Consider the following 53,621-nt stretch of genomic DNA (forward strand, 5'->3'; position numbering starts at 1 on the left):
GCTTTCCGCGAGAAGCCTCGCATGGTCATCGACCAAATCAATGTCTGGCTGGGCTCTGTCTTGTCCATCGTTCTAGCACTCGCAGGCATGGGAGCGATGTCGCTTGCCATCGGACGGGTGGCGGGGAGCATCGTTGCCGCAATACTCTTCCTCGTCGTATCGCCGATCCCCTACCGGTTTGGTCTCGACCGGTCGGTAGTAGGTCCGCTGCTCCGCTTCGGTGTGCCGTTGGCCGGTACCAGCATCGTGGTCTTCATCGTTGGCTACGCGGATCAACTGATCGTGGGAAGTGTGCTGGGAGCTATGTTCCTCGGGTATTACGTTCTCGCCTTCAACCTCTCAAGCTGGCCGGTGAGTATCGTCTCTCAACCCCTTCGACGCGTGGCACCGGCTGCGTTCTCTTCTCTCCAACACCGTGAGGAAGACAACCAGAAGGCGTTCGTATCTTTAGCGGGAATCGTCGCCGCCGCAATCCTCCCCCTAATTGCATTCATCGCCGGGTCGGCAGTTCCCCTGGTGACCTTCGTTTACGGCGAGGTTTGGGTGCCGGCAGCATCCGCTCTATCCTGGCTGGTTGTCGGTGCAGCGTGCCGGGTCTTTTGTGAGTTGGCCTATGACTACCTCGTGGTGAAAGGCTTGTCCGGTACCGTTTTCTCGGTGCAGGCAGGGAGCCTGGTCGTCCTGATACCTGCGCTCATTGCAGGAGCGATGACGTTCGGACTTGGCGGTTTGGCTGCGGCTCAAGCGGCAACGTCTTTGCTCGTGATTCTTCCTCTCTATCTGTGGCGGTTGAGCCGCAGCGGAATCGCGGTTCGGCGTCTTGCGAAGGCCGTCCGGTTGCCCATCGCCAGTGCTGCACTTGTAGGGCTTACGGCTTGGGGCCTTGCCTCGTGGCTTCATCACCCGTTCTGGACCCTTGCTTTCGGGGGCCTGATTGCAGGCTTTGTATCGTTGGCCTTGCTGTATAGGCGTCGAGCAGATCTCGCTCTATTGAAAGGGATAGGACCAGCAGCAGTAGCCAATGAATCTTCGCGTGCCGTCCGGCCGGATGAGGAGAAAGTGCAATGAAAGTCGTCGTTTACCCGCACGATCTCGCATTGGGCGGAAGCCAACTGAACGCCATAGAGCTTGCGGGTGCAGTTCAGTCAACGGGGAACTCCGCCGTGATCGTAGGGCGCCCAGGGGCGCTCGTAAGCCGAATTCGCGATCTTGGTCTGGAGTTCATCGAAGTACCGCCGCCCGGTCGCCGGCCGTCACCGTCCATCGCGAGATTCCTCGCTCGGTTGGTCGACGATCGCGGAATAGATGTTATTCATGGTTATGAATGGCCGCCGACTCTGGAAGCGGTAATGGCTTCAAAGCTGAACCCGGCCGTCTCCGTGGTGTCCACAGTGATGTCTATGGCTGTGGCTCCTTTCATACCTAAAACAGTCCCGCTCATCGTTGGGACGGAGCAGATTAGGGCCGCAGAGATCGGATTCGGTCGATCCAGTGTTGACACGCTTGAACCGCCGGTGGACCTCACGTTCAACGCTCCGGGCCTCGAGCTCAATCGCGAAGGTTTTAAGGCGAAATGGGGAATCGACGACCACCGGCACACAGTCGTAGCGGTGAGTCGACTAGCTCATGAACTGAAGCTCGAAGGTCTTCTGTCTGCGATGGACGGGATCGCTTTCGTGAACGAGACGATTCCCGTTCGTCTGGTAATTGTTGGTGACGGTCCCGCACGCGCGGTGGTGCGCGACCGTGCCCATTCAATCAATTCTCAACATGGAGCCGGGACCATCGTTCTGGTTGGCGAACTCGATGACCCTCGCGTCGCTTACGACATCGCAGATGTGACGCTTGGAATGGGGGGCTCCGCGTTAAGAGCGTTGGCTTTCAACAAGCCGCTCATTGTGCAGGGCGAGCAGGGGTTTTGGAAGCTCCTCACGCCGGAGTCGCTCGCAGGTTTCCTTTGGACGGGGTGGTACGGGACCGGGGTCGCAGTTGATCAAGGAGCCCGTGCCCTCGCCAATATTTTGTCGCCGCTGTTGTTGGACGCAGAGTTGCGAAACAGGCTGGGGGCATTTGGCCGACAGACTGTTGAGCAGAGATTCTCGTTGGAGCAGGCCAGCATCCGGCAGCTCGACATTTACCGGGCTGCCATGGCATCGAAGATTGACCCAACTACTGCGACCTTTCACGAGGCGGCAGCTGGCGTGCGGTACGCGTCTTACTACGCGGCGAAGCGATTCCGCCGCGCAATGGGGCGCGAGCGTACGGATGACTTCAATGCGCGCCCGGTGACGCAGACACGAATGAGTGGAGTATCCAAATGAGCCGCGACACGGTCATCTTCATCGCCGGTTGCCGTTGGAATGACGTGGCGGGTACAGACAAAAGCTTGGCGACCGCGCTTTCACGCTTTGTCGATGTGTTGTGGGTTGACCCGCCGTTCTCGCTCCTCACTAAGGTTTCCGGACATGGCAACGGTGTCGACGGTGTGAGCCAGGAGGCCCCGCGGGTGTGGCGCCTCCAGGTTCGCACCGTCCCGGGGGCATCGATGCGCGCGTCTTTGGGCTTTCTTGCCGAACAACAGGTGTCGATGCGGCTTGCGCGAGAGCTTCGGCGATCAGACCGAAGAGTTCTTGCAACCATCGTCGCTTCCCCTCGAGCGACCTTTCCCCGTTCCGTAGACGGGGCCAAGATTCTCTATGCGACGGATGATTGGCTTGAAGGCGCATCGCTGATGAGTCTTGATCGAAAGAGGGTTGAGCAGACTCTGGTGCGCAATCTCCGGGCTTGCGACATTGCCTATGGTGTCTCCGCTGGCGTCGTTGAAATGCTCGCCAATCTCTCTGTGCCTGGGCGTGTGGAGATTCTGGCGAACGGATGCGACGAGTTTGACTCACTGCCTTACGTGGTCAGCGAGACACCCACCGCGGGGCTCATCGGCCAGTTGAACGAACGACTGGATTTTGACGTGCTGGACTCGGTTGCCCGGAGCGGAACGGCTCTGCTGATCATCGGTCCGCGGACGGAACGGGATGCAGAAGTCGGGAAACGCCTCGACCACTTGCTTACCCTTCCAAACGTAACCTGGCTCGGACGACTGCCCCAGGAGCAACTGCGAAAACACCTCGCGAGGATGACGGTCGGACTGACTCCGTACCGAAACACCCCATTCAACCGGGCGAGCTTTCCGCTGAAGACGCTTGAATACCTTGCAGCGGGACTGCCGGTCGTTTCCACGGATTTGCCGGCGGCGCGCTGGCTCAACACGCCTGATATCCGTGTCAGCTCTACGGTCGAGGAGTTCACACGGCAGGTTTCTGATGTCCTCAGAGAAATGCCTGACGAAGCGGCGCGGAACCGGCGATCTGAATTCGCCCGTAACCATACCTGGGGCGCGCGGGCGGATCAGTTGATGGAAGCACTTCGGGAGCTGTCGGTTCCTACCGCCGCGTGAGAGCGGGACTCACGGTTGGACAGCATCCAGTAAGCCCCGCATAAGCCACAAACGAGGAACAGTGTGCCCCCAGCCATGGGGAACGCCAACGCGTCAAAGAACGCGGTGAGGGTGCCTCCGGCGCAGATGGAAGCTCCGAGGGCTTGGCCCAGTCCGCGTTGCAGCGGATCGAGCGTGTGCCGTCGAGCAGTGAATGCGCTGAGGGCGCTGGTGATTAGAACGGCAACGAACGCACAAAGCCCGACGAGTCCGACATCCATCAGGAGTTGGAGATATTGGTTGTCCAGTATTCGGTACATCGGAAGGAACGTGCCGAATCCTCTTCCGAGTAAAGGATTTCGCAGGAAAAAATCCATGACGAGGTCGTAGCTCGACGTGCGGGATTGCGCGCTGGGATCCTCGGAGATGTTGCCGAAAAGGTAGCGCAGTGTGCCGATCATTCCGGGCACCAGTGCATAGACGGCGATGAGCAGACCGAAGGCCGCCAGCAACGCGCGAATCTTGGTGGGTCGTGGCCACGTGGGGAAGAGGATAAGTACCCCAATGAGAAGTCCGAGCAGCGCAGACCTTGAGCTCGACAAGGTCAAGGCAACAACAATGGCCGCAACCGGCCCCCAGCGCAGCAGAAGATGTCGGTTTTTATCGTTCAGTGCAAGTGTCAGCGCAATGGGAAAGATAAGAGAGAGCACTGTCGCATATTCCAGAGGGTGCATCGCCGTGCCAGCCGCACGAGCAAAACCGCTTCTGTCTTGCACGCTCGAGAAAGGCTGAGTGGGAGTGAGCCCCGGAATGGAGATCGAGTCGACAAAGGACTGCTCGGTCAAAAACTGAAGCAAGCCCAGACTGGCCATGAGGCCGCCTGCGATAACCAGCCGACGCAGAAACACGACAAATCGAGCCCGGCTGGGTATCCCGTCGTGGGCCAGGAGCAAAACCCCGGCGAGGCCTGCCAGCCTGATGAGTCCTAGATCAGCACCGTTGGCCTCCTGTGTACTGAGTGGACGTGTCATGGCGATGATGTAGCTCGCGAGAACCGTTGCGAGGAAGATCAGTTGGCTGGTTGCCACCGGTCGATGCCGAAAGGCGAATGCCGATTCCTGACGCTGCAGGTGAAACCAGAGCCACCAAATCAAAGCAGCCAGGCCGCACCAGACCGAAGGTGAACCTGCGCCGCCAAGCGCCGGCACGATTCGGTCGGATGGCACAAGGTACAGCACCGCGAGGTACAGGGTGAGGATGGTGACCGCGTCAGTCTTGGGCGGAGTGGTCCGCACAGCGTCAGAGTTTTGGGAACGCCGTGAAGGCAGGATCATCACGGGCGCCTTCAGCGGCGTGGAGCGAGTAACTCGTCCCGGTCGGCTGATTCCCGCCGGTCGAGATCGGGGTCGTCACTGGGTTCAAGCGAAGCGTCGAGTTCGTCTGCAATCGACGGTGCTGAGGAAGCTTTTCGACGCTTTTGACCCGCCCGGTTCGATGGTTCTGGCGTCGCTGCCAGTCGCGCTCGCCGCGCCATCAATCGCCCGTCGATGAACCCGGTGAGAAGGATCGTCGCGGCGAAACCTACACCGATTAGAGCAAGAGTGGCCTGTAAGCGTGTCTTCTCGTTGAGGGTCGCCTCCGTATCCATGGTGATGGTCATCGCCGTGATTCGCGAGTACTCGGGGACATCAAGCTCTGTCTGAAGCGACGAGAGCGCAAGCGGGACAGCGTCTACAACTTCGTCGATCATGTCCAGCGCAGCGTCTTCAGTTCCGGCAGAGCTCTCAATTGCCAGTATCGGCCCGCTCGTGGTTGCATCAGGCGCGACTGTATAACTTTTGCTCGTGTCGCTGCCTTCGATGGGTGCCCTGACCACGTCGGAGTCGATACGTCTGGCGAGGATATCGAGAGCCTGGCCAAGTCCGCTGAGGTAGAGGTAAGGATTGCCGCCTTCGGTCACGCTCGTCGCCGGCGGGAGCAAGACCATGCTTGCCCGGGCATCGTATGACACCGGCACGGTGTTGTAGGCAAGCATCGCGAGTCCGCCAGTCGCAATCAGTCCCACGAGAACGAGGTACCAGCGCCGGCCCAAGCTCGAAATCAAATCCCTCAGGTACATCGGAAGATCCTGTCCCCTCAGCGTCGATGCTCAAAGGCGAGCATTCCTCACAAGTTTTCCATGATGCTGGCTGAAGCAGGCGTCCCAGTTAGGGGGGCGAGTGCCGATGAATGCGTCGCAGCCGGAACCGCGCTGCCTCAGCGGGAGATTCGGTAGACGTGATAGCTGTATTCCTCGCGGAAAGTATCGCTGAAGTGGCTTGACTCATCGACCGGAATGCTTCTGTCCTCAAATAGCACTTCGACCGTATCGCCGTCGATCCCGGGCGGTAGAGAGAAAGTCCTGGGTCCCGGCTGGCTGGCACCGTCCACCATGGCAAAAAGATAGATGTCGTCGCCATAGGACTTCAGCATTGTGTCCATGTCTGGCCCAGCGGTGAAGTCGTATGACTGGGAGTTCAACACGGGTGCGAGTGCCGCAATCTGATGATTGATTGTCTTGGCGGCTTCTACCTGAGCTGCACCGCAGAAGCCCGCGGTCACCTGGGACTGGCGAAAGATGCTGCTGCCTGGGCATGGCCCGGTGAAGCTTTGGTTGAAGTAGGCAATCCCACGAGCTTCATGGATGAGAGAGTTCATCACAGCACCCCGGAGCTGGCCGGGCTTGATGTTCGCTGTGAAGGGGCCTTCGCCCGGGCCACCGTTGAGGTTTTCCACCCACTGCCACAGTGGCTGCAGTATGCCGTCAGCCGCGTCGCGAATCCGCAAGGAGTCCAGGGTTTTGCCGTAGCTCGACGAGGTGCGGCAGTTCGACTGTTCGACCGGGACAAGCGTTGCATCCCGGTATGGCCTCTTGTCGCAATGCGGGATCGTGTACCAGTACATGTCCACAGAAACAGCGTCAGTGTACTTGTTGACGTACGCTTCGGCATCCGAGGCCGGAAGATCCGAGTTCGAGATCATTTGGGTGAAGTTTGCGTAGTTGAACCGGCCGTTGTCGCCGTAGCCGTCGACGATGCGCTGAAGATGCTCGCGACCGTCTTCGGGCGTGAACCGCCCATCGACCTCATCGTCAAGAAAGTTACCGACCCAGTTTCCGCTGGCCGCCGTGAAGGTCTCATTCAGTTCGCCGCCGATCCAGAAGACGCCGTTGTCCTCGAACAGGCTGTACGGCGTTCCCTCCCACATTCCGCTGTAGGTGTTTATGCCTAACGTCTTGTCGTATTGGACTTCTGCATCGGTGGAAATCCCGTTGTACCAGGCCAGAATTGGAAAGAAAGTGGGGTCGTCCCATCCCGCCGCGTCCGTCACGGGGAATTGCTTCCAGTAGTCCGACCCGCCCTCCCAGGGAATTCGTGGGAGGTCAAGCGGTGCGCTGGTGGACGGTGTGATCGGAACGAGCGGCGTGGCGGTCTGCTGGGGTGGCGGTGTGCTCGCTTTGGCGTTCGAGGTTCGTGGTGCCGGGGTTTTGGTGGAGTCTGCGACAAACAGCACGTCGACGAAATAGTTAGTGTTGTGGAAGATGCTTTGTGGGAATCCTCCGCCGTATTGATAGACGCCCGCGCCGGTCGGGGCGGTGATCGAACCCCGCGTGATAGGCGCGTCGAACCCGTTGATGTCGCCCGAGTACTCACCCGTCGGGGCGAAATATGATGCGACATAGCCTGAGCCTGCAGTCACCTGGATGGGCTCAGCGAACTCGGCGATGCGCCAGCCGGACTTCTTCGCGGCCTTTGATGGCGCGCTGCCCAATACTTCCCCCGCGTTGTCCCAGAGGGTAGCCGTTTGTGTGTCCGGCGCGCTCTCGGGCGCGAAGAACCGGATTCCCGTGACAACGCCGCTGCGCGCGCTTGAAAACCGTACCCCCAGTTCGACGGGCATGTCGTCTGAGGTCGCTGATGAAGATGGGGCCGAGGTGAGTGCGAAAATCCCTCCAATTTCCGCGTCGGCCCGCGGGTTTGAGGCGATACCGACAGCAACGAGAGTGAGCGTCAGTGCAGCCGCAGTCACGATGGCCCGTCTGCGCTGCGATCGGACGTGGGTAGTCCCGGCTCGGTTGTTCATGGCAGAATCGCTTCCGTGGAGATATGTCGAGGATTTCTCACTATAGGCCTCAACTGTGTCCCACGTACGAAGACCGCTTCTCATGCGGCCAAGTCAGCGCGGCGAGCAGGGGCGGGATATGACGGTCGGTGATCTGTGGGGCATCATCCTGCGGCGATGGTACGTTGTCGCGTTCGCCGCCATCTGCACGGCCTTCCTCGTCGGCCAGGTAGGGGCGGCAAAGCCAATTTACTGGACTCAGGTGTCCGTTGTGTTCTTGAGGCCCGTCGACGCCGGCACGACAAATGTCCTGGCGGGAGACGAGGACAGTCTTATTCACTTTGCAGCCATAGTTGAGCGCGAGTACAACGGCAACCATCCGCAAACGCCTACAGCGTTGCCCGAAGCCACTCTCTTCGGTGAGGGCATTCGCGAGGGCTCAAAGGTCTCGTTGCCCAACGCTGGCGGGCAGTGGAGGACGAACTTCAATCAGCCCGCGCTGTCGGTTCAGGTCGTTGACCAGACCCCGGCTGCAGTGAAATCCACGCTGAACCGCGTGCTGTCCCGAATAGAAGGGATCGTTGCGGATCACCAGAAAGAAGCCGCTGTCGCACAGGCGGCCTACGTGTCCACTTCAATTTCTCCTTCCGTGCCGGTAGTGACTCAGATCGACCCGAGAACGTCCCGAGCGACGGCAGCCGCCCTGGGGCTCGGTGCGTTGCTGGCTGTCGTCCTGGCCGTTGTAGCCGACCGGCGCCTCGGCCGGCACGAACTCGAGCCTCTGGTTGACAGCCCGAACTACACGCGATTATCGAAGATCTGACGGCCAGCTCTCGTCGCCCGTCTGGTTGGGGCCGTTCCTTCAACGGGCGTGGGTTCGGATGTTGCTTTGTGACGCGATGGCGTATTTGAGCCGATCCAAACCGGTCCTCCCGAACAGCAGCACGACCACCTTCCGGGCGCTTGTCCGCAGCACATGGAGGGCGGAGCGTACCGGCGCGGCCACAAAATTTTCCCGAAGTAGAAGGCTGGCGGTAGGCCGAGTGAGGCCGTTCAGCAGGCCGGGGAAGAGGTCGCCGTATGGCTCGGGGGAAACCATTCGCCCGTGAACGCTGTTGCTGACGTTTCCGCCGTGCACCACCTGCAGCCACGCCGGAGGCCCGCTGACAGACCGAACGGGCATCGTTCGGTTCAACATGTTGTGAGCGTCGATCCAGCAGGTCACCGGGCTCTCCCAGCTCTCGACGACAGAACAGAATGCGTTGTCCCTGTCCGTGCGCCGGTAGGTGCGCCCGTTGCTGATGATGAGACCGTCAGCGAGGTACAGCGCGGTTCGCCCGTCGAGCTGACCCGCCGCCTGCAGTCTTGCTGCGAAGTCGGTGGCGAGGCCGTCATCGTTGTCGAGGTTCGTCGTGAGAAGAAGCGATGAAGGGGATCCTACAGTGCTCCGGATGTCGTCCATCAGTTCGGACGGGCTCACCGAGGTTCGATAGATCGGCCGGAAAGTGCCGTCCGATGACCACTCCTTTACCCGGGCCTTGAACCAGTCAGGACTCTGCGGATCGAAGTAGATGATCCACGAGATGTTCCGGGCCGTCTGGTGCCGCATCGACGGCAAACAGTATTCCTCGAAGAGGTCGGAACGGCGTTCGAGCCAGCCTTCTTTGGCCCTGACGAACTGTTCAACGCCGGGGGAAGGGACGTTGAACCGGGTGAGGAAGACGTGGTCCATGCTGTGGATGGCGGTCACGATACGCTCCTTGTCGTGATGATTCGCGTGCTTTCGTCTCGTTCCCAGCTCGAGTCGTCATGTGACCCGCGCCGGTTGAGCCGTGGCGCTCGAGAGAGCGCAGCGAGCGCCGTGTACGCCAACGCGTCCAGCGCACTGGTGACGCCTCGAACGCTCAGCACCAACTCTTTGAAGCTGGTTCCTGACGATGCGCTCTTGAACTCCGAGACTCCCCGCTGATTGCGACGCAAAATGGCGAGCAGAGCGGCCGTTGTCCGAGGGGTTCTTACCCGCACGGGGATGGTCGTCACTATGTGTTTCTCGTTCGGCGCGAAGAGCCGATCAACGAAGAGGTCATCAGCCGTGACAGTGGGGAAAGAGTCGAACCGTTCGTGACCGGTCTTGCTGATCGCATAAACGCCAGCACCCCACAGCGCGAAACGCGTTGAGGGCATGCGCCTGCGGGCGCGGTAATAGGCCCGCACCATCGGAGATGCGCCGCTGGTGTCATACCGGTAGAGCGGACGCGCGGCCGGGACCGAACCGGACAGGGTTTGGAAGACGCGCGCGATGGCATCCGGGTCAATTTCGATATCGGCATCGAGATACAGTCGCGGCCATCGGGTGGCCCAGGCATCACCCGCGTTCAGTGCGGCCGTTTTTGACGCCTCGGTGATCTCGATGACGTGGACGCCCGGGTACTTTCGGGCTCGCTCGGCTGTGTTGTCAGTGCAACCGTTGCAGATGACGCAGACCTCGACCTGATCGAGTTCGGCGATGGGGGCGAGGTGTCTCAGGGTGCGGTCGATGACCGAAGCCTCGTTGTGTGCGGGAATAAGAATCGCGCCTGTCGGGAAGTTGGCGGGAGTTCGCACTATGCAGCTCCAGTCGGTCGGGGGAGGGAGGGCCAGGACTGTCGGCGAATCAGGAAGCGAAGGGCGAGGCGATGGTCGGGCTGCGTGGAGCGGAGCAGCTCATGCAGAATGACCGCGAGGCGGTAGGCACCCGCGTATGCGGAACCGTGCCCCTTCTCGATGTAGCGGACGCGGTTTACGGCCATAAGTGCCATCAGGGCTGCGGACGTGCCGGAGCCGCCCTGGCTGTGGCGCACGACGGCTTCGGGGTCGAACCAGACGACCTCGCCCGCGTCTCGGACGCGGCGGAAGTAGTCGACCTCTTCGGAGTAGAGGAAGAACCGCTCGTCCCAACCGCCGACGAGGTCGGCGACGTCGCGCCGGATCAGCAGGGCGGCACCTGTGGCCCACTCTGCGGTGTGGGCGCCGCGGTAGGCGGCGCGGCCGTAGACCATTTCAGAGAGCGAGCCCGGCCGTGCGGGAAGCCGGCTGCCGAAGAGCGCGTCGCCGATCGCGCGGGACAGTGTGGGTTCGCGCCGAAGAGACTCGTAGGTGGTACCCGAATCTTCGAGGATGCGCGGCACCACAACTCCGGCGGCTGAGTACTCGACGCGGTCGAGCATGGCCCTGATCGCGCCCCGTTCGACGACCAGATCGGGGTTGAGCACGAGGATCGAGTTCGCGGCACCCACGTGCTCGCGCGCCGCATTGATGCCGGCTGCATACCCAATGTTGCCTGCCGTGCGGAAGGCGATGACATCGGAATGCCGAGCGACGATCTCGAGCGTGCCATCGACGGAGTGGTTGTCAGCAACGATGACCCGGATGCTCGAGTGCTGGGCCTCCCGGCGCAGGCTCACAATCAGGTGATCAATGTCGGCTGCGCTGTTGTAGGTCACAATCACGACAGCGACCTCGGCCACCGTATCGGGGCCCGCAAACGCGGCCCCGGTCGTTGGGCTGTGTGGAGCCGCGCCTTCGATCAGCGTCATGTGTCACCACCGACCATCGGCACTGCGGCATCCGCGGTCAGGGGAAGGACGGGTTCGACCTTCGACGCCATGATGCGCACCAGCGCGCTCGGCCCCTCGACGAGGTAGCGGCGCGCGAGCCGACGGGGCTCAAGGACGAGACGCCAGGCCCACTCGAGTCCCGCCTCTGAGACCCATTGCGGGGCGCGACGCACGCGCCCGGCCAGGAAGTCGACGACAGCGCCGAACGCGAGCAGTACCTGGGCATGAGTCGCCGGGCCGTATTCGGCGATCCACAGTTCCTGGCGTGGTTTGCCGAGTCCGACGATGAGGATGTCGGTTTTCGCGGCGGCGATGTCCTCGCTCAACCGGCCACAGGCATCCGGATCGGATAACTCCTGGCGGGCAGGGGACCAGAAGCCGGAAATGCGAAGTCCGGGGCGGGCCAGCCGGAGATAGTCGCGGAGAAGAGCCTGCGTCTCGACGGAGCCGCCCAGAAAGCCGACGGACGCACCGGTCTGTTCGGCACGATCGAGCAGAGGCGTGATGAGGTCGCTCCCGGCCAGGCGCGGGCAGTTCTCACCGACGATTTGGCGGGCGCGCACGGCGATCGGGGCTCCGTCGATGAGGTTGAGCCACTCGACGGTCGGTTGTGCGGTGGGCTGCCGTGCGGTGGCCGACAACCGGGTGCCCCACTTCGAGCCGGTGCCGAAGTGATGGATGTGGTCGAGGTTGATGGACGCGACCGCGAGTGGCGTGGTTTCGTGGGCGAGGGGCCACGAGGCGATGAGGTCGACGGCTTCGTCGAAACCCCTGACATCAACGGGCACCCCACCGAGCGTGATGCGACGTTCGGGCACGAGAGTCATTTCCTCACCACCGATGGGGACCACGCGTGTTCAATCAGCAGGGATGGAGTCGTTGATCCGTCGCTGGCGAGAGACCAGATATCGCTGTCGCCCACCGCACCTTCGCGGGCCAGGCCGTACAGCAGGGTCGAGTCGTCAAGCCACTCGACCTGGTCATCGACATTCTTTGATTCTGGAAGCACAACTTCCTCCTCGGTTGTCAGGGTCAGTACTGCGATTCCCCAGTGGGGGTCATCCGGAGTTCCGGAATTCTTCTTGTAAGCGACGCGGGTTCCGTCGGGAGAGAGGGACGGGCACTCGGCGTTGTCGAACACCGCCGTGAGCGTGCGCTCGGCGAGGTTGCCGTGCACGAGCCAGGTGCGTCCGCCCGACGCAGCCGTCGCGTAGAACGTGGTGTCGTCGTCGGCGAAGGTGACGCCCCAGATGTTGCGGTCGGCGGCGGTGAGGCGCTCGCCGTTGATCAACAATGTGAAGTCCTCGAGGTTGCCGTAGCTCTCGCCGTCGACCCGTGACACGACGGTCTCGGTAGAGAAGCCGACGGTCGCGTAGGAATGTCCGGTCACGAAAGAGGTGGTCGAAACCAGCGTGCTGTCGTGCGACAGTCGCGTTCGGCTCGGGATGCCCGGCAGCGGCCACGACCCCACCTCGGTGCCGGCTCGGTCGAAGACCCCCGCCTCGAAGGTGGTCGGAACGCCCCGTTTGATGCGCAGGCACGACAGCACCTCGTTCGTCGCGTACACGCGGTCGCACGCCTGTTCGGTGAGGGCTCGTGCCGTCGATGGCTCGGCAATGGGAACGGTCGCGACCTTGCCGTAGCCCTGGCCCTGCGCCGTGTTGCGGAAGACGATGTGCGGTTCAGCCGTGGTCGTGAGCGCCGTGGTGGTCGTCACTTCGCTGGGAGCCGCCGCCCGGGCCTGGTAGCGGGCGTACGCCGTCGCTCCATAGGCGATCGCTCCGCCGAGGAGGAGCACAGACACCACGCTCAGTGCGAGCCATTTGCGTCCCGTCGTCATGCCGACCTCGCCACTCGAAGGAAGTCACGCAGAATCACGGCGGTGACTGGGAGGAGCACGGCGAGGGCGAGTGCGACGACGATCATCGCACCGTCACGCCCGAGCGAGAACCAGAGCAGCCCGAAGCCGATCGAGGCGATCAGCCGGGAGAGGGCGACGGCGGTCTGCGCGGCGGCTATTCCGCTGGCCAGCGTTTCGACCGGGGTGGCCTGCGACGCGAGTGCGGCAAGGATGCCGTCGGTTGCTGCGTAGAACGCCCCGAGGAGAAGCAGGCACACGAGCGTGAGCTGCCAGCCGGTGGCTGGAATGGCGGCACAGACGTAGGCGGCGAGGAGGGCGAGGTGGCCGAGAATGAAGATGCGCGCCCGGCCGAACCGATCGGCGACACGGCCCATTGGAATGGCGAGCGCGAGGAATGCGACGTTGGTGCCGACGTAGAGAAGCGGGAAGTACTCGGCCGCGAAGCCGCTCTTGCTCTGCAGCACGAGGTAGATGAAGCCATCGCCCACCGTGACCAGACCGAGGAGCCCGGCGGTGAGCAGGAGTCGGCGCAGTCGGCGGTCGTTGAGGTCGCGCCAGCGGAACCGGGCCTTCGGCTGGGCCGTGGCGATTGCTCGCTCCGCCCGCGGCCGCTTGTTCGGCACGAGAACTCCGAGCAGGATCACCCCGAGAATCGCGAAGGCGAGCGACACCACAAAGATGGTGCTGTAGCCGTCGGGGATGAAGAACAGGATTCCGAACGCGAGGAGCGGGCCAATCGCCGCGCCAACGGTGTCGAGCATGCGGTGAACGCCGAACGAGCGCGCCAGGTTGTCCGGCTCAGACGACGCCGTGATGAGCGCGTCCCGCGGCGCGGTGCGAACACCCTTGCCGAGCCGGTCCAGGGCGACGACGGCGCTGAGGGCGGCAAATCCACTGGCGAACAGCAACCCGATCCGGGCAACAGCCGAGATGCCGTATCCGAAGAAGGCCACCCATTTCGGCTGATCACCACGGTCGGCGGCGTATCCGCCGGCGATCCGCACCACAGCGCTGATGCCCTGGTAGAGACCGTCGATCACACCGTATGCGACCGTCGACAGGCCAATCACACCCGTGATGTAGAGCGGCAGGATCGCTGACACCGACTCGGTGGAGATGTCGGTGAACATACTCACGACGCCCAGCGCAATCACCACGGACGACACGCGCGTCGTCGCGGATTGCGTGGGTCGGCGCCCCGGAACGTCCGGGGTTTTTTCCGTCGGTGTGACGTCCGAAAGTGAGATGTACATGGCCCCCTGCTTTGATGTGCTTAGGTCGCTGCGGTGAATGCGCCAAAGACGCTGTAGGTCGAGCCGCCCGATGCGGTCGGCGTGACGGTGAGAAGAATGGTGTCTGCGCCCCGTGAGAAGAGCAGCGCGCTCGACCCTGCGGCTGCCGGAGCCACGCTGTCGACGAGTTTGTGCTGCGCGAAGCTGACTCGATAGAACTCGAGAACGCTCGCGGTTGCCGATGTGGTCGTTGCAGTGAGTGTCACCTGCAGGCGGTTTTGAGCGGATGCCACGGAGCTGGTGTGAACGGTCGTGTCGGGGTTCAGAGAGATCACCTCGGTCGGAAAACCGGAGACGAGTGTGTCTGTGGCGCTCGCCGTTGGCGGCAGCGGTGTGCCGACGAGCGGTGCCAGTGGAGGCGAGGGCGGCAAGCCGATGGGTGACTTTTCCTTCGGTGCGGGCAGCACCTCGGAGGAGGTCCGGTCATCGGTGGAGCCGGTGCCTGGTGATGATTCGTCGTCGGTGGGATTCGATGGTGACGTGCCTTCGCTGCCGTCAGGCGAGGCATCCGTTGGGGAATTGTTGCTGTCTTTCGAGGCAGACGAGGACGATGTCGGGCCCTTCGCGGCCGTTCCCGACGTCCCCGGAAGGGAGTCGAGGACGGCGGAAACGACAAGAATCACGACGGCGAGAGCGAGCGTCGCGACGATTGCGATTAGTGCGAGTCGAGAGGCCCGGCCGGTCATCCGTCTGCCCTCGGTGGGCTCGCCGACCGGAGGCGACCAGCTCCAACCGCCTGCGGGAGGATTGCCATGAGCACGCCATTGTGTTCGCGGTATTCATCCCCCGTCGACGGGCAGCGGAACAGGTCGTCTCCGACGGATTCGAGGGGCACTCCGGCGCGCCCGACCCAGCCGATGCGGCGGGCGGGAACACCGACCATGAGTGCATGGTCTGGCACATCCTGGGTAACAACGGCGCCGGCAGCGACGAGCGCCCACGCTCCGATGGTGACCGGGGCGATACAGACAGCGCGGGCACCGATCGAGGCTCCGGTGCGAACGGTCACACCGACCGCATCCCAGTCGTCGGCGTCCTTGCGTTTGCCGTCGACCGTGATGGCGCGCGGAAAGACGTCGTTCGTGAAGACAGCGGCGGGACCGACGAACACGCCGTCTTCGAGGACGGCCGGCTCGTAGATGAGCGCGTAGTTCTGCACTTTGCAGTTGTCGCCGAGGACGACGCCGGGGCCGATGTATGAGCCGCGACCGAGAATGCAGCCCGCGCCGACCCTGGCGTGCTCGCGCACCTGGGCCAGATGCCAGACCTGGGTGCCGTCACCGATACGGGCAAGCCCGTCGATGTCGGCGGAATCGGCGATGTGCGGCGGCCGGCCGGGGCGATCGGATGCCTCGTGCACAGGAAAAGGGATAGTCATATCAGTACGCCCCAACCGGTTTGAGGAGCACCTTGACGGTGCGCCAGACGATCATCAGGTCACCGGTGAGTGACCAGTTCTCCACGTAATAGAGGTCAAGTCGCACGCTCTCGTCCCAACTGAGGTCGCTCCGGCCGTTGACCTGCCACATGCCGGTGAGGCCGGGCTTGATGTACAGCCGGCGGTGCACGTGGTCTTCGTAGGCCTCGACTTCACGCGGAAGCGGTGGGCGCGGGCCGACGAGGCTCATGTCACCCAGAAGTACGTTCCAGAGTTGGGGCAGTTCGTCGATCGAGAACTTGCGGAGGATGCGGCCCACCGTGGTGACGCGCGGGTCGTCCTTGAGCTTGAAGAGCAGCCCGTTGCCCTGGTTCTGCTCGGTGAGCTTCGCCAAATCGCTCTCGGCCGTCGTCACCATCGAGCGGAACTTCACCATCCGGAACGTGCGCTGGCCGCGGCCCACCCGTTCCTGGGTGAAGAAGACCGGCCCGCCGTCGTCGAGCCTGATGAACAGGGCGACGGCAAGGAAGACGGGAGTGAGCACAATAATTCCAGCAGCGGATGCCACGACGTCGAACGCCCGCTTGAGGACGTGCTTGCCGCCTTCAAACTGGGGAATCTCGACGTGGATGAGCGGAAGGCCTTCAACCGGACGGAAATGAATTCGCGGCCCAGCGACATCCGTCAATTGGGACGCCAGAACGAGGTCGGTTGCGGTTCCCTCCAGCTGCCAGCCGAGGTTGCGGATGAAGTTCGCGCCGCCTTTGGGCTGGCCGGCGATGATCACGGTGTCTGCACCGACGTTGCGAGCGACTTGGGCAACATTCGTCATGCCAAGAACGGGAACCGGTTTCTGGCCGGTGGTCACAGTGTGGGCGTCGGTGTTGGAGACGACGGCACCCACGACGTTGTATGCGGCGCCCGACTTCTGTTGGATCTGCCGGATGACGTAACCGACATCGTCGAGCTCACCGACAACGAGCGCCCGGCAGAGGTAGTGGTCGAGGGTGCGCTGCGAGACGAGCCAGCGGCGCCACAGCCAGTGGGCGCCGAGCAGGCTGACCGTGCCGAGGGGGAGAGCCAGCATGAAGTAGCCGCGAGCGATGTCGACCTTAAGAACGAGGAAGACGATGGCGAGGAGGCCGAAGGCGGTGGCGCTTGCGTTGATGATGCGTTTGTACTCGCTGGCCCCGACGCCGATGACGCGGGAGTCGTGCACGCCGAAGGCGAAGAGTGCGACCAGCCAGGAGGCGACGATGGTTGCGGAGATGAGGATGTACTGGGCATCTTCGATGCGCGCGCTCAGGGGGATCGCCTCGATGCCGAATCGGAGCGAGAACGCGATGGTGACCGCCAAAAGAACTGTAGCGACGTCGGTCAGCCGAAGGCGCGTTCGGTAGTTGCGCGCCCACACCCGCTCGGATTCCTGGCGGAGTGTGTGGTCCTTGGCTTCGGCTCCGAGGCTGACGCGGACGCGCGGCCGGGTGAAGCTGGGAAAGAATATGCGTGATTTGACTTCGGTCATGACCTGCCGCGCTCGTTCGTTTCGATGTGTGGGGGAGCAGCGACGGGCTCGCGCGTGATGCGTGATGTCATGACGTGTCCCCTGTCCGTTTTCGGCGCACCGGACGTCGCCAGGTCGGGGCGTTGGAACGCCGATGAGCCCGGCAGGAAGATTCGCATCGGTAAGAATGCGAGAATGCCTCACGTTTGGTGCACTATTGACAGTAGCGTCGCGAGCGAATCCCGCCTCCCCCCAGATAGAGGGGTGAGGATTCCTCACATTCTAGTTCACGCAGCAAGGAGCAGGTCCCAGTGTCAGTTACACACGTTCTCGCCGTCGTTCCGGTGAGAGACTTCGCGGCGTCACTCTCCTGGTACGAAACCCTCTTCGGCTTTCCGCCTACCAACATTCCGATGCCCGGCATCCTCGCTGAGTGGCGGGTAACGCACAACGGGTGGATTCAGATGACGGTCGCGGCTGAACACGCAGGGAGAACGCTCGTGAATCTCGCCGTTGACGAACTCGAATGGCACCTGGCTGAGCTCGAGAACCGTGGGTTCTCGGTCGGAGAGGTCCAGATCGCCAGCAAGAACGTCCAACTGGCATCCTTGCGCGATCCCGACGGCAACACCGTCACCTTCATCGGCAACTTCCGCGAGGAATACTGACCCGGCGCCTGCACAGGGACTGCTCATCGACCGTCGCTAGACTGAATCCAGGTCGGTTTCCTCCCGACCCCGGACGAGGGATCAGTACCCGGACTGCGACAAGACTGGCCAGAAATAGTCGCCATGTCATGGATCATCCTTATCGCGTCCGGCATCCTCGAAGCCGTCTGGGCCACAGCGCTCGGCAAATCCGAGGGCTTCACCAAGCTCTGGCCATCCGTGCTCTTCGTGGGAGCGCTCGCGCTCAGCATGAGCGGTCTCGCCTGGGCGATGCGCGAAATCCCCATCGGTACGGCGTACGCCGTCTGGGTCGGCATCGGCGCGGCGCTCACTGTCGCGTGGTCGATGATCACCGGCGACGCGAGCATCTCGTGGATCAAGATCCTGCTGCTCGTCGGCTTGATCGGCTGCATCGTCGGGCTCAAGCTCGTCGACGACGCCCATTAGAACCGAAAAAGGGCATAAAGAAATCCCCGCAAGTAGAAGCCTTACGAGGATTTCAGTGGCTCCGACGGGCGTCGATCCCGTGACCTCACGATTTTCAGTCGTGCGCTCTACCAACTGAGCTACAGAGCCGAACGGCTGGAATGCCGCTGGAAGGTGAAAAACCCTTCCTTTCGGAAGGGCTTCCACTTCAGCGACCCTGACGGGACTTGAACCCGCGACCTCCGCCGTGACAGGGCGGCACGCTAACCAACTGCGCTACAGGGCCTTACTTTTTACTTGTTTTCATTCTAGTAGTTATTGTGACCCCAACGGGATTCGAACCCGTGCTACCGCCGTGAAAGGGCGGCGTCCTAGGCCACTAAACGATGGGGCCGCGAGCCTTTGAGGGGCTCTGTAACTACCGAGAAGTAAGCATACGGTGCTCAGACACGTTTTTGCAAAACGAGCGAGTGCTGAGTGCAAAAACAGCGGGATTCCGCCACTTTTACGAGGAAACCCCGCATCCAAAAATGGTTGCGGGGTTTCGAATCGAAAAAACGGATGCCTAGTGGGCGCCTTCTTCGCGCAGCTTGACGATTCCTGCTTCGATGATCGCTTCAGCTTCCTTGGCGTCGCCCCAGCCCTCGATCTTGACCCACTTGTTGGGCTCGAGGTCCTTGTAGCGAGCGAAGAAGTGCTCGAGCTCGTTGCGGGTCTGCTCCGGAACATCGGTGATGTCCTGGATGTGAGCCCAGCGCGGGTCCTTGTACTGCACGCACACGACCTTGGCGTCCGAACCGGCCTCATCGCTCATGTTGAGCACGCCGACCGGGCGAACCTTGACGCCGACGCCGGGGAAGACCGGGTACTCGAGCAGCACGAGGGCGTCGACCGGGTCACCGTCGAGACCGAGGGTGTTCTCGAAGTAGCCGTAGTCCACCGGGTAGGTAAAAGCGGTGAACAAAACGCGGTCCAGGTACACGCGACCGGTTTCGTGGTCGACCTCGTACTTGTTGCGGCTGCCCTTGGGGATTTCTACGACGACGTCATATTCGGCCATAAGTGTGTTCTCCTCCGTGTGAAAGTCTGGAATAACGTTACTTGATGCCCACAAACAGTAGTCCTCGACGCCCGCCGCTCGACCGAGCGGTCGCTCTCGTGCGCCACGCCGTTCGCTCGAGCCTCGTCGCGAACGTTCGACCCGGCGACACCGTACTCGTCGGGCTGAGCGGCGGACCCGACTCGCTGGCCCTCGCGGCGGCCACCGCGTTCGAAGCCAGCAAGCAGGGCATCTCTGCGGGCGCGGTGATCGTCGACCACGGACTTCAGGGCGGATCAGCGGATGTCGCCTCCCGAGCTGCGGCACACGCTCGGGCGCTCGGGCTGATGCCTGTGATTGAAACGCGGGTGGTGATCAGCGGCGCCGGTGGGCCCGAGGCGGCGGCTCGAACCGCGCGTTACAAAGCGTTCCAATCCGCGCTTCGCGACACCGGGGCATCCGCTCTTCTGCTGGGCCACACGCTGGACGACCAGGCCGAAACGGTGCTTCTGGGGCTCGCCCGCGGATCGGGATCAGGCAGTCTGATGGGTATGGCACCGGTCAGCGGAAGCTACCTGCGACCGCTGCTCGGCGTTCGCCGGGACGACACCCACGCTGCGTGCGTCGCCGAAGGGTTGGAGTCGTGGACCGACCCGCACAACAGCGACCCCGCCTTCACTCGCGTGCGTGTGCGCGAGAGAGTGTTGCCGGTGCTCGAGCGCGAGCTCGGCCCGGGCATCGCCGAGGCGCTCGCCCGAACGGCCGAGCAGCTGCGCGAGGACACCGAGGCGTTCGACGCGATGATCGACGAGTTCATCGAGGAGATTTGCGAGCCGGCCGAAGCGGGAATCGCCGTCTCGGTGGCGGCCCTCGGCGCGAACCCTGCCGCGCTTCGGCACCGCATCATTCGCATGGTCGCATACAGCGAGTTCGGCCAGTCGTTGTCGCGCCAGCACACCCTCGCCATCGCGGCGCTTGTGACCGACTGGAAGGGCCAGGGACCGATCAACGTTCCCGGTATTTCGGTGACCCGGAACGGCGGGCTGCTCGAATTTTCGGCCCAGGCCCCCGCGGTAGGATGAGTCCATGGAATCGAGCGACATTGCAGGCGACCTCACAGACATTCTCGTTACCGAGCAGCAGATCCACGAGAAGCTCGATGAGCTCGCCGCCCAGATCGACTCCGATTACGAAGGCAAGGACCTCCTCCTCGTCGGTGTGCTGAAGGGCGCGGTCATGGTCATGGCTGACCTGTCGCGTGCCATGAAGAAGCACGTCTCGATCGACTGGATGGCCGTCTCCTCCTACGGCGCAGGAACCAAGTCGAGCGGTGTCGTCCAGATCCGGAAAGACCTCGACTCCGACCTCACCGGTCGCCATGTGCTGATTGTTGAAGACATCATCGACTCAGGCCTTACCCTGTCGTGGCTGCTCGAGAACTTTGCGTCGCGCGGTGCCGCCTCCATCGAGGTCTGCGCACTGCTGCGCAAGCCCAAGGCCGCGAAGGTGGAGATCGACTGCAAGTACGTCGGCTTCGACATCCCCACCGACTTCGTTGTGGGCTACGGACTCGACTTCGACGAGCGCTACCGCAACCTCCGCGACGTGGCCGTCCTGGCCCCGCACGTCTACTCCTAACCTTCCCGGCCGCTTCGCCGTTTCCCCTTGCGGCGAACATAGAGGCGCCGCCCAGCTTTTCGACGATAACCTTGAGGCCACAAGGCGCAAGGCGTCTTCACGTACCTTCAGAAAGGTGTTGGGCATCCGCTCATCCGCACTATGAATTTCAAGCGCATCTTCAAAGGCCCGCTGCCCTACATTCTCATTGCCGTGCTGGTCTTCTTCATCGGCTCAAGCCTGCTCAACCTCAACGGATACAAAGAGGTGTCAACCGAGCACGGACTCGAGTTGCTGCAGGACGGCAAGGTCGCCAACGCGACCCTGACCGAGGGTGACAACCGCGCTGACCTGACCCTCGACAAGGCCGATGGCGATAACGGCAAGATGGTGCAGTTCTACTACATCAGCGCCCGCGCAGACGATGTCGTCGCGGCGGTCGACGAGGCAGCCCCCTCTGACGGCTTCAACGATAAAGTTCCGCAGCCCAGCTGGTGGCTCTCCGCGCTTGGACTCCTCCTCCCGCTTCTGCTCATCGGTGTGTTCTTCTGGATCATGCTCTCGAGCATGCAAGGCGGCGGCAGCAAGGTTATGCAGTTCGGCAAATCCAAGGCCAAGCTCGTCTCCAAGGAATCGCCCAAGGTCACCTTCGAAGACGTCGCCGGCAGTGATGAGGCCATCGAAGAGCTCGAAGAGATCAAGGACTTCCTGAAGGAGCCCGCTCGCTTCCAGGCCGTCGGCGCCCGGATCCCGAAGGGTGTGCTGCTGTACGGCCCTCCAGGAACCGGTAAGACACTTCTCGCTCGCGCTGTCGCGGGTGAAGCCGGCGTGCCGTTCTACTCGATTTCCGGATCTGACTTCGTTGAGATGTTCGTCGGTGTCGGTGCGAGCCGAGTGCGCGACCTCTTCCAGCAGGCCAAGGAGAACGCTCCCGCAATCATCTTCGTCGATGAGATCGACGCCGTCGGGCGGCACCGCGGCGCCGGCATGGGCGGCGGGCACGACGAGCGCGAACAGACGCTCAACCAGCTCCTCGTCGAGATGGACGGCTTTGACCCCAAGGCGAATGTCATCATGATCGCGGCGACGAACCGTCCGGATATCCTCGACCCCGCGCTCCTTCGCCCGGGACGGTTCGACCGCCAGATCGGCGTCGATGCACCCGACCTCAAGGGCCGCAACAAGATCCTCGAGGTGCACGCCAAGGGCAAGCCGATGTCGGAGAACGTCGACCTCGAGGTTCTGGCGCGCAAGACTCCTGGCTTCACGGGAGCCGACCTGGCCAACGTTCTCAACGAGGCAGCGCTGCTCACCGCGCGGTCGAATGCCCAGATCATCGACAACCGCGCCCTCGACGAGGCCGTCGACCGTGTGATGGCCGGACCGCAACGCCGCAGCCGTGTGATGCGCGATCAGGAGAAGCTCATCACCGCGTACCACGAGGGCGGCCACGCTCTCGCTGCGGCAGCGATGCGCAACACTGACCCGGTGACGAAGGTCACCATTCTTCCCCGCGGCCGTGCCCTCGGCTACACCATGGTGCTTCCGCTTGAAGACAAGTACTCCGTCACGCGTAACGAACTGCTCGACCAGCTGACCTACGCCATGGGTGGCCGCGTCGCCGAGGAGATGGTGTTCCACGATCCGACCACCGGTGCGTCGAACGACATTGAGAAGGCGACGGGGATTGCCCGCAAGATGGTCACCGAGTACGGCATGAGCTCAAACGTCGGTGCCATCAAGCTGGGTCAGTCCAGCGGTGAGGTCTTCCTCGGCCGCGACATGGGCCACCAGCGCGACTACTCCGAGCAGATCGCGGAGACCGTCGACAGCGAGGTGCGCGTGCTCGTTGAGCAGGCGCACGACGAAGCGTGGCTCGTACTCAACGAGAACCGCGACATCCTCGACCGCCTGGCGTCGGAGCTCCTGGAGAAGGAGACGCTCGACCACAACCAGCTGGCCGACATCTTCAAGGACATCAAGAAGCTGGCGCCGCGTCCGCAGTGGCTCTCGTCGACCAAGCGTCCGATCTCAGAACGACCGCCGATCGCTGTTCCGATCGCCAAGGCGCCCATCGATCCCGATGTGACCGACGGCGGCGTGCAGAGCGAATCGAGCATGCCACCCCTGTCGCAGTCCGACCCGCGCCCGGCAACGGCGTAGCGACGATGGCGGGGGTCGATCGGCCTCGCATCGAGGCTGCCGTCACCGAGCTGCTCGCGGCGATCGGCGAGAATCCTTCGCGAGAGGGATTGGCTCGCACGCCGGCGCGGGTAGCCGAGGCATATGCCGAGTTCTTCTCCGGGATCGGCGCGGACCCGCTCGACCACCTGCGTGACTCGGTTCCGGTCGGTAACTTCGGTAACGGGGAAGTGGTGCTGGTGAGGGACATCGCCTTCCGCTCGGTCTGCGAACACCACTTGCTCCCGTTTCTTGGCACCGCACACATTGCGTACCTGCCGGGGGACCGCATTGTGGGGCTTGGGCGGCTTCCGCTCGTTGTTGACACTCTGGCGTCACGCCCTCAGCTGCAGGAACGGCTGACCGAACAGATCGCCGATGCCCTCGAGCAGGGACTCGAGGCCCGGGGTGTTCTCGTGATGCTCGACGCGGTGCACGGGTGTGTGACCACCCGTGGATCGAGGCAAACCGCCTCATCGACAGTCACTGTCGCGAGTCGTGGTGAACTCGCTGACCCGGCCCGTCGGACCGAAATTTTCGCGATGATCGGCTCGAGCGCGGAGAGCGCTCGTGGCTGACGCCTACCGCTTCGCCGACTCCATGCTTGTCATGGGAATTCTCAACGTCACGCCCGATTCGTTCAGCGATGGCGGCCAGTTCCTCGACCATGACGCGGCAATTTCGCACGCCCGTGAGCTCGTGGGCCAGGGTGCACAGATTATTGACGTCGGCGGTGAATCGACCCGTCCCGGTGCGGAGCGTATCGGCGTGGCCGAAGAATTGCGCCGCATCCTGCCGGTGGTGCGTGCCCTCGCACGCGATGGCATCCGCGTTTCTGTTGACACGATGAATGCCGAAACGGCTCACGCGACGATCGACGCCGGTGCGGAGTTCATCAACGATGTGTCGGGTGGGCTCGCCGACCCCGACATGGTTGCGGTTGCTGCAGGGTCCGGTGCCCCGTACATTCTGAGTCACTGGCGCGGGCACAGCGTCGATATGAACTCGCGAGCGCACTATGACGACGTCGTGGTTGACGTGCGCACCGAGCTTCTCGGGCGGCTCGAAGCGCTCGAGGCCGGGGGAGTGGAGCGAGATCGGATCATCCTCGACCCCGGGCTGGGCTTCGCTAAGACGGCCGACCAGAACTGGGAGATTCTGGCGCGCATCTCCGAGCTTCAGTCGCTCGGACTGCCCGTGCTCGTCGGCGCTTCGCGGAAGCGGTTCATCGCGGCGCTCCTGCCCGATGGTGCATCCATGACGGAGCGGGACCTGCCGACCGCCGTGGTGAGTGCGCTGCTCGCCGACGCCGGTCTCTGGGGCGTTCGGGTGCACAACGTTGCGGCGACTACCGTCGCACTCGCTGCCCGCCGTCGCCTGGGCTGAGAATGGGACCGGCCTTTTTGGATGAGGTCCACAAAGTCGACGGGAACACTCTGGATGCGCCGCAACGCGCGGCCCGTACTTTGATGGCACTCTGGAGAAGTGACCACAGAGAATAATTCTTCCCTTCGTGATCTGACCCGCATCGCCACGTTTACGGCTCTCATCGCGGTGCTCGGACTTCCCGGTGCCATTCCGCTGTTCGGCAATGCCGTACCGATTACCCTGCAGACGCTCGGCGTCATGCTCGCCGGTGCCGTACTCGGCTGGTGGCGCGGTGCCGCTTCAGTGCTTGCCCTGCTGCTGCTCGTCGCTGCCGGCCTGCCGCTGCTCTCCGGTGGGCGCGGTGGAATCGGCGTGTTCTTCGGCCCGTCCGTTGGTTACCTCATCGGGTTCGTCTTCGGCGCCGCTGTGACCGGGCTCATCGTGCACGCCGGGGCGACCAAGCCGACCTGGCTTCGGGTGGCGCTGGGATCATTCGTCGGTGGTGTGCTCACCGTCTACCTCTTCGGGATTCCGCTGCAGTCGGTGGTAACGGGGATCCCGCTGCTCGGCACCGCATACGCGAGCCTGATCTTCCTGCCGGGCGACCTGGTCAAGGTGGCACTGTCGACCGCACTGGTGCTCGCGGTCTGGCGCGCGTACCCCAAGGCATTCAGCTTCCCCAGGGCTCCGCGCATCCCGGCTGTCGCTGCCTCACAGTGACGTCCGACGCGCTCCGGGTGGGGGCGACGCGGCTGAGTCCTGTCGAGCTGCGCGCTCGCGTCGAGGCGTGGCCGGGCGCGGTTGGCGTCGGTCAGCTTGTTCCGCTGCGGTCGTCGGATCCGGTGGAGACGGTTGTAGCCGCGCTGGCGGTGCGCGCACGAGGCGGTGTGCCGGCGATCGGTGACAGCCGGTGGAGCGAGTCACATTGGTCCGAGCTCGAGGCGTTGGTCGCGTCCGCCTCTGTTCCGGCGCAGGCGGCCTGGGCCACCTTCAGTTCGGGCAGCACGGGCGCGCCCCGGGTCATCCTGCGCGATGCCGCATCATGGTCACGCTCGTTCCCCGAAGTCACCCGGCTGATGTCACTCACCCCGAACGATGCGGTGCTGCTGCCGTCTCCACTCGTCTCCTCGCTCTCGATGTTCTCCATCGCGCACGTTCTCGACGCGGGTGCCACGATTGTCCTGCCGACCGGCTCGACGGTCATGGCGGCGGACTGCGTCGAAGCCACCGTTCTGCACGGAACACCGAGTGCCCTCGATAACGTGCTCGACCTGATCGACGCTGGCGCCCGCACTCGCCTCCGCTTCGCGCTCATCGGCGGTGCGTCGCTCGACCCCGCCCTCCGAGCGCGCGCTGGGAATGCGGGAATCCAGGTCGCGAGCTACTACGGCGCCGCCGAACTGTCTTTCGTGGCCGTCGACACCGATGGCGTGGGCCTTCGGGCCTTCGCGGGCGTCGAGCTCGACGTCCGCGACGGTGAACTGTGGAGCCGATCCGCGTACGCCGCGCTCGGCTACCTCCCCGGCGAAATCGGTTCATTCCGCACCGACTCCGACGGCTGGTCGACAGTGGGTGACCTGGCCGACATCAGCGCGGATGGCATCCTCACCCTCCGCGGGCGTCGCGACGGAGCTATCCTCACGGCCGGTGCCACGGTCGTGCCCGAAGACGTCGAGGCCGTGTTGCGTACACTCGATGGAGTGAAGAACTCCGTCGTCTTCGGCGCCCCGCACCCCCGCCTCGGCTCCTGGGTGTGCGCAGTCATCGAGCCGGACGATCTCAGCTCCCCGCCGACCGCAGCCACACTGAGAGCGGCGTGCCGCGACCGGCTCGGCGTCGCGCAGGTTCCCCGCCGGTGGTACGTGAGCGGCGACCTTCCGCGAACCGCAAGCGGCAAGGTGGCGCGATCGCAGATCGCCCGTGATGCACAATCTGAGCGGATGCCACGACTTGCCTAATCACGCTGCGACCGTTATCGCCGCGCGGCGAACACCGATAGCGACGGTTGGCCAGCGCCTGGCGGCGATGGGCGTTGAGTCGCTCGCCGCACTGAGCATCGGCGCGACGCTGGGCGACGCTCGGCGTGTGCTCGGTGGCGACCGTCCGATCGGTGACGTCATCCTCGGTAACTGCATGGGCCCGGGCGGCAATACGGCTCGTGTCGCGTCGCTCGCCGCCGGCCTCGACCTGAGTGTGCCCGGCATGACCGTCGACCGGCAGTGTGGATCGGGTCTCGCGGCCATTCTCGTGGCGGCCGAGCAGATCCGGGCCGGCAGCCGGAGGATGCGCGTGGCCGGGGGAGCGGAAAGTGCATCGACCGCGCCCACCCGCATTTCCCACGACCAGACCTACACTCGGGCGGCATTCGCGCCCGAAGGGTTTCCCGACCCCGATATGGGCCCGGCCGCCGAAGCCCTGGCACGGAGTCACGGAATCTCCCGCGGCGAGCAGGACTACTATGCGGCCCGCAGCCACGCCCGGGCAATTGCAGCTCGAAACGCCGGGCGGTTCGATGAGGAGATCGTCGCCGTCAACCAGGTTGTCGCCGACGATGGCCCGCGTCCGATGAGTACCGCAACACTCGCCCGATTCGCGCCGGTGTTCGCGAGTGCCCCGGGAGGCACGGTGACCGCCGGAAACTCGTGCCGCATCAGCGACGGCGGGGCAGCTGTCGCGCTCGTGCCCGATGCTGACCGGGGGGCAGCTCCGGGGCTCACGCTCGTTGCGAGCGCGACCGTCGGTTGCGACCCAGCCACCCCGGGCCTCGGGCCAGTGTTCGCGCTCGAGAAACTACTGACGGAGACCGGCATCGCCCTCGACGACATCGACGCCATCGAAATCGTTGAAGCCTTCGCGGCGCAGACCCTCGCCGTGCTCACCGAACTTGGATTGGCGACCCCCAACGGTGTCGACGACCGGGTCTGCGCCGACGGAGGCGCGCTCGCTCTCGGGCACCCCTGGGGTGCGAGCGGGGCGGTCAGCGTCGTTCGGCTCTTCTCCCGGCTGGTCCGCGGCGGAGCACCCGCCGGAACCCTGGGACTTGCGACCGCAGCCATCGGGGGCGGCATGGGCGTCGCCGCCCTGTTTCGGGTGGTGCGCTGATGGAGCGGGAGATCGTCCTCACCGGCGTCTCGGTCGACTACGGAAACCGGCTCGCGCTCGACAACGTCAGCACCCGGCTCGATGCCCACCGCATCGCGGTCATCGGCGCCAACGGCTCGGGCAAGTCCACCTTCGCCCGACTCCTCAACGGCCTCGAGACACCGACCTCTGGGAGTATGACGGTGCATGGTCTCGACCCGCTGCGCCAGGTCAAGCAGCTTCGTCGGCGGGTGGGCTTTGTTTTCACCAATCCCGACGCGCAGATCGTCATGCCGACCGTCGCCGAGGATGTGGCCTTCTCCCTTCGCGGTCGAGGACTGTCCAAATCTGAGATTGCGGACCGTGTGGCATCCGTTCTCGCAGAAAACGGTCTGGGCGACCACGCCGACGCACCCGCACACAGCCTGTCCGGCGGCCAGAAGCAGTTGCTCGCCATCTGCTCGGTGCTCGTGAGTGACCCCGAGCTTCTCGTCGCCGATGAACCGACGACCATGCTCGATGCGGCGAACACGCGGCGGATCGCCGACCTGTTCGCGGCGTTGCCGCAGCAGATCGTGCTGGTCACCCACAATCTCCGGCTCGCCGAGCGCTGCGACGTTGCGCTGCTCTTTGACGGCGGCAGGCTCGTGGAGCAGGGCAACCCGGTCGACGTGATCGGTCGCTACGAGCGGGAATTTGCCTGATGCAGGCCCTCGGTCTCTATCGTCCAGGGTCGAGCATCCTGCACCGCGCCCCGGCCGGCGGGAAACTGATCGGGTTGTTTGTGCTCGCGCTGGCTGCATCTGTGCTGCCGGCGTCGCTCGTGCTGCTCGGCTCGCTCTCGGTCATCGTGGTCGTCTTGTACCTCGTTGCAGGGCTGGGCTTTCGCGAGCTGGCGGGACAGGTGCTGATGATCCGCTGGCTTATTCTTCTCCTCACGATCACGGGGCTGCTCTTCCTGCCGCTCGAGGATGCTCTCGCCAACATCACACGCATGGTGCTCGTAATCGTGCTGGCCGGACTCGTCACTCTCACAACGCGCACATCGGATCTGCTGAACGCGTTCGAGGTGGCGCTGTCGCCGCTGCGTCTGGTGCGCGTGAACCCGGAACGGGTCAGCCTGGTTCTTGCCCTGTCCATCCGCACGGTGCCGGTGATCGCGGGGTTCGCCCAGCAACTGCGTGACGCCCAACGCTCGCGCGGCGGGCGGTTGAGCATCCGCGCCTTTGTGGTCCCCCTGCTCGTGCTCTCGCTGCGGCACTCCGATGACCTCGCCGACGCTCTCGTGGCGCGCGGCGCCGACTGACCCGCCCTCCGGCCGCGCGCCGGTCGAGAGCCGTAGAGTGAAGACGTGACTACCGGCGACTCCATCACCCTCACTGGCCTCCGCGTGCGCGCCCACCACGGCGTCTACGACTTCGAACGTGAGAACGGCCAGGACTTCGTCATCGACCTCACGGTCGGCATTGACCTCCGTCGGGCCGCGCAGAGCGACGACGTGGCCACCACCATTCACTACGGCGAGCTGGCGGAGCGCGTCGCCGCCGCGGTCGCCTCCGACCCGGTCGACCTCATCGAGACCGTTGCCGAGCGCATCGCCGCACTCGTCCTGGCCTACCCGGCCGCCCGGGACGTCACGGTCACCGTGCACAAGCCAGACGCGCCGATCTCCGTTCCATTCGGCGACGTCGCTGTGACCATCGTTCGCGCGGCGTTCGACCACACAGTATCGACCGGAGCCGCCTCGTGAGCCCGATCCCTCGGCCCCCCATCCACCCGCCGGTGCGGCGTCCCTCCCAGCTGCCCGGCTCGAACACCCCCGTGGTCCTCGCCCTCGGCAGTAACCTCGGCGACCGGGAAGCCACCCTCAGGGCGGCGCTCGATCACCTGCAGGCCGCCGGCGTTCACGTCACGACGACGTCGGGGTTCGCGGCCTCCGTCGCTGTGAAACCAAACGGCCCCGACCCGTCGGCTCCCGGATACCTCAACGCGGTTGCCCTGGCCCACACCGACCTCAGCCCCCGCGACCTGCTCGACGCGATCCACACCATCGAGGCGGACCTCGGGCGGGTGCGCCTCGAGCACTGGGGTGACCGCACCATCGACATCGACATCGTGGCCTACGGCACTCGCGTTGTGGCAGAACCCGACCTCGAGATTCCGCACTCGCGCGCCGCCGAGCGCGACTTCGTCCTCGCCCCCTGGCTCGAGGTCGACCCCGACGCCGAGCTTGTGGGCCACGGTCGGGTTGACGCCCTGCTGGCCGCGCTCCGCGCACCGGGAGCAGCGGAATGACCCGCACCCGCGCCACCCCGCTCATCGGTCTCGGCGTTCTCGGCCTCGTCCTTGGGTTCCTCATCGAGTTCGGTTCGGAGGCGATGGGCGCCGCGCTCATCATCCCGCCGATCAGCCTTCCGCTGACCCTCGTGGTCGTCGGTGCCATCATCGTCGGCTTCTCCGTTCCCATCCGCCGAGCGGTCACCGGCCGCTCGAAGACCCCGGTTGACCCATTCCAAGCGCTCCGTGTTGTCGCGCTCGCCCGTGCCTCGTCACGCGTTGGCGCCCTTCTCACCGGTGTCACGCTCGGGGCGCTGCTGTATTTCACGACCCGTCCCGTGCTGCCCGGGGTAGGCTCAATGTGGCTGACGATAGGCTCATGCGTTGGTGCCGCGCTCCTCATGGCAGCCGGCCTTCTTGCCGAATACCTGTGCACCCTGCCGAAGGATGATGACGATGACGCACCCGGAGCAACCCCCGCTTCCTGACGACGCCACCGCGTTAAACACGTACCCCGGCGCTGAGCCCGCCCTTCTTCCTCGCTTGCCCGAGCCGCAGGCAGACGGCCAGCCCCAGCCGGCCGAACCGGTCGAGAACCGGGGAGGGCCCGCCAGCGACGCGCCCCGCCGCCTCGACCTGCCGCATTCTGAGTGGCGCCGTGTCTCACCGAAGTACGTCGTCGTTGACCTGCTGGGTTACGGCATCACGGCCGCTCTCGTCCTGATCGCCGCCCTGGTGATGCACGTCGCCCTCGACCAACGGTGGATCTGGTGGGCCGCCGGTCCTTTCCTCGCCGTCTGCCTCATCTCGGGGGCCCTCGCGCCACGTCGCATCCGTTCGATCGGTTATCAGCTCCGCGACGACGACCTCCTGTTTCGCCGCGGCATCATGTGGCAGCGTCTCGTGGCGGTGCCGTACGGCCGCATGCAGCTGATCGACATTAACCGCGGACCGGTCGCGCGCGCATACGGGCTCGCCGAGCTGAAGTTTGTGACGGCGTCGACGGCGACCGGAATTGTGCTTCCCGGCCTGCCGGTGGAGGAAGCCGAACAGTTGCGCGACCACCTGGTTGCGGTCGCCGAGAGTAGACGGACCGGGCTGTGACCGACGACCGGCCGGCGGGCATCCCGCCGAATGTTCCCGGGTACGGTGCCGAGCAGTCGTATCCGCCTCTTCATCAGGCGACGGATGCTGCGGGGCAGCCCCCACAATCGCCGCCAGACGAGCGGTCGTCGCGTCGAACCCTCACCGATGGTGAGTGGCACCGATTGCACCCGGCAACTCCGCTCCTGCGCGGTGGTATCGCCATGCTCGCGATCGTCGGTTTTCTCATCGCGAACCTCCGCGAGCGGCTCGTGGAAATCTTCCTCCCGGGTGCTGGCGAGTTCGACTCGCAGGAGTACGACCCGCTGACCTACGTCTGGGAACACGGGTTTGTCGGCCTCGCACTTCTCGGGCTGCTCATCGTCCTGCTGCTCGTCATCGGCGGGTTCTTCCTGTCCTGGCGCATGCACACCTTCCGGGTCACGGACGAAGCCGTCGAAGTGCGCAGCGGTATTCTCTTCCGCACCCACCGCAAGGCGAAGCTCGACCGCATCCAGGGCGTCGGCATCAACCGGCCGCTGCTGCCACGGATCTTCGGTGCGGCCAAAATGGAGGTCAGTGTTGCCGGGCAGGACGCGAGCGTCAAACTCGAGTACCTGTACTCGCGAGACGCCGACGACCTGCGACGCGATGTGCTCACCCTCGCCTCGGGCGTCAAGCTCGCCGAGGCTGGCGTCGCGCCCCGGCCGACCGTGGGGCCCGCCGGCGTCGAGTCGCCGACAGACCCGGCGCTCACCCGACTGGTCACCGAACGAGTAAACGAGTTTCTCGCGCCGGAGCTTGACCCCAACGCGGCTCCGCCCGAGTCCGTCGTGCGCATTTCAATCGGGCGGCTCATCGGCTCGACGCTGTTGAGCTCGGGCACCGTGTTCCTGATCATCCTCGCCGTCGTGATGATCTTCTCGCTCGTGAACGGGCAATTCTGGTCGCTGTTCTGGTTTGTGCCGAGCGTCATCGGGTTCGTCAGCTACTACTCCTCGTCGGTGATGAAGTCGTTGCGCTACAGCATCGCCAAAACCTCGTCGGGTGTTCGCATCGGCTTCGGTCTGCTGTCCACGAGCAACGACACCCTTCCGCCGGGGCGCATTCACGCGGTCGAGATCTCGCAATCGGTGATCTGGCGCCCGTTCGACTGGTGGCAGGTGAAGATCAACAAGGCCGGGCTCTCGGCCGAGGCGGCCATGAACGGCAAAGGCAACACGACGATCCTCCCGGTCGGCAACCTCAGCGACGTGGCCAAGGTGCTCGAGCTCATCCTCGATGGTGTGAGCGCCGAAGCACTGCACGTCGAATTGTCGAGCGCGTTCCGCGAGCCGCAGCGGTCGGGCTTCATCCTCGCGCCGCGCCGCGCCCGCTGGATCAACCCGTTCGCCTGGCGGCGCACCGGCTATGCCGTTCACGACGGCCTGCTGCTCTTCCGGCGCGGCGTCATCTGGCGCAAACTCGACCTGCTCCCGCTCGCCCGCATGCAGAGCATTGCCGTGTCACAGGGCCCCCTCGAGCGCACCTTCCGGCTGGCGTCGGCTCGAGCGCACACCGTCGTCGGCCCGATCTCCGCGAGCCTGCCGGCGATCGGCTCCGACGAAGCACTTCGGCTTTTCGAACGGGTGTCGCTGGCCGCGGTCGAAGCCTCGGCGATCGATCGAAGCCACCGCTGGGCTGAGAAGGGAGTCGACGCGTGAGCGCTCGTGCCGGGCGGCTTGGTATCGGCATCATTGGCGCCGGCCACGTCGGGCCGATCCTCGGTGCTGCACTCGCCGGTGCCGGCCACGCGATCATCGGCATCAGCGCGGTGTCCGACGAGAGCCGTGACCGGGCCGAAGCGATCCTCCCGTCTGCGCCGATCCTCGACATCCCAGTCATTGTGGAGCGCAGTGAACTTGTGATCCTCGCGGTTCCTGACGCCGAACTTCCCGCTCTCGTCGAGGGACTCGCGGCGACCTCGAGCTGGCGCGCCGGGCAGCTCGTGCTGCACACGGCCGCCGGCTTTGGCACCGCCGTGCTCGCGCCGGCCCAGGCGCTCGGGGCCATTCCGCTCGCGATCCACCCGGCTATGGACTTCACGGGAACCAGCATCGACATCGGCAGGCTCGGTGAGACCTGGTTCGCCGTGACAGCGCCCGTTCCCGTGCAGCCGATCGGACAGGCCCTCGTCGTCGAGATGGGCGGCGAACCCGTCATTGTCGCGGAGAACGACCGGGCGGCATACGCGGAGGCTATCGAGATCGCCACGGCGTTCTCGCGATCGATCGTTGCGCAAGCCACAGGCATCCTCTCGGAAATTGGTGTTGAACATCCCGGCGGATTCCTCTCGTCGCTGGTGCGATCATCCGTCGACAATGCGCTGCGAGAGACGTCGCGGCCCGAAAGCATCGAGCCGCTCGACGGCGAGGATTTCTGACCCGGCCAGCAGGTACCATCGGGGAGTGACCGACAGCATTACGACCATCCGAGCACGCATCCAGGACGCCCGCCGGGAGGCAGAGGCCCGCGGGATTTCGTCGCCGAAGGTGGTGCTTGTCCCCACGATGGGCGCGCTGCACGACGGTCACCTCACCCTCGTTGACCACGCGCGGACGCTCGGTGACGTCGTGGTGGTGTCGATCTTCGTCAACCCGCTGCAGTTCGGGCCGAACGAAGACCTGTCGACATACCCGCGCACGCTCGACGTTGATGTGGCCAAGCTCGCCGAGCGCGACGTTCACCTTGTGTTCGCTCCGACGGCTGCGGAGATGTATCCGGACGGGAATGTCGGCACGCGCGTGGTCGCCGGTGAAGCGGGCACGACGTTCGAGGGTCGCACCCGGCCCGGGCACTTCGACGGCATGCTCACCGTCGTGTCGAAACTGTTCCACATCGTCTCTCCGGACATCGCCGTCTTCGGCGAGAAGGACCGGCAGCAACTGTTCCTCGTGAAGCGGATGGTGCGCGACCTCAACATCCCGGTCGAGGTGCACGGCGTGCCCATCGTGCGCGCCGAGGACGGGCTCGCCCTATCGAGCCGCAACGCTTTTCTCTCCGACGAGGAACGTCAATCGGCGCTGACTCTCTCCCGAGCGCTCGAGGCGGCGGTTGCTGCAGAGGCCCGAGGCATCGATGCCGCAGTCGCGGCCGCACAGTCGGTGCTCGACGGTGAGTCGGCGATCGAGCTCGATTACCTCGCCGCGGTGAACCCCGACACCTTCGGCCCCGTCGACAGCGGATACACCGGCGCGGTCGTCGTGCTCGTTGCCGCGAAGGTCGGCAGCACGCGGCTCATCGACAACCGCACGCTCGCCGTTTCCTGAGCCGAATCGGCTCCAGCGGCTGCGCCGCGTAAACTGAACTGACCCCAAAAGGAGACGTCCGTCATGACCCAAGCCCCACCCGCTGCAGAGGCCGCCGAACCCACCGCTGAAGAGATCTTCGAGCAGAAGGCCGTGCGGTTGGCCAAGCGTGAGCGCCTCATCGCGAGTGCATCGAGCGCGGCAGGCGGGGCGTACCCGGTCTCGGTACCTGTGACCACGACGATCCCCGAGGTACGCGCGAAGTTCGGCCACCTCCAGGCTGATGAGACCACCGGTGAGACCGTGGGCGTCGCCGGGCGCATCGTCTTCCTCCGGAACACGGGGAAGCTCTGCTTCGCCACGCTGCAGTCCGGTGACGGAAGCCGTATCCAGGCCATGGTGTCGCTCGCCGAAGTCGGCGCCGAGTCGCTGGCCGAGTGGAAAGAGCTCGTCGACCTGGGTGACCACCTCTTCGTCTCCGGTGAGGTTATCTCGAGCCGTCGCGGTGAGCTGTCGGTCATGGTAAACGAGTGGACAATCGCCTCCAAGGCAGTCCTGCCGCTGCCGAACCTGCACAACGAACTGAGCGAAGAGAGCCGGGTTCGCAGCCGGTACCTCGACCTCATTGCTCGCGAGCAGGCGCGCCAGAACGTGATCCAGCGCTCGAAGGCCGTTGCCAGCCTGCGGTCGACGTTCACGGCGCGTGGCTTCCTCGAGATCGAAACCCCCATGCTCCAGGTGATGCACGGCGGAGCATCGGCACGGCCCTTCGTCACCCACTCGAACGCATTCGACACCGACCTGTTCCTGCGCATCGCACCCGAGCTGTACCTCAAGCGCGCTGTCGTCGGCGGCATCGACCGGGTGTTCGAGATCAACCGCAACTTCCGTAACGAGGGTGCAGACTCCACGCACAGCCCGGAGTTCGCCATGCTCGAAGCGTACGAAGCCTACGGCGACTACAACTCGATTGCCGACCTCACCCAGACGCTGATCCAGGACGCTGCTCAGGCTGTCGCCGGCTCACACACCGTGACCTGGGCAGACGGCACCGAGTACGACCTCGGCGGCGAGTGGGCACGCATCTCGATGTTCGAGAGTCTCAGCGAAGCGGCCGGTGTCGAAATCACGCCGGAGACACCGCTCGAGGAGCTCAAGGCCCTTGCCGACCGCGAGGGCATCGTGGTGCCGCACCCCATCCACGGCAAATACGTCGAGGAACTCTGGGAGCACTTCGTCAAGGGTGACCTCGTTGCACCGACTTTCGTCATGGACTTCCCGGTCGATACCTCACCGCTGGTTCGGGCACACCGCTCGAAGAACGGCGTCGTCGAAAAGTGGGACCTCTATATTCGCGGCTTCGAGCTGGCGACGGGCTACTCCGAGCTCGTCGACCCGGTTGTCCAGCGCGAGCGTTTCGTCGAACAGGCTCGGCTCGCCGCTGGCGGAGACGTCGAAGCGATGCGACTCGACGAAGAATTCCTGCGTGCACTCGAGCACGGCATGCCGCCGACCGGTGGCATGGGTATGGGCATCGACCGTCTGCTGATGGCGCTCACCGGACTCGGAATCCGGGAGACCATCCTGTTCCCCCTGGTGAAATGATGAACGAATACTTGCCCAAGGACGTCACGGATCCGAAGGACCCGAAGAAGCCGTCGATGAACCGAATTGCCATTTGGGTCATCGTCGGCGGGATCGGGGCCTACCTGCTGCTCAGCGGAATTTGGGGCATTCTTACCTAGCCAGCCCACAGCATCCGTTGGGATATCACGGGGTATCCTTGAGGTGTCATGGACAACTTTTGGGTAAACGCGCTGTGGTCGCTCGCGCCGACCGTTCTTGTCGGACTGATCTTCTGGGTCGTCATGCGGTCGATCATTCGATCGGATCGCGATGAGCGCGCTGCCTACGCGAAGATTGAGGCCACCGAACGCGCACGCCTCGGTTTGCCGCCGACGCCGGGCGCAACCGCTGGTGGTTCCACCGAGGCCTGAGCGCCTCGAAGCCCCGATCGCCCAACGTCTGGTGGCCGATAAGCTGGGGCGGTAGTCCGATGACAGGAGCGGTACGTGGACGTTGCGTCATTCTGGGCAGAAGTCTGGACCCGGCTCTGGGACGGGCTGTGGAACGACTGGACGATCGTCCTCTTTTTTGTCGTTGACTTCATCATCCGGGTGATCGCGGTCATCGTTGTGCCGCGCAACCGCCGCCCGACCGCGGGAATGGCGTGGTTGCTGGCCATCTTCCTCATCCCCTACGTGGGTGTGCTTGCGTACCTGCTGATCGGCAACCCGAAGCTGCCGAGGTACCGGCGCAAGATCCAGGCCGACATCAACGAGTTCATCCGCATCGCGTCGGAGAACCTGCCGCAGCAGGATCTGCGGCCCAATCCGCCGCCCTGGTTCTCCTCGTTGGTGCAACTGAATCGCAACCTCGGGGCGCTGCCGCTACTCGGTGGCAATAGGGCCAAACTGCTCGGGGACTACAACAGGTCCCTCGCCGCCATGGTCGAGGAGGTCGACAAAGCAAAGAAGCACGTCAACGTCGAGTTCTACATTCTCAGCTGTGATGAGACCACCGCGCCGTTCTTCGACGCCCTCGAACGCGCGGTGGCCCGCGGTGTTGCCGTGCGGGTGCTGCTCGACCACGTCGCGAACCTGCGCACGAAGGGTTACGCCAAAACCAAGCGCCGTCTCGACGACATCGGTGCCGACTGGCACCTGATGCTTCCGTTGCAGCCCTGGCGCGGCAAATTCCAGCGCCCGGACCTGCGCAACCACCGCAAGCTTCTCGTCATCGACGGGCTGGTGGCATTTATGGGGTCGCAGAACGTCATCGACCGCTCGTACAACAAGCGCGTCAATATCCGGCGCGGCCTGCAGTGGCAGGAACTCGTCGCCCGGGTTGAGGGGCCGGTCGTCGGGGGCATCCAGGCCATCTTCTTCAGCGACTGGTACAGCGAAACCGGCGAACTGCTCTCGGGCGACATCGATCTCGAGGACCCGAATGTGCTTGACGGCGACCTGGATTGTCAGGTCGTGCCGAGTGGCCCCGGCTTCGATGGTGAGAATAACCTGCGCCTCTTCCTCGGCCTGCTCTACGCGGCACAGAAGCGCATCGTCATCACGAGCCCCTACTTCGTGCCGGACGAATCGATGCTCTACGCGATCACAACCGCCGTGCACCGTGGCGTTCCCGTCGACCTCTTCGTGTCTGAGATCGGCGACCAGGCCCTCGTCTACCACGCCCAGCGCTCCTACTACGAGGCGCTGCTTCGCGCCGGCGTGCGGATTTACCTTTACCCGGCGCCGTACATCCTGCACGCCAAGCACTTCACGATCGACGACGAGGTCGCCGTCATTGGTTCGAGCAACATGGACATGCGCTCGTTCGGGCTCAACCTCGAGGTGTCGCTCATGGTGCGCGGCGAGTCATTCGTCAACGACATGCGTGCGGTCGAAGATGAGTACCGGCTCAAGAGTCGCGAGCTCACCCTCGACGAGTGGATGAAACAGCCGCTTCGCTCCACCGTTCTCGACAACCTCGCGCGGTTGAGTTCCGCGCTTCAGTAGCGCTCAGCCCCGCACCAGCACGTCCCCGACCTCACAGTCGAGCGCATCGCAAATTGCCACGAGCGTCGAGAAGCGAATGGCGCGCGCCCGGTCATTCTTGAGCACCGACAGGTTCACGATGCTCACCCCCACCCGTTCACTGAGTTCGGTCAGCGTCATGTTGCGTTCCGCAAGCAAATCGTCAAGACGACAACGGATGCCTGTGGGCTCGTCATCCATTCCGCCCACTAGACAAGACCTTCGGTGTCGCGCTGCAACCGTTCTCCGGCCTTGAAGGCGAGTGCGACGGCCCCGAGTGCGATCGCAATGAAGTACGGCACGAGGCTGGCACCCGCAACAAAGCCGTCAAAGGTCTTGTCGCTGAGTTTCGCCAGTGCACCGTTGGCGCCCATCGTCGAGAACAGGTTCACGAGTGTTGTGCCGACGATGATGGTGATCGATGTGGCAAACACGAGCCGGGTGTTGGTGCGAGAGAACGCCTGCCCCCTCATCAGGTTCCGGCACACCAGGGCCGCGCACGCGACGATGCCGAGGGTCATGAGCAACTCCGCCACGGCCGCGAAAACCAGGGAGACCACCACAATGACCGGCAGTCCCGACACGGTGAGCACGGCCGTGTCGACCTGGACGTCGAGTGGAGTGCCATTCGGGCCCACCGGCACGGCCGCCCGGGTGTCGGCGGCAAACGGCGCGATCACCTCAACGTCGGTGTTCGACACCACCGACACAATCCGCATCACGGCGTGCACGAGTGCGCCGGTAGCGACTATCGCGCCAACGACGAGCACCGTCCAGAGGTCGGCGCGGTCCGAGCGCGTCGGTCGAAGAGTGGTTTCTGCGTTCATGGAGTACCCCATCGATAATCGATAACAACGAATATCGATAACCTAGCGACTGTGACGTGGCCATGTCAACCGGCGCGCGTGTGGCCCCGCGACCCGTCCGGTCGGAATAGTCTGACGGAATGGAAGCATGGTTGGCCGCTGGCGCCGGAGCGCTGGCCGGGGGAGCGTTGCTCGTCGGTGCAGTGATCGCGTGGTTCATTCGGGTGCCGCGAACCGTGGTCGCCGCCATCATGGCGTTCGGTTCGGGCGTGCTCATCTCAGCACTGGCCTTCGACCTGGTCGAGGAAGCAGCCCAGGAGGGCGGGTTCTGGTCAGCCATGTCGGGTTTCCTTGCCGGCGCCGTGGTTTACGTCATCGCCAACGTTGTGCTTGACCGGGTCGACGCCCGCAACCGGCGTGGCTCGAACGAGTCGCCGGGCACCGGCACTGGTATCGCGATCGGAGCGCTCCTCGACGGCATCCCCGAAACCGCCGTCCTCGGTCTCAGCATGGTTGCAGGCGGGCAGCTCAGCATTCCCGTCCTGCTCGCCATCATCATCTCGAATATCCCCGAGGGGCTGGCGTCCACGGCTGAGCTCAAGTCCGACAAACGGAGTGCGAAATACGTCTTCGGCCTGTGGATCGGGATCGCCGTGGCGTGCGCACTCTCATCGCTCGGTGGATTCGTGCTCCTGCAACCCGTGCCTCCGGCCGGAACGGCCTTTGTCACGGCCATCGCGGCTGGCGCCATCCTGGCCATGATCTGCGACACGATGATCCCGGAAGCGTTCCGTGACGCGAAAGCGTTCACCGGGCTCATCGCGACGATCGGATTCTTCGCCAGTTTTGGCATCCATACTCTGGGCTGACGCGTTCGGATGCCGGAAAACCGCGGTATCCGGCCGCGATACCGCGGTTAAGCGGCATCCGAACGAGCTCAGGGCGCCAGCCGCGAGAGATGAGCGCTGGTGAACGAGCTTAAGGGCGCCAGCCGCGAGAGATGAGCGCCTTCCGGACCCGCTCGACGAGATCCGAGGGGCGCGCGAGAAGTGCTGACGAGACCTGGATGACAATCCACCCGGCTGCCCGCAACGCCTCGATGCGCTCGATGTCTTTCGCATATCGCGCACCGTGGTGTTGTCCCTGATATTCGATGGCGACGCGATACGTCGGATACGCCAGGTCCACACAAGCCAGGAAACCGACCGGGCCGTCGACGTCAAGGTTGAGCGACGGCTCAGGCAAACCCGCGGTGGTGAGAAGAATTCGGCAGAGCGACTCTCGAGGTGACCACGAGTCCTCCCGAACCATCCCCAGAGCGGTACGCAGCCGGGAAGAGCCGACTCGCCGTCCCGCGTCCAGCGCAGCGGTCAGTTTCGTGCGTGTGGTCAGCGGTCTCTGACCCGCACGAGGCCTGAGGAACCCCTCGCGCCACTCACGGCAGAAGTAATCGCCGATGACGACGAGGTCTTCGAGGGGCAATGCGCCGAGCGATGCCCATACCGACGCCGGGGTAGCCACGCGGAGTCCGTTGAGCGTCGTCGTCGTTGTCAGTCGAGGATCAGCCCGGTGACCGCGGACGCCGCGACACCGAGGGAGCGGATCGTTGCCGAATACCGCAACGTCGAGCGGGGATCCCGGCACGTGTGGCGTCGGAGCACCCCAGAGTTCGGCGGCGGTGAGGTGGCTGAAGAACTCGGTAGGGCGCATGCGCTCGGCGTATGCGAGTGCCAACGCTCGCGTCGCTCTGGTGGCGGTTTCGAAATCGTCGTGCCCCGTGGCATCCGCTCGCAAAATCGTGTCACGTAGGAGTCGGACACCGCGAAATGGCGCCGTGAGATCGCTGCGGAAGAGGCGGTCGGAACCCACGCCGAGCGACCGGGCATCGGCGATGCTGAACACGGTGCCGAGCTCTGGAGGCAGCGGGCGGGGTGGTCTCATGTCGGGATACTGACAGCTCATTCCAACAGGCGATCGACGGTATCTGCATCTGCGCACAGGTCGCAGAGGGAGCTAAATGTGGGGGAACTTTCAGCGGGGGTGCGCGCACAGCGAACAAAGGAGTATTACAAAGCTCCGGTGGTTACTCTCTTTGTAACGGTGTCCCCATCCCTGCCCGGTCACCGAAGGAGCGAAAATGTTTGAGAGATTTACCGACCGCGCTCGTCGCGTCGTTGTCTTGGCCCAGGAAGAGGCCAAGATGCTCAACCACAACTACATCGGAACCGAGCACATCCTGCTCGGTCTCATCCACGAGGGTGAAGGCGTCGCAGCAAAGGCTCTCGAGTCGCTCGGCATCTCGCTTGACGCGGTTCGCGAGCAGGTCCAGGACATTATTGGTCAGGGCCAGCAGCAGCCGACAGGCCACATCCCCTTCACGCCGCGCGCCAAAAAGGTGCTTGAGCTCTCGCTCCGCGAAGCCCTTCAGCTCGGCCACAACTACATCGGAACCGAGCACATCCTGCTCGGCCTCATCCGCGAGGGTGAAGGCGTCGCCGCACAGGTTCTCGTCAAGCTCGGTGCAGACCTCAACCGTGTTCGGCAGCAGGTCATTCAGCTGCTGTCGGGTTACCAGGGCAAAGAAGCTGCACCGGTCGGTGGCAACACCACAGAGACCACCGCGCAGGGCGGCTCCCAGATCCTCGACCAGTTCGGCCGTAACCTGACCCAGGCTGCCCGTGACAACAAGCTGGACCCGGTGATTGGTCGCGAGAAGGAGATCGAGCGGGTCATGCAGATCCTCTCGCGCCGCTCGAAGAACAACCCGGTTCTCATCGGTGAGCCCGGCGTCGGTAAGACCGCTGTCGTCGAGGGCCTCGCCCAGGCGATCGTCAAGGGCGATGTACCCGAGACGCTCAAGGACAAGCAGCTGTACTCGCTCGACCTCGGTTCGCTCATCGCCGGAAGCCGTTACCGCGGTGACTTCGAGGAGCGCCTGAAGAAGGTCACCAAGGAGATCCGCAGCCGCGGCGACATCATCATCTTCATCGATGAGATCCACACCCTCGTTGGTGCGGGTGCCGCTGAAGGTGCGATCGATGCGGCGAGCATCCTCAAGCCACTCCTTGCCCGCGGCGAGCTGCAGACCGTTGGCGCCACAACGCTCGACGAGTACCGCAAGCACTTCGAGAAGGATGCGGCACTCGAGCGTCGGTTCCAGCCGATTCAGGTCAACGAGCCGTCTCTCCCGCACACGATCAACATCCTCAAGGGGCTGCGCGACCGCTACGAAGCTCACCACAAGGTGTCCATCACCGACGGTGCGCTTGTTGCTGCCGCAAATCTCGCCGACCGTTACGTCGCCGACCGGTTCCTCCCTGACAAGGCCATCGACCTGATCGACGAGGCCGGCGCACGCCTTCGCCTCTCGATCCTCTCGAGCCCGCCCGAACTGCGCGAGTTCGACGAGAAGATCTCGGTCGTTCGCGGAGCGAAGGAAACGGCAATCGAGGACCAGGACTTCGAGAAGGCAGCGTCGCTGCGCGATGAGGAGAAGAACCTCCTCGGCGAGCGACTGCGCCTTGAGAAGCAGTGGCGCTCGGGTGACGTGAAGACCACGGCCACCGTCGATGAAGGACTGATCGCAGAGGTTCTCGCTCAGGCCACCGGCATCCCGGTCTTCAAGCTCACCGAGGAAGAGTCGTCTCGACTGGTCTTCATGGAGAAGGCGCTGCACCAGCGCGTCATCGGCCAGGAAGAAGCCATCTCGGCGCTGTCCAAGACCATCCGCCGCACCCGCGCCGGGCTCAAGGACCCGAAGCGTCCCTCCGGTTCGTTCATCTTCGCCGGTCCGACCGGTGTCGGAAAGACCGAACTCGCCAAGGCACTCGCCGAGTTCCTGTTCGACGACGAAGACGCCATCATCTCGCTCGACATGAGCGAGTACGGTGAGAAGCACACGGTCTCACGACTGTTCGGTGCTCCTCCCGGATTCGTCGGATTCGAAGAGGGTGGCCAGCTCACCGAGCGCGTTCGTCGCAAGCCGTTCAGCGTTGTGCTCTTCGATGAGATCGAGAAGGCTCACCCCGACATCTTCAACTCCCTCCTCCAGATCCTCGAAGAGGGTCGGATGACGGATGGACAGGGCCGGGTTGTCGACTTCAAGAACACCGTCATCATCATGACCACGAACCTCGGTTCGAAGGGCATCGCTGGCGGACCGGTCGGCTTCCAGATCGAGGGCGACACCGTCGCGACCTACCAGATCATGAAGGCCAAGGTCACCGAAGAGCTTAAGAAGCACTTCAAGCCTGAGTTCCTCAACCGTGTCGATGACACGATCGTGTTCCCGCAGCTGTCGAAGGCGGAGCTCCTGCAGATCGTCGACCTGTTCGCGAAGCGCCTCAGCGAGCGACTGCTCGACCGCGACATGACGATCGACATGACCGTCGCCGCGAAGGAACGGCTCATCGAGGTGGGCTTCGACCCGGCTCTCGGAGCACGACCCCTGCGTCGCGCCATGCAGAACGAGGTCGAAGACCGACTGAGTGAGCGCATCCTCAACGGACTGCTCAACTCCGGAGATCACGTTCACGTGGACTTCACCGGCGGCGAGTTCGTCTTTGACACCAAGCCGCGCGGTGAGACCGTCGGCGCTGGCGTCAACGCAGGCCGCTCACTCGGCACCGGCTCGGCAACGCCTGACCTCACGGCCGGCAACGCCTAACCAGAACCGAACGCGAAGGGCCCGAAGGAGAAATCCTTCGGGCCCTTCGTTTTTTTATCAGCGGATGCCTGTTCAGGCCAGGTGGTCAAGGTAGCGCAGCAGCACACCCTCGCGTGTCGCCCACGGCGAGACGTCGAGCTCACGCACGTTGAATCCGGCCATGGCCTCGCTGAGCACGATTCCACCCGCGACGATCTGGAAGGTGCGATCCATGGTGATGCCAGGGAGGGCGGGTCGCGAGGTGGCTGGAATCTGGGCCAGCCGCGGCACCCAGTCGTCGAGCTGGCTGCGCCGGAGGCGCATCCGGTCGTCACCGATACCGTCCACAACGGATCCCGCGAGCCGGGCAAGCGAGCGAATCGTCTTCGATGAACCGACGATGTGGGTCGGCTTCTCGAGCCCCGCAAACGCGGCCCGGGCCTCGGCGATCACCCCGCGAGCGTGTGCGCGCAGGGCATCTTGCTGCGGCTGGGTCGGTGGGTCGTCGAAAAGGAAGCCGACCGTGGAACGTCCGGCGCCCAGGGGAAGCGACAGAGCGACATCCGCTTCTTCATTCGCCCCCAATGCGATCTCCAGCGAACCGCCGCCGATGTCGAAAAGGAGGATGTTGCCGGCCGACCAGCCGTACCAGCGGCGCACCGCCAGGAAGGTGAGCTTCGCCTCGTCCTCACCACTGAGCACCTGAAGTGTCAGGCCGGTCTCCCGTTCGATCAGGGCGATGACCTCGGGTCCGTTGGTGGCCTCGCGAATAGCCGATGTTGCCATAGGCAGCAGATCATCGAGGTTGCTCGTCGCCGCAATCCGGGCCGCGTCACCGATTGCCGTGACGAGCGCCGTGACGCCCTCGTCGGTGATTGAGCCGTCTGTATCGAGGTAGCGCATGAGCCGCACGACCGATTTGTGCGAGGCCTCCGCAACCGGTCGCGCACCGGGGTGAGCGTCAACAATGAGCAGGTGGACCGTGTTTGAACCGATGTCGAGCACTCCGAGTCGCATATCGAAACGATACAGGTCACTAAACTGGGGAGGATGACAGAGCAGGCAGAAACCGGATACCTGGTCCGTCGTGCACGCACGACCGACGTGCCCGCCATTCAGCGGCTCATCGAACCGCTCGTCGCCCAGCGCATCCTGCTTGGCAAGGAACGCGTCGTGTTTTACGAAGCGGTGCAGGAGTTCCGGGTTGCAACGACTCCCGACGGCACGCTCGTCGGTTGCGGCGCCCTGCACGTGATGTGGGAAGACCTCGGCGAGGTGCGCACGCTCGCGGTGTCCGAGGACTGGCTTGGGCGCGGCGTCGGTCGGGCCTTATTGAACACCCTTGAAGCGGATGCTCGTGAGCTCGGTTTGCGTCGCCTCTTTTGTCTCACTTTTGAAGTGCCCTTCTTCACGCGCAACGGATTTATGGAGATCGGTGAAGACATCATCGACCCGGCGGTGTACTCCGAGATGGTGCGCTCGACCGATGAGGGTGTCGCTGAGTTCCTCGACCTCGCCCGGGTCAAGCCCAATACGCTCGGCAACAGCCGGATGCTCAAACTGCTTTAGTCAGGCGCATTTCCTGGGCCCGCGAGCCTGCTCATATGTTGTGCCTCTTGCGGGGGGTTCTTGTGGCCAGTTAGCTTTTACCCACTGTTTACATTTCCGGTGATCAGGCGTTAATCCGGTGGCTCTAACGTGAGTGAGAGTTGGCCGGATCTGACCCCCATTTGCGGTGCAACGAGGCGCCGTCTGGTGTGCCATCTCATCGGGACAAACTTCAGGGAGATCAATGTTGCTGTCCAAGCGCGGCTGGCGTGTTACCGCAATCGCATCACTATTCGGACTCGCTGCTGCGCCGCTGTCGGCACTGCCGGCGACCGCGGCACCCGATGGCTCCGGGGTGGTGATCAACGAGGCATATCTCTCCGGGGGTAGTGCCGGAGCGGCATACACCACGAAGTTTGTTGAGCTGTATAACCCAACGGATGCCCCGGTCGATGTCAGCGGCTGGTCGCTGCAGTACCGGTCGGCGACCGGCTCGGCGGCGCCGAGTGGAGTGGTTGCCCTCACGGGCAGCATCGCTGCCGGCGGCTACTACCTGGTTTCGGGCGGCAGCAACGGGGCAAATGGCGCCGCGCTTCCGACCCCGGACGCCTCGAGTGGCGGCATCAACACAGCCGGCGGCGGTGGCACTCTGATCCTCGCCACGAGCTCAACCGCGGTGACCCTCCCGACCGGAAACGTCGCTGGAAACGCGGCGGTCGTCGATGTTCTCGGCTACGGCATCTCGAACACGTTCGAGACGGCACCTGCACCTGCCCCGGCCGGGAACACCGACGTGAAATCGCTCGTGCGCACGGCCTTCACCGACACAGACAGCAATGGACAGGACTTCACGCTGTCCGCGAGCATCACGCCGCAGAACTCCGCGAACGGCACCGATCCGACGGACCCCACCGATCCGACGGATCCCACCGATCCGACCGACCCCACCGATCCGACCGACCCCACCGTCCCGCAGAAGCTCAGCATCGCGGAGATCCAGGGCACGGGTGACGTGAGCCCCGTGTCGAACGCCACGGTCACCACGTCCGGCGTGGTCACGGCGGTGTATCCCACCGGTGGGTTTGATGGTTACTACATTCAAACCCCCGGAACCGGTGCAGACCTGACCGGCCACGTGGCATCCGATGGATTATTTGTCTATTCGAAGGCAACCGTCGCCAACGTTTCGGTAGGACAGTACGTCGAGGTCACCGGAAAGGTGACCGAGTACAACGGCATGACCCAGGTCACGGTCGATGCGAACGGGCTCACCCAGCTCGACGCCGCAACGGTGACCGCGCCCGTGCCAGCCGCCGTTGCCTACCCGACCACGGCGGCGGAACGAGAGCTGCTCGAGGGAATGCTTCTTGCGCCCGCTGGCGACTACACGGTCACCGATGTCTTCGACACCAACGGGTTTGGAACGATCGGCCTGACCGCGTCCACGACTCCGCTCGTGAACCCGACCGTTCTTGGTCTGCCCGGAACTGCGGAGCACGCCGCCGCTCAAGCGCGATTTGATGCTGAACTCGTGCTTCTTGATGACGGAGCGACGACCAACTACCTCTCGACAGCCAACGGTGGGTCGAACAAGAACATCCCGCTGCCGTACCTGTCGAACGAGTCCCCGGTGCGCGTCGGCGCAGCCGCAACGTTCACGACCCCGGTCGTACTCGACTACCGGTTCGACGCTTGGTCGTTCCAGCCGACAACCCAGCTCACCGCGGCGAACGCGTCCACCGTGCAGCCCGCTACCTTCGAGAACACCCGCACCGCGAAGCCCAAGGACGTTGGCGGCGACATCACGCTCGGTACGTTCAACGTGCTTAACTACTTCGCAACCACCGGCGCTGACCGCACCGGGTGCACGTACTTCACCGATCGAGCGGGCAACCCCGTCACGGTGAACAACTCGGATGCCGCTGGGTGCGGCGTGCGTGGTGCAGCGGACGCGGCGAACCTCGAGCGCCAGCAGGCCAAGATCGTGTCGGCGATCACGGCACTCGACGCCGATGTTGTTTCGCTCGAGGAGATCGAGAACTCCGCCGCCATTGGGAAGGACCGCGACTATGCGCTGAGCGTTCTCGTCGACGCGCTCAACGATGCAGCCGGCAGCGACGTGTGGGCCTTTGTCCCGTCACCCGCTGAGGTGCCCGCCGACGAAGACGTGATTCGCACGGCGTTCATCTACCAGACGGCGTCCGTTGAGACGGTGGGAGAGACCCGCATCCTGCTCGACTCGCCCGCGTTCTCCAACGCTCGTCAGCCCGACGCCCAGGCATTCAAGCCGAAGGGCGGTGCGGACTCGACGACGTTCCTCGTGATCTCCAACCACTTCAAGTCGAAGAGCGGCTCGGGAGCAACGGGAGACAACGTCGACACCGGCCAGGGTGCATACAACGGTGACCGTATCCGCCAGGCGACCGCCCTTGTTGACTTCGCGAACGAACTGAAGAGTGAGCTCGACACCACCAAGGTGTTCCTGGTTGGCGACTTCAACTCATACGCCAAGGAAGACCCGATCGCTGTGCTGCTCGCAGCCGGTTACATCAACCAGGGAGCGAAGACGGGGGAGCAGACCTACGCCTTCGGCCAGGCAATCGGTTCGCTCGACTACGTGTTTGCGTCACCGGATGCCAACACTCTGGTCACGGACGCGGACGTGTGGAACATCAACTCCGTGGAGTCCATCGCGCTTGAGTACTCGCGGTACAACTACAACGCCACGAACTTCTACGCGGCAGACCCGTATCGGTCGAGCGATCACGACCCGCTGCTGGTCGGTATCGACTTCAGCCCGGAGAGTGTGGTGAACCTGCTCAACATCAACGACTTCCACGGTCGGATTGATGCGAACACGGTGAAGTTCGCGGGAACGATTGAGTCGTTGAAAGCACAGTTCGGAGCGGACTCCTCACTGTTCATCTCAGCCGGTGACAACATCGGAGCCTCGCTGTTCGCCTCGAGCTCGCTGAGGGACCAACCGACGATCGATGTGCTGAACGCGTTGGGGCTTGCGGCAGCTGCCGTTGGCAACCACGAGTTTGACCAGGGCTATGACGATCTGGTGAATCGGGTGATGAACGGTGGAAACAACGCGAAGTTCCCGTACCTCGGAGCCAACGTGTACACCAAGGGCACCACGACGCCGGCGCTTCAGGAGTACGCGCTCTTTGAGGTTGACGGTGTGACCGTCGGTGTGATCGGTGCCGTGACCGAAGAGACGCCGACTCTGGTCTCTCCGGCAGGGGTCGAATCCCTCGACTTCGGTAATCCCGTCGACGCCGTCAACCGTGTTGCCGCACAGCTGACCGATGGAGACGAATCGAATGGTGAAGCGGATGTTCTGGTCGCCGAGTACCACGAAGGCGCTGGCTCCGGGACTCCGGATGGCGCAACACTCGAGGAAGAGATCGCCGGAGGTGGGGCTTTCGCTGAGATTGTCACCGAAACAACCGCCGACGTCGATGCCATCTTCACCGGTCACACACACAAGCAGTACGCGTGGGATGCTCCAATTCCCGGTGAGCAGGGCACACGCCCCGTTCTCCAGACCGGGAGCTATGGAGAGTTCATTGGTCAGATCACCCTCAAGGTGGACACGCTGACCGGCGAGATCTCTTCGTACGAAGCGCGAAACGTTGCGCGGCTGACGACAGCTGATGCCGAACTGGTCGCGACATATCCCGTCGTGGCCGAGGTGAAACGGATCGTTGACAAGGCGATCGCTGATTCCAACGTCATCGGGCAGCAGATCGTCGGAAACGCGACTGCACCGATCACCACGGCGTTCAACAATGGCGTCCGTGATGACCGGTCGTCTGAATCGACACTCGGCAACTTCGTCGCCGACGCCCTCGTTGACTCGTTGTCGTCTGCTGATAGAGGCGCGGCGGAGATCGGGGTCGTAAACCCCGGTGGTCTTCGGGCCGATCTGGCGGCGGGCGACATCACCTACGCTCAGGCAAACGCGGTGCTGCCGTTCCTCAATAACCTCTGGACTACCTCGCTCACCGGCGCGCAGTTCAAGGTCATGCTTGAGCAGCAGTGGCAACGAGCTTCAGACGGAACGGTGCCGAGCCGCGCCTACCTCCAGCTGGGCTTGTCGAACAACGTGACTTATACGTTCGACCCCGCACGTGCTGAGGGTGATCGCATCACCAGCATCACCGTCAACGGTGCTCCGATTGACCCGACGCGCAGCTACCGCATCGGTTCCTTCAGCTTCCTGCTGCAGGGCGGCGACAACTTCCATGTCTTCAAGGAAGGAGCGAACACTCGAGACTCGGGCCTTGTCGATCGGGACGCGTGGATCGCTTATCTGACGGCTAACAGCCCGGTCTCGCCGAGCTACGACCGCCGTTCGGTCCAGGTCACGGGAATTCCGACGGCACCGGTCACTGCCGGATCCTCGATTACGCTCAACCTGTCGAAACTCGACCTCACCTCGCTCGGCAGCCCGGTGAACACATCGGTAACGGCCACCATCGACGGGACGACGGTGGCCACCGCGCCGGTGAGCCAGGGGGCAGCGACTGTGACCTTCACCGTTCCGGCGGGAGCTGGTGCCAAGACGTTGACTATCACGGCAGCGGAGTCCGGTACGACCGTCACCATCCCGATCACGGTAGCGGAGGATGAACCGACGCCGCAGCCGCAACCAACTCCCATCCAGACGATCGTCAAGGTCATCAAGAAGATCATCAGCTGGATCACCAAGCTGTTCGGCTGGTGATACTTCCGCTCTTCACGGAGTGAATCCTGATGGTGACTCGCGGGAGGCTGCAATCGCAGCCTCCCGCGAGTCATCTCCGGTTGTGATCTGCCCTCTGGTTACCATGAATCCATGGCCACGGGTGAGCAGTCCGCCAAGGACAAACGGAGTGTTTACGTCCGCCGACGGCTCTGGGTGCTTGCGGGGCTACTGGTCGTCATCGGCATCGTCGCCCTGGTGATCTGGAAGCCCGGTTCCACCTCAGGATTCCCCACCGAGTCGAAGGTAACGACATCCGCAACCGCGAAACCGTCGGCCACCCCGACGCCGGAGAGCACCGAAGACGCCACGGCTGAGGTGAAGGAGTGCAGCGAGAAGTCCGTCACCGTCGAAGCGCTGACCGACAAAGGCAGTTACGGGGCAAATGAGTTGCCCCAACTGTCGCTGCAAATCACGAATACGGGAAAGAACCCGTGCTCCATCAACGTCGGAACCAGCCAGCAAGTTTTCACCATCACCAGCGGCACCGACGTTTACTGGACCTCAACGGACTGCCAGGTTGAACCCGCTGATGCAGTCGTCCAACTCGAACCGGGTCAGGTCGTCGCGTCCAGCACTCCGATCGCCTGGGACCGGACGCGCTCGAGCACAACCACCTGCGACGGTGAACGTCCTGCCGTTCCCTCGGGCGGGGTGTCATATCACCTCAGCACGTCGGTCGCTGGCATCGAAAGCGCGAAGACCAAGCAATTCCTGCTCGACGGCTAGGGCCGGCCTGCAAGGATAGAGAGATGCCGAAAAAGAAGCCCGAATTCCGGTCACAGGTTCTCGCCGAAGCGCTTGAGAAGCAGGACATGGCTGCCGTTGCCTTCGCTCTGCGAAATGACCGCATGGTCGTTCCTCTGGTGAAGCCTGGCCAGCGCGATAAGCCCACTGACGTGGGTGAGGTTTGGACGTACCGTCAGCCGGAGTCCGGCCGACTCGCCCTGCTCGTCTTCAGCGATGCCGCACACAAGCCGGCAGCGCTCCCGCCATTTGTCGGCCTACACGACGGTGCCTGGTTGCACACCTTTCTTCGCACGCACGGCAAAGACATCGAGACGGTGTTCTTTGACATTGCTGGCCCACATCCCATGCAGGCCAGCCCCGACGAACTACTCCGGGTGCTCGCCCTCTGAGGCAGGTTTAGAAGACCGAATCAAGCTCGCGATCGAAGGAAGACCCGGCCGATCTTTTCGCCAATTCGAGCGCTTCACGGATGCTGCCCGTGCGGGCATCGACGATCGTCTTGTACCCGAGGCGGGTCGCTTCAGACGTGCGCTGACGAGCGGCACTGACCGGGCGCACCTCTCCGGCGAGCGAGATCTCGCCGAACGCCGCGAAGTTATGCGGAACGGCGTATCCCATTGAGGCAGATGCCAGCGCAATCGCAATGGCGAGGTCTGCGCCGGGTTCGGTGAGCCGCACTCCACCGACCGTCGACACGTATATGTCTTTGTCGTGCAGGCGGATGCCTGCGCGTTGGTCCAGGACGGCGAGCAACATCGCGACGCGAGAGGAATCAACACCATTCGTAACCCGGCGGGGGTTGGGAGCGCTTGTCTCAAGCACCAGCGCTTGAATTTCGACCGGAAGGGCTCGCTTTCCCTCCATCGACACGGTGACACAGGTTCCCGAGACGGTGATGTCACGGCTGAGGAACAAGGTGCTTGGATCAGGGACTTCGGCGATACCGTCTCCGGTCATCTCAAAGCAACCGACTTCGTCTGTCGGCCCGAAACGGTTCTTGAGCGCCCGGATGAACCGGAGAGACGTGTGGCGGTCGCCTTCAAAGTGGCAGACGACGTCCACGAGGTGCTCGAGAAGGCGCGGGCCCGCGATGCTTCCGTCCTTCGTGACGTGCCCGACAAGCAAGACGGGCAAGCCTCGTTCTTTAGCGATGCGGATGAGTGTCTGTGCGACCTCACGAACCTGACTCGGCTGACCCGCGACACCGTCAGAGAGCGGGCTGGAAACGGTTTGAACGGAGTCGACGATGAGGAGCTCGGGTGCTACGGCATCGATTTGGCCGAGGACCACTGCCAGGTCCGTCTCCGACGCAAGGAACAAGTTATCGCTCAGCGCTCCGGTACGACGGGCGCGAAGCTTGACCTGGTTGACGGACTCCTCGGCGCTGACATAGAGCACCCGCGATTTCGCTTTCGCCGCCTTCGCGGCCACCTCGAGGAGGAGCGTTGATTTACCGACGCCGGGCTCACCGGAAAGCAGGATCGCCGCACCGGGAACAATGCCTCCGCCGAGTACACGATCGAACTCATCGATTCCCGTCGGCCAGTGTGAGACGTCCCCTTCCGAGGCTTCCGTGATCGGTCGCGCCGATCGGTCGCTGGATAGCGTCGTCGCGGATACGCGCTGAACGATCCCGACCTCCGCCGCCGCATCGACGACCGTGCCCCATTGCTGGCACTCGCCGCAGCGGCCAGCCCACTTGGCTGTCTGCCAGCCGCACTCGGTGCACTTGAAAGTTGAGGTCGGTTTAGCCATGCGCTGAGCCTATCCGCGGCCACCGACATCGGATGATGTGCGCGCCGGAAGGGGACGAGCGCGTTTTCCACAAGCCGCGACGGCGACTCGATTCGCGCAGACCTGCACGATCTACTACACTCGACGGCGGTGACGTGTCCGAGCGGCCGAAGGTGCAACTCTCGAAAAGTTGTGTGCGTCTAAAGCGCACCGTGGGTTCAAATCCCACCGTCACCGCCAATCGAAGAAGAGGATCTCGAGCGAGGTCCTCTTTTTTGTTGCCCGAGCGCGGCGAAGTCCGGCGTTTTGGCCCCATTTAGACTGGGGGAGTGACTGATAACGCGCCGATCCTTGGTCTTCTGCTCGACGTCGATGGCCCCATCGCCAGCCCGGTAAGTCGAAGCATCGCTATACCCAGTATTGCCAGCGACCTCGTCGAGCTCGCGAACGGGGGTATTCCGATCGCTTTCAACACTGGACGGTCTGACGCCTTCATCCGGGAGCAGGTGCTGCCTCATCTCGTCGCGGGGGGCCTGAGCGCGACCGCTCGTGTCTGGGCGGTCTGTGAGAAAGGCGCCGTCACGGTCCGCATCACCCCAGACGGAATGGGTGACGTCGATGTCGACGAGACTCTCGCGATGCCCAGTTCCTACAGCGACGCGATCCGTGGGCTGGTCGAGTCGTCGTACAGCGATGTGGTCTTCTTCGATGAGACCAAGCGCGCAATGGTTTCGGTGGAGCAACGTGTCTCCGTTTCGGCCGAAGAGTTCGCCGCCCGACGCGGTGCTTTCGACAGTGACGCAGCGCGGGAGTTCGAGCGCCAGGGTCTCGGTTACGAATGGGACGACGAGCGTCACCCTGATGAGTCCGGCGCCGTTCCGTACCGTATCGACCCCACAATCATCTCGACCGATATCGAGTCTGTTCGCCTGGGCAAAGATCTCGGCGCCGAGAAGCTCCTTGCTCTCTTGACCGATGATGGCGGACAAGTCCCCACTGCATGGCGCACCCTCGGTGACTCGCGAACCGATTACGCAATGGCCGACTGGCTGCACGCTCAGGGTTTCGATGTTGCGCACGTTGACGTTCGCCCCACGGACGGAGTTCCAGAGACCCCGTATCCGGTCCGACACCATCCCACCGTGATCCATGATGAGGCCGGCGCTCTCTATCTCAGTCAGTGGGTGCGGATGCTGCGGGGCCAGGCAACCGACGACGCAAACGTCGCCTAAATGGTCACCATTTCGGGCCCATCCAGCGCGACACGCCCGGGGTGCATTTGTGATTTGCGTGGCTGGGGAGACCGGACGTAGAGTAACTACTCGTCACCCCAAAGGTGCGGCTGAGCTTCGCTCGCCGGCCTCATGCGGGACCATCTCCCACACTGTAAAGATCGCCAAGTTTTTGGTGGTTGTGTGTGTGGGTTTCCTTGCTCCTTTGAGGGGGTTGGATTGGGTTCGGAACTTTGGTTCTGGTCTGGTTCGGACTTCTGGAAAAGGGTGCTAAGGTAGAGAAGTTGCCCTGCGGAGCAGCCCTGAGGGGTGAAAAGCGGGAGCATCCGATCCTTGAGAACTCAACAGCGTGCACAATGTCAAATGCCAAA

At 63.7% G+C, this 53,621-nt stretch carries 52 protein-coding genes, 4 tRNA genes and 1 riboswitch (1 of these 57 running past the window's edge); of the genes, 35 read left to right on the forward strand and 21 right to left on the reverse strand.

The window, feature by feature from the left end; all coding sequences use genetic code 11:
- The 3 genes in view from L1277_RS08140 to L1277_RS08150 are tightly spaced (each overlapping or abutting the next) and all read left to right on the forward strand, a layout consistent with a single transcriptional unit that may run on beyond the window.
- On the forward strand, positions 1 to 1,068 hold the 3' portion of the coding sequence (locus L1277_RS08140; protein ID WP_253375856.1) for an oligosaccharide flippase family protein. 438 nt of this gene lie to the left of the window's left edge; the window shows 1,068 of its 1,506 coding nt (coding positions 439-1,506); its start codon lies beyond the left edge, outside the window; its stop codon occupies positions 1,066 to 1,068.
- Entirely contained in the window at positions 1,065 to 2,321 is a 1,257-nt protein-coding gene (locus L1277_RS08145; protein ID WP_253375857.1) for a glycosyltransferase, read from the forward strand. Before L1277_RS08140 ends, L1277_RS08145 begins: the two co-directional genes overlap by 4 nt.
- Positions 2,318 to 3,451: a glycosyltransferase gene (locus L1277_RS08150; protein WP_253375858.1), complete on the forward strand. Its 1,134-nt coding sequence runs from the start codon at positions 2,318 to 2,320 to the stop codon at positions 3,449 to 3,451. The genes L1277_RS08145 and L1277_RS08150 overlap by 4 nt, the downstream gene beginning before the upstream one ends.
- Here L1277_RS08150 and L1277_RS08155 read toward each other — a convergent pair.
- The 3 genes from L1277_RS08155 to L1277_RS08165 all read right to left on the reverse strand — a co-directional run bounded on the left by L1277_RS08155 (position 3,403) and on the right by L1277_RS08165 (position 7,498).
- Positions 3,403 to 4,764: an O-antigen ligase gene (locus tag L1277_RS08155; RefSeq protein ID WP_253375859.1), complete on the reverse strand. Its 1,362-nt coding sequence runs from the start codon at positions 4,762 to 4,764 to the stop codon at positions 3,403 to 3,405. The two genes, L1277_RS08150 and L1277_RS08155, sit on opposite strands and share 49 nt — an antisense overlap.
- A gap of 11 nt (positions 4,765 to 4,775) precedes the next feature.
- Positions 4,776 to 5,549 carry a hypothetical protein gene (locus tag L1277_RS08160; RefSeq protein ID WP_253375860.1) on the reverse strand — a complete coding sequence of 258 codons (774 nt, stop codon included), beginning with the start codon at positions 5,547 to 5,549 and terminating at the stop codon, positions 4,776 to 4,778.
- A 137-nt stretch (positions 5,550 to 5,686) separates the two neighbouring features.
- Positions 5,687 to 7,498 (reverse strand): DUF4082 domain-containing protein, encoded by a 1,812-nt coding sequence (locus L1277_RS08165; RefSeq protein WP_253375861.1) that lies wholly within the window; start codon positions 7,496 to 7,498, stop codon positions 5,687 to 5,689.
- A 172-nt stretch (positions 7,499 to 7,670) separates the two neighbouring features.
- On the opposite strand from L1277_RS08165, the gene L1277_RS08170 reads away from it, so the two are divergent.
- On the forward strand, positions 7,671 to 8,354 hold the full coding sequence (locus tag L1277_RS08170; RefSeq protein ID WP_253375862.1) for a hypothetical protein: 684 nt from the start codon (positions 7,671 to 7,673) through the stop codon (positions 8,352 to 8,354).
- 39 nt (positions 8,355 to 8,393) lie between these two features.
- Here L1277_RS08170 and L1277_RS08175 read toward each other — a convergent pair whose 3' ends face one another.
- Genes L1277_RS08175 through L1277_RS08215 form a run of 9 tightly spaced genes read right to left on the reverse strand, consistent with a single transcriptional unit; the run spans position 8,394 to position 17,183 of the window.
- Positions 8,394 to 9,281, reverse strand: coding sequence for a glycosyltransferase (locus tag L1277_RS08175; protein WP_253375863.1), 888 nt, complete (start codon positions 9,279 to 9,281; stop codon positions 8,394 to 8,396).
- On the reverse strand, positions 9,278 to 10,135 hold the full coding sequence (locus tag L1277_RS08180) for a glycosyltransferase (RefSeq protein WP_253375864.1): 858 nt from the start codon (positions 10,133 to 10,135) through the stop codon (positions 9,278 to 9,280). The genes L1277_RS08175 and L1277_RS08180 overlap by 4 nt, the downstream gene beginning before the upstream one ends.
- Complete coding sequence (locus L1277_RS08185; RefSeq protein WP_253375865.1) at positions 10,135 to 11,106, reverse strand: glycosyltransferase family 2 protein; 972 nt, start codon at positions 11,104 to 11,106, stop codon at positions 10,135 to 10,137. The genes L1277_RS08180 and L1277_RS08185 overlap by 1 nt, the downstream gene beginning before the upstream one ends.
- On the reverse strand, positions 11,103 to 11,954 hold the full coding sequence (locus L1277_RS08190) for a WecB/TagA/CpsF family glycosyltransferase (protein ID WP_253375866.1): 852 nt from the start codon (positions 11,952 to 11,954) through the stop codon (positions 11,103 to 11,105). Before L1277_RS08190 ends, L1277_RS08185 begins: the two co-directional genes overlap by 4 nt.
- Positions 11,951 to 12,967, reverse strand: coding sequence for a hypothetical protein (locus L1277_RS08195; RefSeq protein WP_253375867.1), 1,017 nt, complete (start codon positions 12,965 to 12,967; stop codon positions 11,951 to 11,953). Before L1277_RS08195 ends, L1277_RS08190 begins: the two co-directional genes overlap by 4 nt.
- Entirely contained in the window at positions 12,964 to 14,241 is a 1,278-nt protein-coding gene (locus L1277_RS08200) for an MFS transporter (RefSeq protein WP_253375868.1), read from the reverse strand. Before L1277_RS08200 ends, L1277_RS08195 begins: the two co-directional genes overlap by 4 nt.
- 20 nt (positions 14,242 to 14,261) lie before the next feature.
- On the reverse strand, positions 14,262 to 14,966 hold the full coding sequence (locus L1277_RS08205; protein WP_253375869.1) for a hypothetical protein: 705 nt from the start codon (positions 14,964 to 14,966) through the stop codon (positions 14,262 to 14,264).
- On the reverse strand, positions 14,963 to 15,658 hold the full coding sequence (locus tag L1277_RS08210) for an acyltransferase (RefSeq protein WP_253375870.1): 696 nt from the start codon (positions 15,656 to 15,658) through the stop codon (positions 14,963 to 14,965). The genes L1277_RS08205 and L1277_RS08210 overlap by 4 nt, the downstream gene beginning before the upstream one ends.
- Before the next feature lies 1 nt (position 15,659).
- Positions 15,660 to 17,183, reverse strand: coding sequence for a sugar transferase (locus L1277_RS08215; RefSeq protein WP_253375871.1), 1,524 nt, complete (start codon positions 17,181 to 17,183; stop codon positions 15,660 to 15,662).
- Positions 17,184 to 17,473: 290 nt separating this feature from the next.
- Here L1277_RS08215 and L1277_RS08220 point away from each other — a divergent pair, with 290 nt between their 5' ends.
- Both L1277_RS08220 and L1277_RS08225 read left to right on the forward strand, forming a co-directional pair.
- Complete coding sequence (locus tag L1277_RS08220) at positions 17,474 to 17,830, forward strand: VOC family protein (RefSeq protein WP_253375872.1); 357 nt, start codon at positions 17,474 to 17,476, stop codon at positions 17,828 to 17,830.
- Between the two features lie 46 nt (positions 17,831 to 17,876).
- Positions 17,877 to 17,943, forward strand: a riboswitch (guanidine-III (ykkC-III) riboswitch).
- A gap of 10 nt (positions 17,944 to 17,953) precedes the next feature.
- Entirely contained in the window at positions 17,954 to 18,277 is a 324-nt protein-coding gene (locus tag L1277_RS08225; protein ID WP_253375873.1) for a multidrug efflux SMR transporter, read from the forward strand.
- A gap of 56 nt (positions 18,278 to 18,333) precedes the next feature.
- Here L1277_RS08225 and L1277_RS08230 read toward each other — a convergent pair.
- The 4 genes from L1277_RS08230 to L1277_RS08245 all read right to left on the reverse strand — a co-directional run bounded on the left by L1277_RS08230 (position 18,334) and on the right by L1277_RS08245 (position 19,316).
- Positions 18,334 to 18,406 (reverse strand) — tRNA-Phe (locus L1277_RS08230).
- Between the two features lie 62 nt (positions 18,407 to 18,468).
- Positions 18,469 to 18,542: transfer RNA gene (locus L1277_RS08235), tRNA-Asp, on the reverse strand.
- A gap of 35 nt (positions 18,543 to 18,577) precedes the next feature.
- Positions 18,578 to 18,650, reverse strand: a tRNA-Glu gene (locus L1277_RS08240).
- A 171-nt stretch (positions 18,651 to 18,821) separates the two neighbouring features.
- Complete coding sequence (locus tag L1277_RS08245) at positions 18,822 to 19,316, reverse strand: inorganic diphosphatase (RefSeq protein ID WP_253375874.1); 495 nt, start codon at positions 19,314 to 19,316, stop codon at positions 18,822 to 18,824.
- A gap of 44 nt (positions 19,317 to 19,360) precedes the next feature.
- On the opposite strand from L1277_RS08245, the gene tilS reads away from it, so the two are divergent.
- From tilS to cls, 21 genes are all read left to right on the forward strand, one after another.
- Positions 19,361 to 20,377: a tRNA lysidine(34) synthetase TilS gene (gene tilS / locus L1277_RS08250; protein ID WP_253375875.1), complete on the forward strand. Its 1,017-nt coding sequence runs from the start codon at positions 19,361 to 19,363 to the stop codon at positions 20,375 to 20,377.
- Positions 20,378 to 20,381: 4 nt separating this feature from the next.
- Complete coding sequence (gene hpt, locus L1277_RS08255; RefSeq protein WP_253375876.1) at positions 20,382 to 20,933, forward strand: hypoxanthine phosphoribosyltransferase; 552 nt, start codon at positions 20,382 to 20,384, stop codon at positions 20,931 to 20,933.
- Between the two features lie 141 nt (positions 20,934 to 21,074).
- Complete coding sequence (ftsH, locus tag L1277_RS08260) at positions 21,075 to 23,075, forward strand: ATP-dependent zinc metalloprotease FtsH (protein ID WP_253375877.1); 2,001 nt, start codon at positions 21,075 to 21,077, stop codon at positions 23,073 to 23,075.
- 5 nt (positions 23,076 to 23,080) lie between these two features.
- Positions 23,081 to 23,671 carry a GTP cyclohydrolase I gene (gene folE, locus L1277_RS08265; RefSeq protein ID WP_253375878.1) on the forward strand — a complete coding sequence of 197 codons (591 nt, stop codon included), beginning with the start codon at positions 23,081 to 23,083 and terminating at the stop codon, positions 23,669 to 23,671.
- Complete coding sequence (gene folP, locus L1277_RS08270; protein WP_308215085.1) at positions 23,664 to 24,479, forward strand: dihydropteroate synthase; 816 nt, start codon at positions 23,664 to 23,666, stop codon at positions 24,477 to 24,479. The genes folE and folP overlap by 8 nt, the downstream gene beginning before the upstream one ends.
- A 99-nt stretch (positions 24,480 to 24,578) precedes the next feature.
- Positions 24,579 to 25,181, forward strand: a complete 603-nt coding sequence (locus tag L1277_RS08275) for a biotin transporter BioY (protein WP_253375879.1) — start codon at positions 24,579 to 24,581, stop codon at positions 25,179 to 25,181.
- Positions 25,178 to 26,419: a class I adenylate-forming enzyme family protein gene (locus L1277_RS08280; protein ID WP_253375880.1), complete on the forward strand. Its 1,242-nt coding sequence runs from the start codon at positions 25,178 to 25,180 to the stop codon at positions 26,417 to 26,419. Before L1277_RS08275 ends, L1277_RS08280 begins: the two co-directional genes overlap by 4 nt.
- Complete coding sequence (locus tag L1277_RS08285; protein ID WP_253375881.1) at positions 26,412 to 27,563, forward strand: thiolase family protein; 1,152 nt, start codon at positions 26,412 to 26,414, stop codon at positions 27,561 to 27,563. The genes L1277_RS08280 and L1277_RS08285 overlap by 8 nt, the downstream gene beginning before the upstream one ends.
- Positions 27,563 to 28,246, forward strand: coding sequence for an energy-coupling factor ABC transporter ATP-binding protein (locus L1277_RS08290; protein WP_253375882.1), 684 nt, complete (start codon positions 27,563 to 27,565; stop codon positions 28,244 to 28,246). The genes L1277_RS08285 and L1277_RS08290 overlap by 1 nt, the downstream gene beginning before the upstream one ends.
- Complete coding sequence (locus L1277_RS08295) at positions 28,246 to 28,848, forward strand: energy-coupling factor transporter transmembrane protein EcfT (protein ID WP_253375883.1); 603 nt, start codon at positions 28,246 to 28,248, stop codon at positions 28,846 to 28,848. Before L1277_RS08290 ends, L1277_RS08295 begins: the two co-directional genes overlap by 1 nt.
- A gap of 45 nt (positions 28,849 to 28,893) precedes the next feature.
- On the forward strand, positions 28,894 to 29,292 hold the full coding sequence (gene folB, locus L1277_RS08300; protein ID WP_253375884.1) for a dihydroneopterin aldolase: 399 nt from the start codon (positions 28,894 to 28,896) through the stop codon (positions 29,290 to 29,292).
- 32 nt (positions 29,293 to 29,324) lie between these two features.
- Entirely contained in the window at positions 29,325 to 29,837 is a 513-nt protein-coding gene (folK, locus tag L1277_RS08305; protein ID WP_253375885.1) for a 2-amino-4-hydroxy-6-hydroxymethyldihydropteridine diphosphokinase, read from the forward strand.
- The gene (locus tag L1277_RS08310) at positions 29,834 to 30,307 is read left to right on the forward strand and encodes a DUF3180 domain-containing protein (protein WP_253375886.1); all 474 of its coding nucleotides are present in this window, start codon (positions 29,834 to 29,836) and stop codon (positions 30,305 to 30,307) included. Before folK ends, L1277_RS08310 begins: the two co-directional genes overlap by 4 nt.
- A complete protein-coding gene (locus tag L1277_RS08315; protein WP_253375887.1) occupies positions 30,276 to 30,923 on the forward strand; it encodes a PH domain-containing protein in 648 nt (215 codons plus the stop codon). The genes L1277_RS08310 and L1277_RS08315 overlap by 32 nt, the downstream gene beginning before the upstream one ends.
- On the forward strand, positions 30,920 to 32,605 hold the full coding sequence (locus L1277_RS08320; RefSeq protein WP_253375888.1) for a PH domain-containing protein: 1,686 nt from the start codon (positions 30,920 to 30,922) through the stop codon (positions 32,603 to 32,605). Before L1277_RS08315 ends, L1277_RS08320 begins: the two co-directional genes overlap by 4 nt.
- Positions 32,602 to 33,324 (forward strand): DUF2520 domain-containing protein, encoded by a 723-nt coding sequence (locus L1277_RS08325; protein ID WP_253375889.1) that lies wholly within the window; start codon positions 32,602 to 32,604, stop codon positions 33,322 to 33,324. Before L1277_RS08320 ends, L1277_RS08325 begins: the two co-directional genes overlap by 4 nt.
- A gap of 25 nt (positions 33,325 to 33,349) precedes the next feature.
- Positions 33,350 to 34,210: a pantoate--beta-alanine ligase gene (gene panC / locus L1277_RS08330; protein ID WP_253375890.1), complete on the forward strand. Its 861-nt coding sequence runs from the start codon at positions 33,350 to 33,352 to the stop codon at positions 34,208 to 34,210.
- A 63-nt stretch (positions 34,211 to 34,273) separates the two neighbouring features.
- The gene (lysS, locus tag L1277_RS08335; RefSeq protein ID WP_253375891.1) at positions 34,274 to 35,794 is read left to right on the forward strand and encodes a lysine--tRNA ligase; all 1,521 of its coding nucleotides are present in this window, start codon (positions 34,274 to 34,276) and stop codon (positions 35,792 to 35,794) included.
- A complete protein-coding gene (locus tag L1277_RS08340; protein ID WP_253375892.1) occupies positions 35,791 to 35,934 on the forward strand; it encodes a hypothetical protein in 144 nt (47 codons plus the stop codon). Before lysS ends, L1277_RS08340 begins: the two co-directional genes overlap by 4 nt.
- Before the next feature lie 48 nt (positions 35,935 to 35,982).
- A complete protein-coding gene (locus tag L1277_RS08345; RefSeq protein WP_253375893.1) occupies positions 35,983 to 36,186 on the forward strand; it encodes a hypothetical protein in 204 nt (67 codons plus the stop codon).
- A 126-nt stretch (positions 36,187 to 36,312) separates the two neighbouring features.
- Positions 36,313 to 37,764 carry a cardiolipin synthase gene (gene cls, locus L1277_RS08350; protein ID WP_253375935.1) on the forward strand — a complete coding sequence of 484 codons (1,452 nt, stop codon included), beginning with the start codon at positions 36,313 to 36,315 and terminating at the stop codon, positions 37,762 to 37,764.
- Positions 37,765 to 37,767: 3 nt separating this feature from the next.
- Here the strand turns inward: cls and L1277_RS08355 are convergent, their stop codons facing one another.
- Both L1277_RS08355 and L1277_RS08360 read right to left on the reverse strand, forming a co-directional pair.
- Positions 37,768 to 37,983 (reverse strand): helix-turn-helix transcriptional regulator, encoded by a 216-nt coding sequence (locus L1277_RS08355; protein ID WP_253375894.1) that lies wholly within the window; start codon positions 37,981 to 37,983, stop codon positions 37,768 to 37,770.
- Between the two features lie 8 nt (positions 37,984 to 37,991).
- Positions 37,992 to 38,609 (reverse strand): hypothetical protein, encoded by a 618-nt coding sequence (locus L1277_RS08360; RefSeq protein WP_253375895.1) that lies wholly within the window; start codon positions 38,607 to 38,609, stop codon positions 37,992 to 37,994.
- Between the two features lie 119 nt (positions 38,610 to 38,728).
- On the opposite strand from L1277_RS08360, the gene L1277_RS08365 reads away from it, so the two are divergent.
- Entirely contained in the window at positions 38,729 to 39,457 is a 729-nt protein-coding gene (locus L1277_RS08365) for a ZIP family metal transporter (protein WP_253375896.1), read from the forward strand.
- A 109-nt stretch (positions 39,458 to 39,566) separates the two neighbouring features.
- On the opposite strand, the gene L1277_RS08370 is transcribed toward L1277_RS08365, so the two are convergent.
- Positions 39,567 to 40,529, reverse strand: coding sequence for a hypothetical protein (locus L1277_RS08370; protein ID WP_253375897.1), 963 nt, complete (start codon positions 40,527 to 40,529; stop codon positions 39,567 to 39,569).
- A 196-nt stretch (positions 40,530 to 40,725) separates the two neighbouring features.
- Between L1277_RS08370 and L1277_RS08375 the strand changes: the two genes are divergently transcribed.
- Positions 40,726 to 43,254 (forward strand): ATP-dependent Clp protease ATP-binding subunit, encoded by a 2,529-nt coding sequence (locus L1277_RS08375; RefSeq protein ID WP_253375898.1) that lies wholly within the window; start codon positions 40,726 to 40,728, stop codon positions 43,252 to 43,254.
- A gap of 72 nt (positions 43,255 to 43,326) precedes the next feature.
- Here the strand turns inward: L1277_RS08375 and L1277_RS08380 are convergent, their stop codons facing one another.
- Entirely contained in the window at positions 43,327 to 44,250 is a 924-nt protein-coding gene (locus tag L1277_RS08380; RefSeq protein WP_253375899.1) for a Ppx/GppA phosphatase family protein, read from the reverse strand.
- A gap of 33 nt (positions 44,251 to 44,283) precedes the next feature.
- Here L1277_RS08380 and L1277_RS08385 point away from each other — a divergent pair, with 33 nt between their 5' ends.
- The 4 genes from L1277_RS08385 to L1277_RS08400 all read left to right on the forward strand — a co-directional run bounded on the left by L1277_RS08385 (position 44,284) and on the right by L1277_RS08400 (position 50,673).
- Positions 44,284 to 44,802, forward strand: coding sequence for an amino-acid N-acetyltransferase (locus L1277_RS08385; protein ID WP_253375900.1), 519 nt, complete (start codon positions 44,284 to 44,286; stop codon positions 44,800 to 44,802).
- Between the two features lie 223 nt (positions 44,803 to 45,025).
- On the forward strand, positions 45,026 to 49,516 hold the full coding sequence (locus L1277_RS08390) for an ExeM/NucH family extracellular endonuclease (RefSeq protein ID WP_253375901.1): 4,491 nt from the start codon (positions 45,026 to 45,028) through the stop codon (positions 49,514 to 49,516).
- 111 nt (positions 49,517 to 49,627) lie between these two features.
- Positions 49,628 to 50,263 carry a hypothetical protein gene (locus L1277_RS08395; RefSeq protein WP_253375902.1) on the forward strand — a complete coding sequence of 212 codons (636 nt, stop codon included), beginning with the start codon at positions 49,628 to 49,630 and terminating at the stop codon, positions 50,261 to 50,263.
- 23 nt (positions 50,264 to 50,286) lie between these two features.
- Positions 50,287 to 50,673 (forward strand): SseB family protein, encoded by a 387-nt coding sequence (locus L1277_RS08400; protein ID WP_253375903.1) that lies wholly within the window; start codon positions 50,287 to 50,289, stop codon positions 50,671 to 50,673.
- A 7-nt stretch (positions 50,674 to 50,680) separates the two neighbouring features.
- Here the strand turns inward: L1277_RS08400 and radA are convergent, their stop codons facing one another.
- Positions 50,681 to 52,039, reverse strand: a complete 1,359-nt coding sequence (radA, locus tag L1277_RS08405) for a DNA repair protein RadA (protein ID WP_253375904.1) — start codon at positions 52,037 to 52,039, stop codon at positions 50,681 to 50,683.
- A gap of 128 nt (positions 52,040 to 52,167) precedes the next feature.
- On the opposite strand from radA, the gene L1277_RS08410 reads away from it, so the two are divergent.
- Positions 52,168 to 52,258 (forward strand) — tRNA-Ser (locus L1277_RS08410).
- 89 nt (positions 52,259 to 52,347) lie between these two features.
- A complete protein-coding gene (locus tag L1277_RS08415) occupies positions 52,348 to 53,250 on the forward strand; it encodes a hypothetical protein (RefSeq protein WP_253375905.1) in 903 nt (300 codons plus the stop codon).
- The last annotated feature ends 371 nt before the right edge of the window (positions 53,251 to 53,621 follow it).

Origin of the sequence: Okibacterium sp. HSC-33S16 (assembly GCF_024171565.1) — a bacterium.
Lineage (GTDB): Bacteria > Actinomycetota > Actinomycetes > Actinomycetales > Microbacteriaceae > Mycetocola_A.

Bases quoted from the DNA above. Each gene is read 5' to 3' on its own strand.
- L1277_RS08145 (WP_253375857.1), top strand. From the start codon at position 1,065: ATGAAAGTCGTCGTTTACCCGCACGATCTCGCATTGGGCGGAAGCCAA.
- L1277_RS08150 (WP_253375858.1), top strand. From the start codon at position 2,318: ATGAGCCGCGACACGGTCATCTTCATCGCCGGTTGCCGTTGGAATGAC.
- L1277_RS08155 (WP_253375859.1), bottom strand. From the start codon at position 4,764: ATGATCCTGCCTTCACGGCGTTCCCAAAACTCTGACGCTGTGCGGACC.
- L1277_RS08160 (WP_253375860.1), bottom strand. From the start codon at position 5,549: ATGTACCTGAGGGATTTGATTTCGAGCTTGGGCCGGCGCTGGTACCTC.
- L1277_RS08170 (WP_253375862.1), top strand. From the start codon at position 7,671: ATGACGGTCGGTGATCTGTGGGGCATCATCCTGCGGCGATGGTACGTT.
- L1277_RS08185 (WP_253375865.1), bottom strand. From the start codon at position 11,106: ATGACGCTGATCGAAGGCGCGGCTCCACACAGCCCAACGACCGGGGCC.
- L1277_RS08190 (WP_253375866.1), bottom strand. From the start codon at position 11,954: ATGACTCTCGTGCCCGAACGTCGCATCACGCTCGGTGGGGTGCCCGTT.
- L1277_RS08195 (WP_253375867.1), bottom strand. From the start codon at position 12,967: ATGACGACGGGACGCAAATGGCTCGCACTGAGCGTGGTGTCTGTGCTC.
- L1277_RS08200 (WP_253375868.1), bottom strand. From the start codon at position 14,241: ATGTACATCTCACTTTCGGACGTCACACCGACGGAAAAAACCCCGGAC.
- L1277_RS08205 (WP_253375869.1), bottom strand. From the start codon at position 14,966: ATGACCGGCCGGGCCTCTCGACTCGCACTAATCGCAATCGTCGCGACG.
- L1277_RS08210 (WP_253375870.1), bottom strand. From the start codon at position 15,658: ATGACTATCCCTTTTCCTGTGCACGAGGCATCCGATCGCCCCGGCCGG.
- L1277_RS08215 (WP_253375871.1), bottom strand. From the start codon at position 17,183: ATGACCGAAGTCAAATCACGCATATTCTTTCCCAGCTTCACCCGGCCG.
- L1277_RS08225 (WP_253375873.1), top strand. From the start codon at position 17,954: ATGTCATGGATCATCCTTATCGCGTCCGGCATCCTCGAAGCCGTCTGG.
- L1277_RS08245 (WP_253375874.1), bottom strand. From the start codon at position 19,316: ATGGCCGAATATGACGTCGTCGTAGAAATCCCCAAGGGCAGCCGCAAC.
- tilS (WP_253375875.1), top strand. From the start codon at position 19,361: ATGCCCACAAACAGTAGTCCTCGACGCCCGCCGCTCGACCGAGCGGTC.
- hpt (WP_253375876.1), top strand. From the start codon at position 20,382: ATGGAATCGAGCGACATTGCAGGCGACCTCACAGACATTCTCGTTACC.
- ftsH (WP_253375877.1), top strand. From the start codon at position 21,075: ATGAATTTCAAGCGCATCTTCAAAGGCCCGCTGCCCTACATTCTCATT.
- folE (WP_253375878.1), top strand. From the start codon at position 23,081: ATGGCGGGGGTCGATCGGCCTCGCATCGAGGCTGCCGTCACCGAGCTG.
- L1277_RS08290 (WP_253375882.1), top strand. From the start codon at position 27,563: ATGGAGCGGGAGATCGTCCTCACCGGCGTCTCGGTCGACTACGGAAAC.
- L1277_RS08295 (WP_253375883.1), top strand. From the start codon at position 28,246: ATGCAGGCCCTCGGTCTCTATCGTCCAGGGTCGAGCATCCTGCACCGC.
- L1277_RS08310 (WP_253375886.1), top strand. From the start codon at position 29,834: ATGACCCGCACCCGCGCCACCCCGCTCATCGGTCTCGGCGTTCTCGGC.
- L1277_RS08315 (WP_253375887.1), top strand. From the start codon at position 30,276: ATGACGCACCCGGAGCAACCCCCGCTTCCTGACGACGCCACCGCGTTA.
- lysS (WP_253375891.1), top strand. From the start codon at position 34,274: ATGACCCAAGCCCCACCCGCTGCAGAGGCCGCCGAACCCACCGCTGAA.
- L1277_RS08340 (WP_253375892.1), top strand. From the start codon at position 35,791: ATGATGAACGAATACTTGCCCAAGGACGTCACGGATCCGAAGGACCCG.
- L1277_RS08345 (WP_253375893.1), top strand. From the start codon at position 35,983: ATGGACAACTTTTGGGTAAACGCGCTGTGGTCGCTCGCGCCGACCGTT.
- L1277_RS08355 (WP_253375894.1), bottom strand. From the start codon at position 37,983: ATGGATGACGAGCCCACAGGCATCCGTTGTCGTCTTGACGATTTGCTT.
- L1277_RS08360 (WP_253375895.1), bottom strand. From the start codon at position 38,609: ATGAACGCAGAAACCACTCTTCGACCGACGCGCTCGGACCGCGCCGAC.
- L1277_RS08365 (WP_253375896.1), top strand. From the start codon at position 38,729: ATGGAAGCATGGTTGGCCGCTGGCGCCGGAGCGCTGGCCGGGGGAGCG.
- L1277_RS08370 (WP_253375897.1), bottom strand. From the start codon at position 40,529: ATGAGACCACCCCGCCCGCTGCCTCCAGAGCTCGGCACCGTGTTCAGC.
- L1277_RS08375 (WP_253375898.1), top strand. From the start codon at position 40,726: ATGTTTGAGAGATTTACCGACCGCGCTCGTCGCGTCGTTGTCTTGGCC.
- L1277_RS08380 (WP_253375899.1), bottom strand. From the start codon at position 44,250: ATGCGACTCGGAGTGCTCGACATCGGTTCAAACACGGTCCACCTGCTC.
- L1277_RS08385 (WP_253375900.1), top strand. From the start codon at position 44,284: ATGACAGAGCAGGCAGAAACCGGATACCTGGTCCGTCGTGCACGCACG.
- L1277_RS08390 (WP_253375901.1), top strand. From the start codon at position 45,026: ATGTTGCTGTCCAAGCGCGGCTGGCGTGTTACCGCAATCGCATCACTA.
- L1277_RS08395 (WP_253375902.1), top strand. From the start codon at position 49,628: ATGGCCACGGGTGAGCAGTCCGCCAAGGACAAACGGAGTGTTTACGTC.
- L1277_RS08400 (WP_253375903.1), top strand. From the start codon at position 50,287: ATGCCGAAAAAGAAGCCCGAATTCCGGTCACAGGTTCTCGCCGAAGCG.
- radA (WP_253375904.1), bottom strand. From the start codon at position 52,039: ATGGCTAAACCGACCTCAACTTTCAAGTGCACCGAGTGCGGCTGGCAG.